Source organism: Alishewanella aestuarii B11 (genome assembly GCF_000280055.1).
Lineage (GTDB): Bacteria > Pseudomonadota > Gammaproteobacteria > Enterobacterales > Alteromonadaceae > Alishewanella > Alishewanella aestuarii.
On sequence record NZ_ALAB01000026.1, the window covers coordinates 1 to 57671 of the forward strand.

48 protein-coding genes (1 of these 48 running past the window's edge) are annotated in these 57671 nt (G+C 52.4%); 35 read left to right on the forward strand and 13 right to left on the reverse strand.

Annotated features, from left to right (window positions below; all coding sequences use genetic code 11):
* Positions 1 to 627 precede the first annotated feature (627 nt).
* From gltB to AEST_RS09285, 4 genes are all read left to right on the forward strand, one after another.
* Positions 628 to 5091: a glutamate synthase large subunit gene (gene gltB / locus AEST_RS09270; protein WP_008608658.1), complete on the forward strand. Its 4464-nt coding sequence runs from the start codon at positions 628 to 630 to the stop codon at positions 5089 to 5091.
* Between the two features lie 10 nt (positions 5092 to 5101).
* Positions 5102 to 6514, forward strand: a complete 1413-nt coding sequence (locus AEST_RS09275) for an FAD-dependent oxidoreductase (RefSeq protein WP_008608660.1) — start codon at positions 5102 to 5104, stop codon at positions 6512 to 6514.
* 113 nt (positions 6515 to 6627) lie between these two features.
* Positions 6628 to 6855 (forward strand): amidohydrolase family protein, encoded by a 228-nt coding sequence (locus AEST_RS09280; protein WP_008608661.1) that lies wholly within the window; start codon positions 6628 to 6630, stop codon positions 6853 to 6855.
* Positions 6856 to 8808, forward strand: a complete 1953-nt coding sequence (locus AEST_RS09285) for a cyanophycinase (protein ID WP_008608662.1) — start codon at positions 6856 to 6858, stop codon at positions 8806 to 8808.
* 80 nt (positions 8809 to 8888) lie between these two features.
* On the opposite strand, the gene AEST_RS09290 is transcribed toward AEST_RS09285, so the two are convergent.
* A complete protein-coding gene (locus AEST_RS09290) occupies positions 8889 to 10907 on the reverse strand; it encodes a spermidine synthase (RefSeq protein WP_008608663.1) in 2019 nt (672 codons plus the stop codon).
* A 315-nt stretch (positions 10908 to 11222) separates the two neighbouring features.
* Between AEST_RS09290 and AEST_RS09295 the strand changes: the two genes are divergently transcribed.
* The 3 genes from AEST_RS09295 (at position 11223) to AEST_RS09305 (ending at position 14974) form a co-directional block, all read left to right on the forward strand.
* Positions 11223 to 12668, forward strand: coding sequence for a YfcC family protein (locus tag AEST_RS09295; protein WP_008608664.1), 1446 nt, complete (start codon positions 11223 to 11225; stop codon positions 12666 to 12668).
* A 118-nt stretch (positions 12669 to 12786) separates the two neighbouring features.
* Positions 12787 to 14517 carry a bifunctional isocitrate dehydrogenase kinase/phosphatase gene (aceK, locus tag AEST_RS09300; protein WP_008608665.1) on the forward strand — a complete coding sequence of 577 codons (1731 nt, stop codon included), beginning with the start codon at positions 12787 to 12789 and terminating at the stop codon, positions 14515 to 14517.
* 4 nt (positions 14518 to 14521) lie between these two features.
* Positions 14522 to 14974, forward strand: a complete 453-nt coding sequence (locus AEST_RS09305; RefSeq protein WP_008608666.1) for a YaiI/YqxD family protein — start codon at positions 14522 to 14524, stop codon at positions 14972 to 14974.
* Here the strand turns inward: AEST_RS09305 and AEST_RS09310 are convergent.
* Positions 14971 to 15966, reverse strand: coding sequence for a pseudouridine synthase (locus AEST_RS09310; RefSeq protein WP_008608668.1), 996 nt, complete (start codon positions 15964 to 15966; stop codon positions 14971 to 14973). The genes AEST_RS09305 and AEST_RS09310 overlap by 4 nt on opposite strands.
* Here AEST_RS09310 and AEST_RS09315 point away from each other — a divergent pair.
* Positions 15961 to 16647, forward strand: coding sequence for a tRNA-uridine aminocarboxypropyltransferase (locus tag AEST_RS09315; protein WP_008608667.1), 687 nt, complete (start codon positions 15961 to 15963; stop codon positions 16645 to 16647). The genes AEST_RS09310 and AEST_RS09315 overlap by 6 nt on opposite strands.
* A 63-nt stretch (positions 16648 to 16710) precedes the next feature.
* Here the strand turns inward: AEST_RS09315 and AEST_RS09320 are convergent, their stop codons facing one another.
* Positions 16711 to 18303, reverse strand: coding sequence for an isocitrate lyase (locus AEST_RS09320; protein WP_008608669.1), 1593 nt, complete (start codon positions 18301 to 18303; stop codon positions 16711 to 16713).
* A 194-nt stretch (positions 18304 to 18497) separates the two neighbouring features.
* On the opposite strand from AEST_RS09320, the gene AEST_RS09325 reads away from it, so the two are divergent.
* Positions 18498 to 19436 (forward strand): LysR family transcriptional regulator, encoded by a 939-nt coding sequence (locus AEST_RS09325; RefSeq protein ID WP_008608671.1) that lies wholly within the window; start codon positions 18498 to 18500, stop codon positions 19434 to 19436.
* An 80-nt stretch (positions 19437 to 19516) separates the two neighbouring features.
* On the opposite strand, the gene aceB is transcribed toward AEST_RS09325, so the two are convergent.
* Entirely contained in the window at positions 19517 to 21121 is a 1605-nt protein-coding gene (gene aceB, locus AEST_RS09330) for a malate synthase A (RefSeq protein WP_008608672.1), read from the reverse strand.
* A 202-nt stretch (positions 21122 to 21323) separates the two neighbouring features.
* Between aceB and AEST_RS09335 the strand changes: the two genes are divergently transcribed.
* Both AEST_RS09335 and AEST_RS09340 read left to right on the forward strand, forming a co-directional pair.
* Positions 21324 to 21974 (forward strand): DUF2726 domain-containing protein, encoded by a 651-nt coding sequence (locus AEST_RS09335; RefSeq protein ID WP_238534589.1) that lies wholly within the window; start codon positions 21324 to 21326, stop codon positions 21972 to 21974.
* 167 nt (positions 21975 to 22141) lie between these two features.
* Complete coding sequence (locus AEST_RS09340; protein ID WP_008608675.1) at positions 22142 to 22336, forward strand: hypothetical protein; 195 nt, start codon at positions 22142 to 22144, stop codon at positions 22334 to 22336.
* Between the two features lie 51 nt (positions 22337 to 22387).
* Here the strand turns inward: AEST_RS09340 and AEST_RS09345 are convergent, their stop codons facing one another.
* The 5 genes from AEST_RS09345 to AEST_RS09365 form a co-directional block, all read right to left on the reverse strand.
* Entirely contained in the window at positions 22388 to 23944 is a 1557-nt protein-coding gene (locus tag AEST_RS09345; RefSeq protein WP_008608677.1) for a methyl-accepting chemotaxis protein, read from the reverse strand.
* 85 nt (positions 23945 to 24029) lie between these two features.
* The gene (locus AEST_RS09350) at positions 24030 to 24374 is read right to left on the reverse strand and encodes a HopJ type III effector protein (RefSeq protein WP_008608679.1); all 345 of its coding nucleotides are present in this window, start codon (positions 24372 to 24374) and stop codon (positions 24030 to 24032) included.
* 146 nt (positions 24375 to 24520) lie between these two features.
* Entirely contained in the window at positions 24521 to 24760 is a 240-nt protein-coding gene (locus AEST_RS09355; protein WP_008608681.1) for a hypothetical protein, read from the reverse strand.
* A 6-nt stretch (positions 24761 to 24766) separates the two neighbouring features.
* A complete protein-coding gene (locus AEST_RS09360) occupies positions 24767 to 25894 on the reverse strand; it encodes an ISAs1 family transposase (protein ID WP_008608682.1) in 1128 nt (375 codons plus the stop codon).
* A 67-nt stretch (positions 25895 to 25961) separates the two neighbouring features.
* Positions 25962 to 26309, reverse strand: coding sequence for an outer membrane protein, porin family (locus AEST_RS09365; protein ID WP_008608683.1), 348 nt, complete (start codon positions 26307 to 26309; stop codon positions 25962 to 25964).
* A gap of 203 nt (positions 26310 to 26512) precedes the next feature.
* Here AEST_RS09365 and AEST_RS09370 point away from each other — a divergent pair, with 203 nt between their 5' ends.
* The 10 genes from AEST_RS09370 to lnt all read left to right on the forward strand — a co-directional run bounded on the left by AEST_RS09370 (position 26513) and on the right by lnt (position 40241).
* Complete coding sequence (locus AEST_RS09370; protein WP_008608684.1) at positions 26513 to 27385, forward strand: pirin family protein; 873 nt, start codon at positions 26513 to 26515, stop codon at positions 27383 to 27385.
* Between the two features lie 74 nt (positions 27386 to 27459).
* Entirely contained in the window at positions 27460 to 28170 is a 711-nt protein-coding gene (mtnN, locus tag AEST_RS09375; protein WP_008608687.1) for a 5'-methylthioadenosine/S-adenosylhomocysteine nucleosidase, read from the forward strand.
* A gap of 7 nt (positions 28171 to 28177) precedes the next feature.
* Positions 28178 to 29131: a cobalamin biosynthesis protein gene (locus AEST_RS09380; protein ID WP_008608688.1), complete on the forward strand. Its 954-nt coding sequence runs from the start codon at positions 28178 to 28180 to the stop codon at positions 29129 to 29131.
* Between the two features lie 191 nt (positions 29132 to 29322).
* Positions 29323 to 33840, forward strand: coding sequence for an EAL domain-containing protein (locus tag AEST_RS09385; protein WP_008608689.1), 4518 nt, complete (start codon positions 29323 to 29325; stop codon positions 33838 to 33840).
* Positions 33841 to 33918: 78 nt separating this feature from the next.
* Positions 33919 to 34767 (forward strand): DMT family transporter, encoded by an 849-nt coding sequence (locus AEST_RS09390; RefSeq protein ID WP_008608690.1) that lies wholly within the window; start codon positions 33919 to 33921, stop codon positions 34765 to 34767.
* A 92-nt stretch (positions 34768 to 34859) separates the two neighbouring features.
* Positions 34860 to 36284, forward strand: coding sequence for a tRNA (N6-isopentenyl adenosine(37)-C2)-methylthiotransferase MiaB (gene miaB / locus AEST_RS09395; protein ID WP_008608691.1), 1425 nt, complete (start codon positions 34860 to 34862; stop codon positions 36282 to 36284).
* 31 nt (positions 36285 to 36315) lie between these two features.
* A complete protein-coding gene (locus tag AEST_RS09400; RefSeq protein ID WP_008608692.1) occupies positions 36316 to 37338 on the forward strand; it encodes a PhoH family protein in 1023 nt (340 codons plus the stop codon).
* Positions 37335 to 37796, forward strand: coding sequence for an rRNA maturation RNase YbeY (ybeY, locus tag AEST_RS09405; protein WP_008608693.1), 462 nt, complete (start codon positions 37335 to 37337; stop codon positions 37794 to 37796). The genes AEST_RS09400 and ybeY overlap by 4 nt, the downstream gene beginning before the upstream one ends.
* 31 nt (positions 37797 to 37827) lie before the next feature.
* A complete protein-coding gene (locus AEST_RS09410; RefSeq protein ID WP_008608695.1) occupies positions 37828 to 38697 on the forward strand; it encodes an HlyC/CorC family transporter in 870 nt (289 codons plus the stop codon).
* Positions 38698 to 38726: 29 nt separating this feature from the next.
* Positions 38727 to 40241 (forward strand): apolipoprotein N-acyltransferase, encoded by a 1515-nt coding sequence (lnt, locus tag AEST_RS09415; RefSeq protein WP_008608697.1) that lies wholly within the window; start codon positions 38727 to 38729, stop codon positions 40239 to 40241.
* Positions 40242 to 40360: 119 nt separating this feature from the next.
* On the opposite strand, the gene AEST_RS09420 is transcribed toward lnt, so the two are convergent.
* Complete coding sequence (locus AEST_RS09420) at positions 40361 to 42751, reverse strand: Lon protease family protein (protein WP_008608698.1); 2391 nt, start codon at positions 42749 to 42751, stop codon at positions 40361 to 40363.
* A gap of 136 nt (positions 42752 to 42887) precedes the next feature.
* Here AEST_RS09420 and AEST_RS09425 point away from each other — a divergent pair, with 136 nt between their 5' ends.
* The 5 genes from AEST_RS09425 to AEST_RS09445 all read left to right on the forward strand — a co-directional run bounded on the left by AEST_RS09425 (position 42888) and on the right by AEST_RS09445 (position 46519).
* Positions 42888 to 43163: a hypothetical protein gene (locus AEST_RS09425; protein ID WP_008608700.1), complete on the forward strand. Its 276-nt coding sequence runs from the start codon at positions 42888 to 42890 to the stop codon at positions 43161 to 43163.
* Between the two features lie 176 nt (positions 43164 to 43339).
* Entirely contained in the window at positions 43340 to 43816 is a 477-nt protein-coding gene (locus AEST_RS09430; RefSeq protein WP_008608701.1) for an HvfA family oxazolone/thioamide-modified RiPP metallophore, read from the forward strand.
* A 6-nt stretch (positions 43817 to 43822) separates the two neighbouring features.
* Complete coding sequence (locus tag AEST_RS09435) at positions 43823 to 44671, forward strand: HvfB family MNIO-type RiPP peptide maturase (protein WP_008608702.1); 849 nt, start codon at positions 43823 to 43825, stop codon at positions 44669 to 44671.
* Complete coding sequence (locus tag AEST_RS09440; protein ID WP_008608703.1) at positions 44668 to 45429, forward strand: HvfC family RiPP maturation protein; 762 nt, start codon at positions 44668 to 44670, stop codon at positions 45427 to 45429. Before AEST_RS09435 ends, AEST_RS09440 begins: the two co-directional genes overlap by 4 nt.
* Positions 45430 to 45562: 133 nt before the next feature.
* Positions 45563 to 46519: a hypothetical protein gene (locus AEST_RS09445; protein ID WP_008608704.1), complete on the forward strand. Its 957-nt coding sequence runs from the start codon at positions 45563 to 45565 to the stop codon at positions 46517 to 46519.
* Between the two features lie 35 nt (positions 46520 to 46554).
* On the opposite strand, the gene AEST_RS09450 is transcribed toward AEST_RS09445, so the two are convergent.
* The 3 genes from AEST_RS09450 to AEST_RS09460 form a co-directional block, all read right to left on the reverse strand.
* A complete protein-coding gene (locus AEST_RS09450; protein WP_008608705.1) occupies positions 46555 to 46905 on the reverse strand; it encodes a putative quinol monooxygenase in 351 nt (116 codons plus the stop codon).
* A gap of 36 nt (positions 46906 to 46941) precedes the next feature.
* Positions 46942 to 47796 (reverse strand): universal stress protein, encoded by an 855-nt coding sequence (locus AEST_RS09455; protein WP_008608706.1) that lies wholly within the window; start codon positions 47794 to 47796, stop codon positions 46942 to 46944.
* Between the two features lie 74 nt (positions 47797 to 47870).
* On the reverse strand, positions 47871 to 48335 hold the full coding sequence (locus AEST_RS09460; protein ID WP_008608708.1) for a zinc ribbon-containing protein: 465 nt from the start codon (positions 48333 to 48335) through the stop codon (positions 47871 to 47873).
* Between the two features lie 160 nt (positions 48336 to 48495).
* Between AEST_RS09460 and leuS the strand changes: the two genes are divergently transcribed.
* The 9 genes in view from leuS to AEST_RS09505 are tightly spaced (at most 37 nt apart) and all read left to right on the forward strand, a layout consistent with a single transcriptional unit that may run on beyond the window.
* Positions 48496 to 51081 (forward strand): leucine--tRNA ligase, encoded by a 2586-nt coding sequence (leuS, locus tag AEST_RS09465; RefSeq protein ID WP_008608709.1) that lies wholly within the window; start codon positions 48496 to 48498, stop codon positions 51079 to 51081.
* 1 nt (position 51082) lies between these two features.
* Complete coding sequence (locus AEST_RS09470; protein WP_008608711.1) at positions 51083 to 51559, forward strand: LPS-assembly lipoprotein LptE; 477 nt, start codon at positions 51083 to 51085, stop codon at positions 51557 to 51559.
* Positions 51559 to 52602 (forward strand): DNA polymerase III subunit delta, encoded by a 1044-nt coding sequence (holA, locus tag AEST_RS09475; RefSeq protein ID WP_008608713.1) that lies wholly within the window; start codon positions 51559 to 51561, stop codon positions 52600 to 52602. Before AEST_RS09470 ends, holA begins: the two co-directional genes overlap by 1 nt.
* Entirely contained in the window at positions 52589 to 53248 is a 660-nt protein-coding gene (gene nadD / locus AEST_RS09480) for a nicotinate-nucleotide adenylyltransferase (RefSeq protein WP_008608714.1), read from the forward strand. The genes holA and nadD overlap by 14 nt, the downstream gene beginning before the upstream one ends.
* A 37-nt stretch (positions 53249 to 53285) precedes the next feature.
* On the forward strand, positions 53286 to 53606 hold the full coding sequence (gene rsfS / locus AEST_RS09485; RefSeq protein ID WP_008608715.1) for a ribosome silencing factor: 321 nt from the start codon (positions 53286 to 53288) through the stop codon (positions 53604 to 53606).
* Between the two features lie 6 nt (positions 53607 to 53612).
* Positions 53613 to 54083 carry a 23S rRNA (pseudouridine(1915)-N(3))-methyltransferase RlmH gene (gene rlmH / locus AEST_RS09490; protein ID WP_008608716.1) on the forward strand — a complete coding sequence of 157 codons (471 nt, stop codon included), beginning with the start codon at positions 53613 to 53615 and terminating at the stop codon, positions 54081 to 54083.
* Between the two features lie 2 nt (positions 54084 to 54085).
* Entirely contained in the window at positions 54086 to 55954 is a 1869-nt protein-coding gene (gene mrdA / locus AEST_RS09495; RefSeq protein ID WP_193759645.1) for a penicillin-binding protein 2, read from the forward strand.
* Entirely contained in the window at positions 55947 to 57068 is a 1122-nt protein-coding gene (gene rodA, locus AEST_RS09500) for a rod shape-determining protein RodA (protein WP_008608718.1), read from the forward strand. The genes mrdA and rodA overlap by 8 nt, the downstream gene beginning before the upstream one ends.
* A gap of 1 nt (position 57069) precedes the next feature.
* Positions 57070 to 57671: the 5' portion of a septal ring lytic transglycosylase RlpA family protein gene (locus AEST_RS09505; protein ID WP_008608719.1), read on the forward strand. Its footprint extends 313 nt past the window's final position; 602 of the gene's 915 nt are visible here — the first part of the coding sequence; its start codon is at positions 57070 to 57072; the stop codon falls past the right edge of the window.

A 57671-nucleotide genomic window follows, 5' to 3' on the forward strand; every position in this document is an offset into this window, starting at 1 on the left:
CGCCAGCCAAACGCTGCCCGAAGGGTTCGCACTGGCGACGCTTTGCTCTTTGTCACTCGTCACTTATTTAGAATAACTAAACTGCGCTCCTCGTTTCGCGATCAAAGCGCCGCCAGTGTGAACAAAATCCAAGCAGCAGACGTCAACACGCCCTAACTAACGCCATGATTTTGCTAAGAGTACCCCTTTGCTGGCTGAGGCACAATCTGGTTGACGCACCGCCTATTGCGGCTTTATTCTGGCCGGCAAGATATAAACGCATAATTATTACTTTTTAATGTCAGCCAGAAATCGGTTCACTCTGGGCTACTCTGCTATTCAGATTTTGACCAAAGCGACTTATTGCCAAGATGCAGGCAGCAAGGTACTTTGATACCGGCTGGTGAATATGCGGCGGAATAGCACCATAGACGCTAAAAACCCACTTGCATTTTCTGATAAATCTCGGTATACCTGATACCCTCTATAAGTATAGACGGCTAAAACCTTCGAGTTAAAGACCGCACCACGTTAACCTCTGAGAGACAACCTTGTTTTTGCTTTCAGCAGTAGCACAGACAACAACAAGAATAATAATTCAAAATATTTATATAATTATTTATTTCAGGATAAGTTTGGAGGCGTGTCATGGCGTTGTATCAGCATAGTCAGGCAAGAGAGAACTGTGGCTTTGGGCTGATTGCGCACCTGGAAGGGGTCGCCAGTCACCGCATAGTCAGAACCGCAATCAATGGTTTAGACCGGATGCAACATCGCGGCGGTATTTCTGCCGATGGTAAAACCGGTGATGGTTGTGGTTTATTAATGCAAAAACCGGATAGCTTTTTCCGCGCGCTGGCCGAGGAGCATGGCTGGAACCTGGCGAAAAAATATGGCGTCGGGATGATTTTTTTAAGTCAGGATCCGGTTAAGGCTGCCCTGGCAAAAGACATCATTAATCAGGAAATTGCCCGCGAAACTCTGACCCTGGTTGCCTGGCGTAAAGTACCGATCGATGCCAGTGTGCTGGGGCCGCTGGCGCTAAGCTCAATGCCCCAAATTGAGCAGGTGATTGTTAATGCCCCCCATGGCTGGGGCGATCACGATCTGGAGCGCCGCCTTTATATGGTACGCCGCCGTGTTGAGCAACAGCTGACAGCGGATGAGGATTTTTATATTCCCAGTTTTTCATCCTTAGTTACCGTATTTAAAGGCCTAATGATGCCGGCGGACTTACCCGGTTATTATCTGGATCTGGCCGATATCCGGATGGAAACCGCCATTTGCGTGTTCCACCAGCGTTTTTCGACCAATACGATGCCACGCTGGAAACTGGCACAGCCGTTCCGCTTTTTAGCTCATAACGGTGAAATTAATACCATTACCGGCAACCGGCAGTGGGCCCGCGCCCGTCAGTATAAATTTGCCTCACCTTTACTACCGGATTTGCAGGATGCCGCACCCTTTGTTGGTCAAACCGGCTCTGACTCCAGCTCTTTAGATAACCAGTTGGAATTGCTGCTGGCCGGCGGTATGGATCTGTTCCGTGCCATGCGTTTACTGGTTCCGCCTGCATGGCAGGGCAATAAGGTGATGGACGATAACCTGAAAGCCTTTTACGAGTTTAACTCCATGCATATGGAGCCTTGGGATGGCCCTGCGGGTATCGTACTGACCAACGGCCAGCATGTGGCCTGTAATCTGGATCGCAATGGCTTGCGCCCTGCCCGCTTTGTCATTACCCGCGACAAGTTGATTACCCTGGCCTCTGAGGTCGGGATCTGGGACTACACCCCGGACGAAGTGGTCGAAAAGGGCCGGGTTGGCCCCGGCGAGATGCTGGCGATTGATACCACCAGCGGCAAAATCTGGCGCTCGGATGAAATCGATCAAGATTTAATGCAGCGCCATCCTTATCGCAGCTGGCTTACCGAAAACGTACAGCGCCTGGTACCTTATGAAAAATACGAAACCGATCTGATTGGCAAACGTGTCTTTACCGACGACGAAATGCTGGTGCTACATAAGTTGTTTAACTACAGCTATGAGGAAATTGAGCAGGTTGTCACGGTACTGGCGAAAGATGCACAGGAAGCGGTTGGCTCTATGGGTGACGACACCCCGATGGCGGTGCTGTCGCGTAAGCCGCGTACCCTGTTTGATTATTTCCGCCAACAATTTGCCCAGGTCACCAACCCACCTATAGATCCGTTACGTGAAGCCCATGTGATGTCACTGGCCACCAGTATTGGCCGCGAACATAACGTCTTTAAAGAGACTGCCGGCTATGCGCGGCGGATCCAGTTTGAATCACCGGTGCTGATGTATTCAGATTTAAAACAACTGAAACAGGCGGATGAGAAATACTATAAGCACCAGATCTTCTCGTTGAATTTCGACCCGGCACAGCAGGATCTGCAGCAAGCTGTCAGCACCCTTTGTCAGCAAGTAGTGAGTGCGGTAAGAGATGACCAAGTGGTACTGGTGATCCTGACCGACCGGCGCATTGCGCAGGGGTTATTGCCCATTCCTGCAGCTATGGCCGTCGGTGCCGTGCAACAAGCCCTGGTTAATGCCCAGCTACGCTGTGATTCGAATATTATTATTGAAACCGCTGCCGCCCGCGATCCGCATCACTTCGCAGTATTGATTGGCCTGGGTGCCACGGCGATTTACCCGTTCCTGGTTTATGAGACCGTCGAACAGCTGGTCGAGAAAGGCAATATCGCCCTGACCGCCCGTCAGGCCGTGCTGAATTACCGCAAAGGCATCAATAAAGGCCTGTATAAAATCATGTCGAAGATGGGGATCTCCACGGTCGCCAGCTACCGTTGCTCTAACCTGTTTGAAGCGGTCGGTATTCATCCGGATGTGATGGCGCAGTGTTTTAGCGATGTGCCGTCACGGTTAAGCGGCGCTAACTTTGCCGATTTCCAGCAGGATCTGCAGCAACTGGCTAACGTGGCCTGGTTAAAGCGCAAACCGATGAATCATGGTGGTCTGTTAAAATATGTGCACGATGGCGAGTACCATGCCTATAACCCTGATGTGGTACAAAGCCTGCAAAAAGCGGTACGCAGCGGCAACTATGAAGACTACAAGGACTATAGCCGCTTTGTAAACGAGCGGCCGGTCGCACATATCCGCGATCTGTTCCAGTTAAAAGCTGGTACGCAAGCGGTGGCAGTGGCGCAGGTCGAGCCGGCAGAGCAGCTCTATCCGCGCTTTGACAGCGCAGCTATGTCTATCGGCGCCTTAAGTCCGGAAGCACACGAGGCGCTGGCCATTGCGATGAACCGCCTCGGTGGTCGCTCCAACTCCGGTGAGGGCGGCGAAGATCCGCGGCGCTTTGGTACCGAGAAAAACTCGAAAATCAAACAGGTCGCCTCCGGCCGTTTTGGAGTTACGCCGCATTATCTGGTCAACGCCGAAGTGATTCAGATCAAAGTGGCGCAGGGTGCCAAGCCTGGCGAAGGCGGTCAGTTACCCGGCGAGAAAGTCACCGCTGAAATTGCCAGGCTGCGCTATTCAGTGCCGGGCGTGACGCTGATTTCACCGCCGCCACACCACGATATCTACTCGATTGAAGATTTGGCGCAGCTGATTTTCGATTTAAAGCAGGTTAATCCACAGGCGCTGATCTCAGTCAAACTGGTATCAGAGCCGGGTATCGGTACTATCGCCACAGGTGTCGCCAAAGCCTACGCTGATCTCATCACCGTCTCCGGTTATGACGGTGGTACCGGCGCCAGCCCGCTGACGTCGGTAAAATACGCCGGTAGCCCGTGGGAGCTGGGCTTAGCTGAAGTACATCAGGCTCTGGTAGAAAACGGTCTGCGTGATCGGGTACGGCTACAGGTCGACGGCGGTCTGAAAACCGGCCTTGATGTGGTGAAAGCCGCCATTCTGGGTGCCGAAAGCTTTGGTTTTGGCACCGGCCCGATGGTGGCACTGGGGTGTAAATTCCTGCGTATATGTCATCTGAATAACTGTGCAACCGGTGTCGCAACCCAGGATGCCACCTTACGCCGCGACCACTTTAATGGCCTGCCGGAAATGGTGATGAACTATTTCAGCTTCCTGGCGCGCGAAGTGCGCGAGCTAATGGCAGAGCTGGGCGTGACCGAATTAACTCAACTGATTGGCCGTACTGATCTGTTGGATTATCGCAGTGCGCAAACGCAAAAACAGGGCAAATTGGATTTAACGCCTATTTTGCAAGCCTCCGGCGTGCGCTCGGATAAACCGCTGTACTGTGTACAAAATAATACGCCCTTTGATCCGGGCGCCTTAAACCAACTGTTACTGCAAAAATGCGAGCAGGCGGTACTGAAAAAAACCGGTGGCCAACATAATCTGCCGATCCGCAATACCGATCGCTCGGTTGGTGCTGCCTTATCCGGCTTTATTGCCCGTCAGCATGGTAATCAGGGCATGGCAACCGATCCGATCCGCATTAAGTTTACCGGTACTGCCGGCCAGAGCTTTGGCGTTTGGAATGCCGGTGGCCTCTATCTGTCGCTGCAGGGTGATGCCAACGACTATGTTGGTAAAGGCATGACCGGTGGGCAAATTGCCATCTATCCGGCTAAAGGCGCCAGCTTTGCCAAACATGGCTTTACCATTGCCGGTAATACCTGTCTGTATGGCGCCACCGGCGGCCGCTTGTTTGCAGCAGGACAGGTCGGCGAACGTTTTGCGGTGCGTAACTCCGGCGCCGTCGCCGTGGTAGAAGGTACCGGTGATAACTGCTGTGAATATATGACCGGCGGTGTGGTCGTGGTGCTGGGCTGTACCGGGGTGAACTTTGGCGCCGGTATGACCGGTGGCTTTGCTTACCTGCTGGATGAGCAGGATGATTTAGCACTGCGCTTAAATGGCGAGCTGGTGGAAGCGCTGGATGTGGAAATGCCCATTCTGCAGGAACATTTGCGCAGCCTGCTGCACCAGCATGTCGAAGAGACCGGCAGTGAAAAAGCGCAGCGGATCCTGAATGATTTCCACAACTATTTAAGCAAATTTAAGCTGGTAAAACCAAAAACCAGCGATATAAATACCTTGCTTGGTCACCGCGCCCGCTCGTCTGCCGAGCTGCGCGTGCAAGCGATGTAAGGGAGGCGTTATGGCACAGAATGTATACCAGTTTATTGACGTAAAACGGATTGATCCGCCAAAACGCTCACTAACCGAAAGAACGATCGAGTTTGTTGAAATTTATCAGCCATTAAGCGCCACCCAGGCCGAGGGGCAAGCTGACCGCTGCCTGGATTGCGGTAACCCCTACTGTGAGTGGAAATGCCCGGTACATAATTATATTCCCCAGTGGCTCAAGCTGGCGAATGAGGGCCGTATTGTCGAAGCGGCAGAACTGTCCCACAAAACCAATAGCCTGCCAGAGGTGTGTGGCCGGGTTTGCCCACAAGATCGGCTCTGTGAAGGTGCCTGCACCCTGAACGAAGGCTTCGGCGCTGTCACCATCGGCAGTATCGAAAAATATATCACCGACAAAGCCTTTGAAATGGGCTGGCGGCCTGACTTATCTGCAGTGGTCAAAACTGACCGTAAGGTCGCGGTGGTAGGGGCCGGTCCGGCGGGCTTAGCCTGCGCCGATGTGCTGGTGCGTAACGGCGTTACCCCTGTGGTATTTGACCGTTATCCGGAGATCGGCGGCCTGCTCACCTTCGGTATTCCACCGTTCAAGCTGGAAAAGGATGTGTTAAAACTGCGTCGGCAGATTTTCAGCGAAATGGGCATTGAGTTCCGGCTCAATACCACCGTCGGGGTGGATGTTAGCTTCGACAGTCTGCTGGAAGAGTATGATGCCGTGTTTCTGGCGCTGGGTACCTATACGCCGATGAAAGGTGGCCTGGTGAATGAAGAGGCGCCCGGTGTTTACGAAGCCTTGCCGTTTTTAATTGGCAACGTCAATAACCTGATGGGCTGGCAAACTGAGCATCCCTTTGTCAGCATGGCCGGTAAAACCGTGGTGGTGTTAGGGGGTGGCGATACCGCTATGGACTGTGTCCGTACCTCTATTCGTCAGGGTGCGGCTAAAGTCAGCTGCGCATACCGCCGCGATGAAGCTAATATGCCCGGCTCGCGCAAAGAAGTGCAAAATGCCCGCGAAGAAGGCGTTGAGTTTCTGTTTAATCTGCAGCCACTGGGGATTGAATTAAACGATGCCGGCCAGGTCTGCGGCGTACGGGTAGTGACTACCGAACTGGGGGCACCTGATGCCAAAGGGCGGCGCAGCCCACAGCCAGTGCCTGGCTCAGAACAGGTATTGCCGGCTGATGCGGTGATTATCGCCTTTGGTTTTCAGCCCAGTCCGCCAAAATGGTTAATCGACCAGGGCGTAGCGCTGGATAGTAAAGGCCGGGTCTTAGCCAGCGAGCAAAGCCCCTATGCGCTGCAAACCAATCAGCAAAAAATCTTTGCCGGTGGCGATATGGTGTTAGGCTCTGATCTGGTGGTCACGGCTATTGCTCAGGGTCGCAAAGCGGCTGAGGGGATCCTGGATTACTTGCAGGTTTAATTGACAGTAGGAGGCGGGATCACTCCCGCCGTCCTCTCACACCACCGTACATGCGGTTCCGCATACGGCGGTTCCTGTCTGTATCGAGCGTATTCAATACATGAGTCTGTTTCGTGCATCGTGTCGCCCTGACCACGGTCACCCAGGCACCGGCGCAGGTTTTGGGCCTAAAACAAAAAGGCCAGCTTGCAGTTGGCAAAGATGCTGATATGCTGCTGCTCGATAGCCATGATCTGAGTATCGACACCGTGATCGCCAAAGGTCGCTGCCTGGTAAAGGACGGTCGGCCACGGGTGTATGGCACCTTCGAAAAACCGCAGCAATTCGCAACAGGAGGTTAGATGCGTCTTTCCTGCATAAAGCTGCTGCTTGTTAGCAGCCTGGTTGGCCCGGCAGTACCGGGCGCACTGGCGGTTGAGCCGCAGCCGGAACCTGCTCAGACAGAACAGCCGTTGGCAGCCGCCGATGCAGCGACGCCGGCTGTTGAGCCTGAACCCAGCATTCTGGATATTGCCAGCACTCCTGCTCAAGTCCTACCGGAGCCTGAATACGATCTGATGTTAATGGGCGGCGGTCTTGCCACCTGTAGCTCAATGTCAAACCGCAGTTGCCTGCAACAAACTCAGTTCAACGCCCTGGCAAAAACCGGTAATTTGTATTGGTTGCAACAGAGCCTGCTGCAAAATTTCGCTACCGCGGAAGTTTTCAGCGCTGAACGTAAAACATTGCAGCAACAGCTGGTGCAGCTGTTTAATCAACTTGCTGCTGAACATACTGCTCCGCTAACCGAACAACAGTTGGTCGAGCTGTGGCGGGCGGCTCCGGCCACAGAGCAAGCGCCGGATGGTGAAACCCTGTGGCAACAGCTGTCTGAGCGTGAGTTAAATGTCGTCTTCGATTATCTGGAAGTGCCGACCCTGAGCAGTGATGGCAAGTACCGGTTAACTGAACACGTTGATTTAGCAAAGACTCAGGATCAGCACTCGGCTGAACTGTACCGTGAGTTTGTGCGTCTGGCGGCAACGAAAGCCAGTAACAAAGGGCGCAGTGCGCCAAAACTGCTCATGGTGACCGCCTCATCACGGGATCCCTTTGCCGCGGTGGATTTTTATCTGGATGCCTTTCGCCAGGCTGGCGCAGAGGTAGAGTGGCTGCCGCTGACGGCAGCCTTGCAGGCGGCAATGCAGGCGCAAAATTGTCAGGCGCTGCCAGAGTTTCTCTCTGAGATCCATGGCAGCTACCGCCGTGAACAGGTTTATGCCGATATCTTCGCCCTTAAGCTGCAGGCCTGTCAGGCTGGCAGTAAAGCCCTGGTTGCAAAAATTGCTGCGGCTGATGGCATTTTCTTTAATGGCGGTGATCAAAGTCTGACCTATCAGGCGCTGCGCTTTGCGGACGGCTCTGCCAGCCCGGAGCTAACCGCGATTTTCGGTGCCGTTGCCAACAAGCAGCTGCTGGTTGGTGGCACCAGCGCCGGTACCGCAGTGATGAGCGGCAATCAGTGGCTGGCACCTCAGCTGGCAGCGGTACCGATGATTTCCAACGGCGACAGCTATCATGCCTTACAATATGGCGCGGTAGCGGGCCCTGCACCCTGGACGGGTTGTCGCAAAGAAAACCGCTGCCCGGATAATTTAAGTGAGCGCCAGCTTACCTATACCGCGGCCGGTGGCCTGGGATTATTCCCGCTCGGTGTGCTGGATACCCATTTTGCCGAGCGCGGCCGTCAGGCCCGGCTCTTAGTGCTGCAGCAGGCAACGCAGACCAGACTGGCTTTTGGTGTCGATGAAGCCAGTGCCATGCTGGTGGATTTAGGCCACTATGCCACAGGGCTGGTGCAAATGGCTGCCCGCGGCGCGGGTGAGGTCTATGTCAGCGAGTTACTGCCAGAGTCGAGCAAAGCGCAGTTACTGGCGCACACCTATACCCTGACAGCAGGCGATACGTTAGTCTGGCAAGCAGAGACCTTGCCCCGTGCTGAGACTTTAACCCCGGCTGAGGTCTCGCCCCAGGCTGAGAATTTGCCCCAAAATGTGACGCTGACTCTGGTGCCCGCCGCCGCTAAAACGCCGCTGACCGAGCAGGCCGAGCCGCTGCATAGCAAAAGCCCGCTATTTAGCCGCGATCACTACCGTAGCCTTAGCCGTTCACTGTGCCGCAGCAACTTTCACAGTGCCACCGTCAGTGAGCCACCTTATCTGATCCGGCTGAGTAAAGACGGCGCTTGCAGTGCCGACGCCGAAGGTAACCTCAGTTATCGCCAGCAGCTACGCATTATCAGTCCGGAAGAATAACCGCCACCGAACCGGTCGCCCTGCTGCCTTTAGCGCAGGGCGACTGCACCACTTGCCAATTCCCACACCTGCAGCAACAGCTACTTTAACACCTGAAACAGGTTACTGTGTTGATCGGTCCAGCGCACTTCGGGTCGTAAGGGTCTTGGCCAGGGCCGACTGGCATGCCGGATGCTGTCTTGCTGTAAAAAACGCTGATTACGGCTTAGCAGTACCCACTCGGTCGCCGCCGGATTATCGGTATCGGCTGGCGTCGGGATAAAGACCGCTTCCAGTCCCAAGGCCGCAGCCTGATTACGTAACACACTACTGAGATCCAGATAGTTATTCGAAATATGCACGGCCAGCACGCCATCAGGCAACAAATGCTGCCAATACAATGCCAGCGCCTCTGTCGTTAACAGATGCTGCGGAATAGCATCACTGCTAAAGGCATCTAACACCAGCAAATCAAATTGCTGACTGCCCTGCTCTGCCAGTTGCTGCTGCAGCAGCTGTCTGGCATCGCCCAGCTGCAAGCGAATTTCCGCCTCGCTCTGCGCCAGATAACTAAAATGCTGCTGGGCCGCCTCGATCACCGCCGGATTAATTTCATAAAACTGCAGCAGATCGCCGCTGCGACCATAGGCCGCCAAAGCGCCGGCGCCCAGGCCCACCAACCCCAGATGACGCCGGCTGAGCTGGCTGCTGCTGCGTGCCGGATCAGCCGGTAAAAAGTGTGCTATTGCCAACGCTACTCCAGTACCAGGCCGATAGTAACTGAGCGGTTGCATGGCTTTGCGCTCGTCCAGATACTGCGCACCGTGGCTGGTGGTGCCATCTATCAGTTGGCGCTGCCGTTGCCCGTTTAACTCGACATCGCGCACTATCAGACTCCCGTAAAAATTCCGGCTGCTGCTGATATCCTGGCGCCCAAGTTGCTGTTCAATCAGCAAAAAACTGCCAATAAAGATCCCACCTGCCAATAACGCCGTTGCCGTCTGCCACACCGCCTGCCGGCGCCAATTATGCAGCGTCACCAGCCAGAGGATCGCCAGTAGCACCAGCGGAAACTCCCAGTAACGACTAAACAGCAACGGCGCCAGTAGATTAACCAACAGGCCGCCCAGCACCCCACCGGCAGCCAACAATAGATAAAATGCCGTTAACTGCTCACGGGACGGCTTGCTGCGTGCCAGCTCACCATGACAGAGCATACAACCACTAAACAGCAACATCAGATACAGCAGCAGCTGTGACAGCCAGTCAAACTGCCGTCCCAGATAAAACAGCAGTAGTGCAACAACTAAGCAGATGGCAAATAAATACAACCAGATAGCGCGCTGATACCAGCTATCGCGGTTAAACACCAGAGTAAAACTGAGTAAGTAAAGTGCCAGCGGTACTACCCAGAGAAAGGGCACCGGCGGCACATTTTGCGTTAATTGCTGGGTTACTGCCAACAACAGCACCACTCCGGCGGCAGATAACGCCAGATAACGAGCGCTATGGCCGCGCCGCAACGTCAGTGGTGCCGCGGGTAGCAGCTTGCTCTGCGCCAGTGACTGCCACAGCAGCACCAGGATACAGCCGCTAAACAGGATAAAACCGCCAGTCCAGTAAGCTTGCTGCTGCGGTAGCGCCAGATAGGGCTCGACTAAAAACGGATAACTGAGTAAGGCCGCAAAAGAGCCCAGATTCGATAATGCATAAAGCCGGTACGGACTCTGCTGCGGATAACGGGCGGCAAACCAGTGCTGCACCAAAGGCGCAGTGGCGCTTAACAGCAGATAGGGTAAGCCGATCGCCAGTGCAAGATAGCTTAGAATACCCGACAAGGGTGCAGCTTGCGGATCGGGTTTCGCATCCAGCAGTAACAAACTGGCTACCGCCAGCAGCAGTAAACCGCTATGCCACAAACGCTGCTGCGTCAGGTTAGCATAGCGGCTTAGCAGGTGCGCATACAAATAGCCGCCAAGCAGCGCCGTTTGGAAAAACAATAATGCGGCGGTCCAGATCTGAGCGCCACCACCAAAGTACGGCAATAGCAGGCGCGCCAGCATAGGTTGTACCAAAAACACCAGACTGGCGCTAAGCAGCACGGTCAGAGCAAATAACAAGGGGTCTACTCCGCTTAAAAGGCGTCAGCCTACCCAAAGTACTCTCTGCCAGCAAGAGGTAACCGCCGCACTGAATGCTGCTTACGGTAAATAACAGCAGCGCTGTATTGAGGTTTGCGGAGTGAATTTTGCTCGTCTCGGCGCAGTAACCTTGTCTGATTTGTCGAACCGCGCATCATAGGTTAGACTTGCAGCGCGCTGGCCGGTAGCAGTAGCGGTATCGCTAAACTGTCAAACCCTGACGCCGGGCTTTCAGCCCAATATTACTATAACAATACTCTCTATCGCGCCCCGGCGCGCTGCTAAGGTTTATTTATGGGAAAGTTTAAAGTTCCGCACACTCTCACGCTACTGTTTAGCATGATGGTGATTGCGATGATCGCCACCTGGATTGTTCCACAAGGTTTTTTCGCTACTGAGACGATGGCTAATGGCCGGGCTGTGGTTGTGCCGGGTACTTTTAGTCTGGTTGAAGAACGCAGTTATCTGACGCCCTGGCAATTATTAACCGCCATTCCACGGGCTTTTGCCTCCGCCCAGGATGTAATTTTCTTTGTGATGATTTTAGGCGGCGTGTTGGCAGTGGCCCGCGCAACCGGCACCGTGGATGCACTGATTGGCCGCTTACTGGAGCGTTTTGGTTCCCGGCCACAGATGCTGATCTTTATGGTGGTGTTCTGTTTTGCGATGGCGTCCAGCTTTATTGGTACCGCCGGTGAATATATTCCCTTCGTATTAATTCTGGTGGCGCTGTGTAAAGCCATGCGGCTGGATGCGATGACGGCAGTCGGTATGACGGTGGCCGGTTATGGTATTGGCTACGGCATTTCTGCGGTCAATCCATTTACACTGGTGATTGCCCAGCAAATCGCCGATATTCCGATTTTATCCGGTTGGGAGCTGCGGGCGGCAATTTTTCTGCCCTTTGTACTAATTGGTTTTCACCATGTCTGGAGTTATGCCAAAAAGGTCGCGCAAGACCCGAGCCAATCGATGGTAAAAGATCTGCCCTGCCCCCTGGGTGATAAGCATGCAGTTGATTATCCGAACTTAAACTGGCGGCATCGCCTGATCCTGGGCAGCTTTGTGCTGACTATCGGTGTGGTGGCCTACAATATCCGGGTCAATGGCTGGTATCTGTATGAGCTGGGTGCCGCCTTTATCGCCTGGGGCTTATTTGTGGTAATGGTTGGCAATATCAGTACCGATACTGCCGCGAAAAAATTTATCGAAGGCGCGATGGAGCTAACCACCACCGCCGTATTAATCGGTGTCGCGCGCGGGATTTCACTGATTTTAGAAGATGGCCAGATCCTGCATTCGCTGGTGCATGGTATGTCAATGCCGTTATCTTTTGTTGGCGCTGAAGTGGCAGCGGTAGGTATGCTGTTTATCCAGACCTTGCTGAACTTCTTTATCCCGTCCGGCAGTGGTCAGGCCTATGTCACTATGCCACTAATGGTACCGCTGAGTGATTTGCTGGAAATTCCGCGCCAGGTTGCCGTACTGGCGTATCAGTTTGGCGATGGTTTCTCTAATATGATTATCCCAACCAATGCGATCTTAATGGGCATTATCGGTATTGCCGGTATCCCTTATGGCCACTGGTTCCGCTTCTGTTTACCGCTGATGGTCAAACTAATGCTGGCGTCCTCGGTTGTGCTGGTATTGGCGGTACTATTTAACTTTGGCGCAGATGTGCAACCCGCCGATCTGCCATTACAATCCAAGGTGCAGCAACACACTGAACAGGTTAACTAGCCGCGATACCGGCACAAAAAGGGCTCAGTACGAGCCCTTTTCGCTGATTAGCGTTTGCCAGTGACTTAACTTTATCAGTAAAGTAGCCTTAGATTTTTTTTGCAGCACAGCAGGGCTTATGCAGCAGGCACGGCAAATTGCCGAGATTATTTTAAAGGGCTTTCGCAAACACTTTCGCTTATTTCAGCAGGTCACGGCTCGCGCCCGGCAGCGCTTTGAACAAGCCGACTGGCAGGCCTATCAGCAGGATAGCTCAGAGCGGATCCAGTTTTATGATTTGCGGGTTAATGAAACCATCAGCCTGCTGCGCCAGCAATTACCCGCCGAATGTTTAAATGAACCGTTGTGGCAGCAGGTTAAGCAACATTATCTGGAATATCTGCTGTTTCATCCGCAGGCAGAACTGGCAGAAACCTTTTATAACTCGGTATTTTGCCGGTTATTTGCCCGCAAATATTTTCATAACCAGAATATCTTTGTCGAATCAACCTTGGATAAACAACATCTGCCGGCACCTATTGCCTCGGTGTACCAAAGTTATTTCCCGGCACAGGATGGCTTAAAGCAGTCGATCCGCAATATTATTGCCGCCTTTGGTTTTAGTACGCCCTTTATCGATCTGGAACATGATATCCGCTGTGTGCTACGCAGCTTTATCAGTCAGTCCAGTCATGGCGCTTTCCCGGTGCATCTGCTGCGGTTAGATATTCTGCACACCCCGTTTTTTCGCAATAAGGCTGCCTATCTGGTTGGCCGGGTGGTGACGCCGCAGGGCCAGCAACCTTTTATCATTCCGTTGCTGCACGCTGAAGGTAAAGGTCTGTATCTGGATACGCTGCTTACCGATCCGGAGCAAATGAGTATTATCTTTGGCTTCTCGCGTGCCTACTTTATGGTGCAATGCCCGGTCCCCTCGGCATTGGTGCATTTTTTACGCGAATTGCTACCGCATAAAACCCTGGCAGAACTGTATGCCGCCATAGGTCTGCATAAACAGGGTAAAACCGAGTTTTATCGCGAGCTTTTGACCCATCTTGAGCGCTCACGGGATCGCTTTGTTGCCGCGCCGGGGATCCGGGGCATGGTAATGATGGTGTTTACCCTGCCCTCTTTTCCTTATGTGTTTAAAGTGATTCGCGATACCTTTAGCGAAACCAAACAATTTGACCGTGCCACGGTAAAAGCCCGCTATCAACTGGTGAAACAGCACGATCGGGTCGGCCGGATGGCCGATACGCTGGAATATTCCGATGTTGCCTTACCCAAGGCACGCTTTACGCCTGAGTTATTGCAGGAGCTACAGGACAGTATTGCCGGTTCACTGCAAATTGAGGACGAGCTGGTGGTGATTAAACATCTGTATATTGAACGGCGGATGACACCACTCAATCTCTATCTGGAGCAGGCCTCGACTGCCGATAAAGCCAGCATTATGGATGACTACGGCACCGCCATTAAAGAAATGATTGCCGCCAATATTTTCCCCGGCGATATGCTACTGAAAAACTTTGGTGTCACCCGGCATAAAAGAGTGGTGTTCTATGATTATGACGAGGTGCAATATCTGCTGGATGTGAATTTCCGCAGCCTGCCCAAGGTCGATAGCTTTGAAGCAGCACTGGAAGCAGAGGCAAATTGCTGGGCCGCACCCGGTGATGTCTTTCCGGAACAGATGGCGACCTTTGTCACACCGGGTGCCGAGATCCGCGATATGTTATTTAGTAAACATCCGGAGCTGTTGGATGCCGGCTACTGGCGACAAAAGCAGTACCGGATCCGCCAGGGCCAGGTGGAAGATATTTTCCCTTATCCGCAAGCCATGCGCTTTTGTCACCTTTATCCGGAATAACCTTATGCCTTTTACTATCTGGGTCGATGCCGATGCCTGCCCGGCCGTCATTAAAGAGATCCTGTACCGTGCCGCAGAGCGTAAGCAACTGCCGCTGGTGCTGGTGGCAAATCAGCCACTACGTACCCCACCCTCGCCCTTTATCAGCAGCCTGACGGTCAGCAAGGGTTTTGATGAAGCCGATAATGAGATTGTGCGCCGTTGTCACCAAGGCGATCTGGTGATTACCGGTGATATCCCGCTGGCGGCTGAGGTGCTGGCCAAGGGCGCGGAAGCGATTAATCCGCGCGGTGAGCGCTATGATCGCGATACCATCCGTCAAAAACTGACGATGCGGGATTTTATGGAGACGCTACGCGCCAGTGGTGTGCAAAGTGGCGGCCCGGCCGCTTTTAGCCAGGCCGATCGTCAGGCCTTTGCTAATCAGTTAGACCGGCTGTTACAACAACTAGGCTAAAACAACCTCTGCTGCGAGACAAAATGCTGCTGACGTTGGCTAAGCGGATCGATAAAACTCAGCTGCTGCGCTAATAGCTGCAGGGGTCGGCTAAAATCGCTGGTATTTTTCGGTAATAGCTCAGGATAGTAAGCATCATTTAAGATCGGCATGCCCAGACTCAGCATATGCAGCCTGAGTTGATGGGTTTTCCCCGTCAGCGGCTGCAGCTGAAACTGGCCGATATCCCCATCAACGCCGACCAGCTCGACAATAGACTGCGCATTGGCCTCACCCGGTACGATTTGATTAATAAACCGCGGCTGGGCTTTTTCAATCCGGTTACTCAACTGCCAGCTTAACGGCGGCTGTAAGTTTGTGCTTAAGCGGGCCCGGGCCTGATAGCGCTTTACCAGTTGCCCCTGCTGAAATAGCTGGTAATAGTGTGGCCGGCTTATGCTATTACAGCTAAACAACACTAAGCCGGCAGTATCCCGATCCAGCCGGTGCAGCGGCGCTAAATCGCTGATCCCGGTATCCTCTTTCAGCCGCTGCAACAGGCATTCGTTAACAAAGTCTCCGCCCGGTGTAACCGGTAAAAAATGCGGTTTATCCGCAACCAGCAGGTGCTCGTCCTGATACAGGATCTGATGCAAAAACGGAATTTTCGGCTCTGCGGCGACTTCGCGAAAATAACAGAGCCGGCGACTGGGTAAAAAAGGCGTTTGCTCGGTAATCGCCTCACCCTGATACCAATAGACCTTGCCGTCGCGGATCCGCTGCTGCCAAAGCTCAGCCGGAATGCGCGGAAAATGAGCACACAAAAATGCCAGTACCGTCGGCCAGCCCTGATTATGCGCCGGCAAGGTAATTTCAGAAGGCTGTTTGGCAGTAATTAACATCACGACGTCTGGTTTAAGCCAACAAAGCAGCAAAAAGTGGCGGCAGCTTAGCATAAAAGCCGCTAGAATACGCGCCCAAACAGCCAACGCCCGGAACACCTGCCAATGCATCGCAATGCTATTCTGGCGCTACGACAGCGCGAATTGCAAAAAGCCACCCGCGTTTTTAATGCCAGGGGTAGCAAGGTGCGCCGCTGCGAGCACTGTTTGCTACCCCAAGCTGACTGTATCTGTGCGGCCACACCAGCGCCGCAGGCAAAATCCGCGTTTTGCTTTATTATGTATACCGGCGAATGCTATAAACCGAGTAATACCGGGCGCCTGATCTGCGATATTGCCGCCGATAGCCATGCCTTTGTCTGGGATCGCACCCGGCCGGATCCGGCGTTACTGGCGCTGCTGGCCGACCCACGTTATGCGCCCATCGTGGTTTTTCCAAGCCAATATGCCGAAGCAGAACGTTGTCTGGCCGATGCGGCTGCGCTACAGCAGGCCAGCGCCGGGCGCACGCCGCTGTTTGTGATGCTGGATGGCACCTGGCGCGAAGCGAAGAAAATGTTTAAAAGCCCTTATCTGGCTAAACTGCCGGTGCTGGGGATCCAGCCAACGCAACAAAGTGATTATCTGCTGCGCGAAGCGGCACATTTGCATCAACTTTGTACCGCGGAAGTGGCGATTGAAGTGCTGCGGCTGGCGGCCGATCAACCGGCGGCAGAGCAGTTAGCGGAGTACTTTCAGGTTTTTCGCAATGCTTATTTAAAAGGTAAACCGCATTTACAGCTGCCGGATTAAATCAGACATAAAAGGGCAGCCGAGGCTGCCCAACTGTCAGTTACCTGACCACGTTGCGAAAACTTAGAACTGATTCATGGTGTTATGAGCACCACCGGCTTTTAGTGCCGCTTCACCAGAGAAGTACTCTTTGTGATCATCACCGATATCTGAACCAGACATATTCTGATGCTTGACACAGGCGATGCCCTGACGGATTTCCTTACGCTGTACCCCAGCCACATAACCCAGCATACCGGCGGCGCCAAAGTATTCCTTCGCCAGATTGTCGGTAGACAGAGCCGCGGTATGATAAGTCGGCAGGGTGATCAGGTGGTGGAAAATCCCCGCCTCACGCGCCGCATCAGCCTGGAAGGTCTGAATCCGCTTATCCGCTTCCAGCGCCAGCTCTGTCGTATCATACTCGGCGCTCATCAAGGCGGCACGATCGTACGCAGACACATCTTTGCCCGCCGCTTGCCAGGCATCAAATACTTGCTGGCGGAAATTCAGTGTCCAGTTAAAGGATGGGCTGTTGTTATAAACCAGCTTGGCACCTGGCACCACTTCACGAATACGGTCAACCATCTCTTTGATCTGACCGATATGTGGCTTCTCGGTCTCAATCCACAGTAAGTCAGCACCGTTTTGTAATGAGGTAATACAATCCAATACCACCCGATCGATACCACTGCCCGGTTTGAACTGGAATAACCCACTGGCCAAACGCTTCGGCTTTAACAGCTTACCATTGGCTTTTACCACCACGTCACCATTGGCAATATCATCGGCACTGCTAATGTAATCGCCATCCAGGAAGCTGTTATATTTATCGCCTAAATCGCCCGGCGCTTTGGTTACCGCGATTTGCTTGGTTAAACCCGCACCTAAAGAATCAGTACGGGCCACGATAACGCCATCATCGACGCCCAGCTCCAGGAAGGCGTAACGCACGGCATTAATTTTCGCCAGGAAATCCGCATGCGGTACTGTGACCTTACCATCCTGGTGACCACACTGCTTCTCATCCGAGACCTGGTTTTCAATCTGAATCGCACAGGCACCGGCTTCAATCATTTTCTTCGCCAGTAAGTAGGTGGCTTCTTCATTACCAAAGCCGGCATCAATATCGGCAATAATCGGCACCACGTGGGTTTCAAAGTTATCAATCTTGCTCTGTACCGCTGCGGCTTTGGCGCTGTCTCCGGCAGCACGGGCTGCATCCAGTTCACGGAACAAACCGCCCAGCTCGCGGGCATCGGCTTGTTTTAAAAAGGTGTACAACTCAGCAATTAATGCCGGCACAGAGGTTTTCTCGTGCATGGATTGGTCCGGCAGTGGGCCAAACTCAGAGCGCAGTGCGGCAATCATCCAACCAGACAGATACAGGTATTTGCGCTTGGTGGTACCAAAGTGCTTTTTAATCGCAATCAGTTTTTGCTGGCCGATAAAACCATGCCAGCAACCCAATGACTGCGTGTACTGGCTGCTGTCAGCGTCATAAGCGGCCATATCGGCGCGCATAACCTTAGCGGTATATTTCGCGATATCTAAACCGGTATTAAAACGGTTTTGTAAGCGCATCCGTGCCGCATACTCAGGACTGATAGCATTCCAGCCCTGGTTGCTGCCAACAACTTGCTCTAATGCGGCGATCTGATCTTGATAAGCTGTCATGGTAGTTTCCTCTTGGTTTTAACTGTAACCGCTGTGGTGTGCTTTCAATATAGTTAACAAAACAAAGATTCATAAAGCTGATTTTCATGATGCCCATCATTTTTTTAGTGAATGGCAAAAACGGCTATTGGGTTCGCTTTGCAGCAATGCTATGATTCAGCGCAATAATGTACTGACAGCTGAGCATTTCAGATATGAATATCAACAAAATGGACCTCAACCTGCTGGTTTACCTAGATGTGCTGCTACGGGAGAAGAATGTGACCCGTGCCGCCAACCAGCTGAATATCACCCAGCCGGCGATGAGTAATGGCTTAAAACGACTGCGGGATTTACTCAACGATCCGATCCTGGTGCGCACCTCTGAGGGGATGGTGCCTACCGAGCGGGCGCGCGAATTAGCCCCTGTGGTACGCGGTGTTTTGCTAACCCTGGAAGAAACCTTACAACCGAACAAAGATTTTGAGCCGTCACAAAGTCGGCGCGTGTTCCGGATCATGGCCAGCGATTATGCGGCCTCGACGCTGATCCCAGCGCTGTTAAAAAAATTGCGGGTACAGGCGCCCTATACCAGTCTGGATATTATGACCCCGTCCGATGTGACCTTTCATGATGTGGAAAATGGCAAGGTCGATATGGCGATTAACCGCTTTGATCAATTACCGCAGTCGTTTCATCAGAAAACCGTCTGGCGCGATAGTTTTTCCTGCCTGCTAAACCGGCAAAACCCGGTGCTCTCGCACTTTAATCTGGATAGCTATCTGAAAGCGCAGCATATCTGGGTCAGTAAAACCGGCTTTGGTGTCGGCGTCGGTATGGATCCGAAAGATGTGCAAAAGCTCGGCTGGGTAGACGAAGCCCTGGCCAAACTGGGCAAACAACGCAATATCACCGTCTTTACCCGTAACTACCATGTGGCGATGCATCTGGCGGTAGGTATTGACCTGATTGCGACGCTGCCCAGCCGCGCCGCCCGTTTATACGAAAAAGATCCGACGATGGCGATTATGGACCCACCTTTTGCCATTCCGTCAATTGAACTGAAAATGATCTGGAGCCCTCTGCTGCATCAGGATGCCAGCCATATCTGGTTTCGCCGTCTGATCACCGAAACGGCAGATGAACTGAACTGACCTGAACTGGGTTAGACATAACATCGAAAAAGGCGCCACAGGGGCGCCTTGCACATCAGGTTTTTTCAGGTCTTGTTACATCAATCCAGCAGTTGATAAGCTGGCAGGGTCAGGAAGTCCACCAGTTCATCTGCTGTGGTAATGTCCAGCAATAAGGCTTTGGCGCGTTCAAAATTCTGGCTATGCCAGACCTCGGCGCCCACCTCGGCGAACACTACTTCGGCTTCTTGCTCCAGTAAGGTAGCAAAAAATGCTTTGGTGACCAGCTGACCATTACTCAGCTGCTTACCATGTTTGATCCACTGCCAGATCGAGGTTCTGGAAATCTCCGCCGTCGCAGCGTCTTCCATCAAACCATAGATCGGTACGCAACCCTTGCCGCTGATCCAGGCGGCAAGATATTGTAGCGCCACCCGGATATTGGTGCGCATCCCCTGCTCAGTGCGTTCACCATCACAAGGCGCCAGTAACTCAGCGGCCGTGACCGGCGCATCCTGCTCGCGCAGCACATGCAGTTGATTGGTTTTACCGCCAGTTAACACCTGGTCAAAGACCGCATTGGCGGTAGCTGCCAGCCCCGGATGGGCTACCCAGGTACCGTCATGGCCATTACTGGCTTCCAGCGTTTTATCGGCAGTCACCCGCTCTAAAATCGCGGCATTAGCCGCCGGATCCTTAGCCGGAATAAAAGCCGCCATACCGCCCATCGCCAGCGCACCGCGCTTATGACAGGTTTTGATCAGCAGTCGCGAGTAAGCACTTAAAAACGGCTTATTCATGGTCACGACCTGCCGATCTGGTAATACCCGATCCGGATGGTTATTTAAGGTCTTGATATAGCTAAAAATGTAATCCCAGCGCCCACAGTTCAGCGCGGCAATATGATCTTTCATCATATACAGGATCTCGTCCATCTCGAATACGGCTGGCAGGGTTTCGATCAGGATAGTGGCGCGGATGGTACCTGTCGCCACAGCAAACTTACGCTCGGTAAAATGGAAGATATCATCCCACCATTTCGCTTCCAGATGGCTTTGTAATTTCGGCAGGTAATAATACACGCCGGTACCTTTCGCCAGGCGGGTCTGATAGTTATGGTAAAAATACAGCGCAAAATCCAAAATGCTGCCCGGAATTTGCTCACCATCCAGCTCAATATGCTTTTCCCATAAGTGCAAACCGCGGACCCGGGCAATTAACAACGCCGGGTTGTCTTTTAACGCATAGTGTTTACCGCTTTGTGGATCGGTATAGCTGATAGTGCCCAGGTTAGCATCGCGCAGGTTGATCTGACCTTCAATCACACCATCCCAGCTCGGCGTTTGCGAGTCTTCAAAGTCCGCCATAAAGACTTTTACATCGGCATTCAAGGCGTTGATGATCATCTTGCGATCCACCGGACCAGTAATTTCCACCCGGCGATCCAGCAAATCGGCTGGTAGAGGCGCAACCTGCCAGGCGCCGTCGCGGATGGCTTGGGTTTCAGGCAGAAAATCAGGTAAGGCACCGGCATCAAATTGCGCCTGCCGCTCTGCCCGCGCTGCTAACAGGGCTTTTAACCGGGGCCGGAATAGCTGTACCAGCTCGCTGACAAATTGACAGGCCGGTTCAGTCAGGATTTGCTGATAGGCATCGCTGATCGGCGCTTTAATGGTTAAACCGCCACGGGTAATCGCTGTTGTCATGTTGCTGCCTCTGTACTGTTTCAGATGAAGTTACTATAAGCCGGATTTCTTCATAAAAGCCATTAATGGCGACTATGACAAGCATTCTTACAGAAAATATCAAAATAGCGGAAGCAACCATAATTGTGGCACAGCTTATGCTTAGAAATTACTACCTTAGTGGTCTTGTCAATTTTTCGTCGGAGGATGCATGGAATTTGTCATGCTGTTATTAGTTTTGCTGGTGGTGCTGGTTGCCCTGGTCGCCAGCCGTTTTATTGACAATAGCAATCCATTTCAGGTACAGGCTAAACCAAGCTTGTTTAGTCCGGTCGAGCGCTCCTTTCTGAGTTTGCTGGAAAAAGCCGCGGCAGCTGATTACAAAATATTGAATCGGGTGAAGCTGGCCGATGTACTGGAAGTACGGGACAGTGCTAATGACAAAACCCGGCGCAGCACCCTGTTAAAACTGAATGCCAAGTATCTGGATTTTATCCTGTGTGAGCCTGAATCGATGAAAGTAATCGCCGTAGTCGATCTGGTCAATGTACAGCACCGGGATGGTCATAAGGCGGTACCTGACTGGTTTGTCAGCGGTGCCCTGGAGGCAGCTGGTATCCCCTATCTGCGTATTGCCATTAAATCCGGTTATACTGTGACTGAATTACAGGCTGCACTGGCGCAAAAACTAGGCAAGCCCGCGCCTAAGGTTGAACCGACCTTAAAGGGTTTAGTGAAAAAGGGGCCAACCCGACCAATCCGCTCGTTAAAGCCCACTACCGCAACCTTAGCAGCGCCTGCCTTGCGGGCAGTACCGGCGCTTTCACACTCACAAATTAAAGCGCAGTCTACTGCGCTGATCCAAGCTTCTTAACGCACAGGAGAAATGAGTCACTCCGCGCTAAGATCGAATGCCGCCTGCTGCAACAGGCGGCATTCACCCTTTTATTCAGCCTGCTATTGTCCCTGCCGCTAAAAATAACTAAAGTTAAAAACAACCACGCCGATATAAGATCGCCGTTAAGCTAACCGGAGGGAAAAATGAGTCAATCCGTTGGCGCCCTGGCGTCTGCTCAGGCCTTTGAGGTACTGGGCGCTGTTATGGCCAAGAAACAACAGAATCAGCAAGCACAAATGACCAATTTATTGGTGCAAAGTGCAATGCAAACTGTTGAACAAACCTCAATGGCACAGCCGGTGGGGAATCTGGGTCAAAATATCAATATCTCGGTATAGTCACCGACAGGTCACGGCGACAGTAAGCTCAGTTTACTGTCGCCGCCCTTTTTACCGGCGTTTAAAGCGCACCACTAATTCGTGTAACTCGCGCGCAATATGCTGCATTTGCACTGTCGTTGCGGCGGATGCATCAGCCTGTTGCAGGCTTTGCGTGGAGAGATCGGCAATATTTACCACCTGCTGGTTAACACTTTCTGCAACATGTGCCTGTTGCTCAACCGCTGTCGCCATCTGTAGCGCCATCTGGGTAATCGCATTAACCGCTTCTGAGATACCATTTAGCATTTCGGCCGTTTGCCTGACTTGCTGTAAGCCACTTTCGGCGCCTTCCGTACCCGCAGCCGCCACCCGTACTGCATTAGTCGCCCGACTACCAAGCTCATTGATAATGCTATGAATTTCTTTGGTTGAGTGCTGGGTTCGCTGTGCCAGATTACGCACTTCATCGGCCACAACTGCAAAACCCCGTCCTTGCTCCCCGGCGCGTGCCGCCTCGATAGCGGCATTAAGTGCTAACAAATTGGTCTGCTCGGCAATTTGCTCAATCATTTGCGCCACCGAGGCAATTTTTTGGGTTTGCTCTGATACCTCCGCCACCGAGCTGGCAATCTCAGCCACCGTTTGCCGCAAATCCTCAATCACTTTGCGCGTGGTGCGGGCAGCATCCCGTCCCAGTGCCGCCAACTCATTAGCATGCTCAGCCCGGCCCGCCGTTTCCTGCACGTGCCCGGACACTTCATTGATGGTGGTGGTCATCTGATGCATCGCCGCAGCAGTCTGATCCGTTTCCTGCTGTTGTAAACGGATTTTCTGCCGACTGGCATCGGCTTGTTGTTGCCCCAGCTCCGCTTGCCCGGCAACAGATTTAGCCGCGTCTTCAATCCGGGTTAACACCGCCCCCAAATGCGCTTCCGAACTCATAATGCTGACTTTCAGTGCCCCGAGATCCGGCTCATCATCAGTAAAGGTTAACACCGCTAATTCATGCTTAAAGGCGTTGTGTAACAGGGTCTCCAGACTATGTAACGCGCTTTTTCGACTGTAGTGCGCTACCACGAAATGGCCTACCAACAAGGCCAGCAACAATACCGGGAGACCGACACCCGGCATCAGCCAGTAGCCAAGACCGACCGCGACCAGCGTTAGCAACATATAGGCTTTTTCGGCATTAAAATGCCAATGCCGGCTGGTATATTTGCCGGCGTTAATGGCCTTGTAAAGCTTATCGGCCCGTTCCACATTTTGCCGGCTGGGGCAGGAACGAACCGATTCATAACCAATTACCTTGCCATGTTCAGTTACCGGCGTGACATAAGCGTCCACCCAGTAATAATCGCCATTTTTACTGCGATTTTTTACCAACCCCATCCAGGGCCGGCCGGCTTTTAAATGCTCCCACATAATTTTATAGGCCAGCGGCGGCATATCCGGATGCCGCACTATATTATGCGGTTGGCCAATCAGTTCTTCGCGGGTAAAACCACTGATTTTGACAAAGTCATCATTACAGTGCTGTATCATGCCACGTAAATCGGTGGTGGAGATCAGTTTAACATCGGGGCTAAAGGTACGTTCGTGCTGGGTGACGGGTTGATTGATACGCATTAGTGCTCCTGCTTGCTTAACATCCTGATACCAAGCATAGCAAGCAGGTTTGGCTTCGCCAGTAAAAGCGAGAAAGATTATAGCGTTAAGTTTGTTTTAGCTGCAAAGCCGGCGCCGAAAAGCTCACCCCGGCCCAACCACTACGCTGAAAGTTGCGGATATTCTGGTGGTCAGTACCAGCCGGAGATTCCATTACCTGCCGGTAGTACTCACCGAATAATTGCAGCGTTTGCGCTTCCGACAATTGATGTAATTGTGCAAAGGCCAGAATTTTACAAGAACCGGTATTTTCGCCGGCAGCATTACTAAGTTCACCGTTTTGGAAGGCGACCGGTGTGAAATAATAATGTTGTTCAATTACCGCAATACTTTGCGCAAAACTGATACTATCCGGCTCAGTACTGAGTTGAATAAAAAAATCATCTAGCATGTGGCCCCTCCCGGCAACAATTGCAGAGGGCCCATCTTAAAAGCCTGCCCCACCAACTGCAATGCCCTTGACACTACCTTGGCAAATAAAATCTGGCACCAGCTGACAGAGCAGCAGGGGCTGCTGTCAGTCTGGCGCGGCTTAACTCAGAATTGATAAGAAACGCCAAGACGAAATTCGTTCTTTGCTGCACCACTGTTTAGTGCCAGGCTGCTGCGCACTGCCCAGTCGCGACTGAGATAAAAAGCAATACCCGCACCCAGACTACCGTAATTATCGGCTACAGTATGATAGGTGGCTTCGGTAAAGAGTTCGGCTTGGGGTGTCAGGGCATGTTTAACGCCGGCACCAAAGTAGAGACCGCTTTCATCCCAGGGCTCCCGCATGAGTGTTTAATTTTCAAACACTCTGCTGCTGAAACCAGCTTTTAAGACATCTTCCAAATAATCCGTTTTCATCCAGGCACGTTTTTGTTTTGCGGGGATGCTGCCTTTCGATGGCTCTGCTCTTAGCATATTTAAAGACCATTGCCGTAGTATTGACCAGTTTTCCGCCGCGTGATTCTGATAAATCTGGCAAGCATCTTCTTTCATGCTGACATCCAGCACCCAATGTAGGCTATTTTCAACGGCCCAATGAGCTCTAACCGCCTCGGCTAACTGTACTTCGTTCAGCTTGGCTGAACTGATGTAGTAACGATAAGTGAGTTCCGATTTTTTTCCTTTTACTTCCCGGTAACTTAGATTCATTCCAACGGTTTGCAGACCAACCCATTTACTAAAGTTTCCCTTCAGTTCGCTGGCGTCTTTTACATGGTAACTTCTTGCTTCTATTCGGCCTCGGTTCTTTTCTATGACAATCCCATCAAGAGGGCGACTTCGTTGCCCGGCAAATAACGCTTCTACTGCGTTGTATAACGTTCCCTGGTTTGCCTTAAGCGCCAACAGATAATCCCCATTCCCCTCTATCACTTGCTCTGCTATCGCCGTTTGACATCCCATCGCATCTATTGAAACCAGGGCGCCTTCAATATCCAGCAATCGAATCAGCTCTGGGATGGCTGTGATTTCATTCGATTTTTCCACGGTCTTCAGCTGCCCCAACACCACTTTGTTCGCACAAGCAAAGGCGTTCACCATATGGATGGTCGATTTTCTGTCTTCTGGTGCATAAGAGCTACGTAGCGTTTTGCCATCTATGGCAATCACTTCTCCCTGCGTTAGCTTGTGCACCGCTTGCATCCAGTCGATAAAACATTGCCTGAATTGTTCCGGAGCAATTTTGGAAATAATACGCGCTATCGTGTCATCTACCGGGACGCCATCACTTAAAAAACCTTGTTTCTGAAACCACTCGTGATGACCTTTAGCATAATCATGGATCTCCGACCATCCCTCTGCGCCTGCAATCACGCCACATAAGGTCACGAATAAAACATCAGATAAAGGATAGGTAACTTTTGCAGACTGACGGTTGTCGATGATGGTGTCAAAGTGTGTAGTAAAGAGTTCAAGGTACATGGCATGCTTCCAAAAAAGGAGTATATGATCACAACTAGATCAGATCGTCAAACTGATCGTTTATTGTTTAAAAAACGTTCGCGATCTCGCCCTGGCTTTCATCCGCATCGCCGGAATAAGAATTCACACCCGCCAGCAGATAGGTTTGGCTTTGCGGTGAGAAATCCAGCTTAAAGCCGGTTAAATAAGCCACCCCCAGATCGACAACATTGAAATCAGCCCGGCCCCGTGATTGCCGACTGTAATCGGCACGCAAAACCCAGTTAGGCGCGAACTGCACTGAGCCACCGATATAAGGGCCATCGCCGCCAGCATCAGTATAGCCGGCACCAATATAATTCCAGCGGATATTAGCTTCAGCGGGCACCAGCGTCAGTGCACTAAGCACAGTAAGAGCAATAAACGTCTTGTTCATATCACAACTCCAGATAAAGGTTGCTGCGCTAAATTAGCGCTTTACACAGGGACCTAATTTAGCCGGCTAGCCTTAACCGGCTATGAATCGCGGCTAAGTGGCGAGATAGTTCTAGATAAGCGAACAAAGACTGCCGAATTTTGCACTTATCTTTCGAATGATTATCAGATTTAATAGCACCAACAACTTAACCGGAGGTGACTATGCGTAGCATCAAACAACTGATCTCAGCCGTTACTGTATCGGACGGTGCTGGAGTAAAAATCAAACGTAGTCTGGGACAACAACCGCAACTGCGGTTAGATCCCTTCCTGATGCTGGATTGTTTCGGCTCGGAGCACGCCAGTGACTATATTGCCGGCTTTCCGGCTCACCCACACCGGGGCTTTGAAACGGTCACCTATATGCTGGATGGTCATATGTTGCATGAAGACCACCTGGGTAATAAAGGCCATCTGAAGAGTGGTGGTGTGCAATGGATGACGGCCGGCCGCGGTATTATCCACTCCGAAATGCCACAGCAGGAATCAGGCCTGATGCGCGGTTTTCAGTTATGGCTGAATTTACCCGCCGCTGAAAAAATGAAAGACGCAGCTTATGTTGATATCGCCCCTGAGCAGATCCCGACAGCTCAGCTTGCAGCAGGGATCAGCGCAAAAGTTATCGCAGGAGTCCTAGAACAGCCAGGGCAGCAATGGGCTGGTCCAATTCAAGGTCTGAGCACAGCACCGCTGTATTTTGATTTTACTGTCGAGGCGGGTGCTAGCCTCAGTATTCCGGTACCGGATGGTCACAATGTGCTGCTTTACCCTTTTAGTGGCGAAATCAGCGTGACGGGTAGTAAAGTCAAAGAGCATCATGCTGCGGTGCTGGGAACCTCAGGCGATGTCGAGTTCACGGCACTGACCTCCTGCCGGGTGCTGCTTCTGGCTGCTAAACCTATTAACGAGCCTATTGTGCAATATGGTCCCTTTGTTATGAATAGTGTGGAGGAAATTGAGCAAGCGATCCGCGACTATCAGAGTGGCCGTTTAACGTCCGGCAAGCCGGCGCAGAGCATCCGCTTACATCAATAGACCGTTTAGAAAGCCGGTGCTTTTCCGGGGCACTGGCTTTATAATATTGTTTTCGACTAATCCGGATTCAACACATGCAACTGATTGGTATTATTGGGGCGATGGAGCAGGAAGTCGCCCTGCTAAAACAACAAATTAACCAGGTTCGTACCGAGCAGCTGGGCGGCTATACCTTTTATTTGGGTGAACTGGCCGGCAAACAGGTGGTGCTGGTGCAATCAGGCATCGGTAAAGTTGCTGCGGCTGTGGCGACGACGCTGATGATTTGTCAGTTCAAACCCGACTGTATTATTAACACTGGCTCAGCAGGCGGTTTTGATCCGGAGTTGAATGTCGGCGATGTGGTGATCAGTACCGAGGTCCGGCATCATGATGTCGATGTCACGGCCTTTGGTTACGAGTTAGGTCAGGTGCCACAGATGCCACCGGCCTTTATCGCGCATCCGGCGCTGGTACGGGCCGCAGAGCAAAGCATCAGTACCCTGGGTTTTTGTAAAACCAAGAAAGGGCTGATTGCTACCGGTGATAGTTTTATGTGCGATCCGGAGCGGATTGCCCGCACCCGCACACAATTTCCAGAGATGCTGGCAGTAGAAATGGAAGGCGCCGCCATTGCACAAAGCTGTTATATGCTGCAAACCCCCTTCGTTGTGATCCGCAGCCTCAGCGATATTGCCGGCAAAGAATCGCCGCAATCCTTTGATGCCTATCTTGAAGTTGCCTCCAAGCACAGCTCTGCCATGGTGCTGGAGTTACTGGCAGCAGTTGGCGACTTAACGTTGTAACTGACGGATGGCCGAATCGCTGCTGTTTGCCGCAGCACTTTGCGCGATCAGTTTGCTGGCTGCCTGGCTGCTGCCGGTCAGCCTGCAACTGCACCCGGTTAGCCTGGTCGCCCGCTTCTGTCAGAAACTGGCGCTGAAAGTCCATCCCGATGCCCGGCGTCCCGCAGCACAACAGCGTCTTGCCGGTTTGCTGGCGCTGTTGTTAGTGCTGAGTCTCCCCTTGCTATTGTGGTATGGCTTCTATCTGATGTCATCCTGGCCCCTGTTACTGGATGCCATTATCTTACTCTGCTGTTTTAGCTGGGCCGGCTACCGCCAGCTGGGACTATCGTTGTGCCGCCAGCTGGAGCAAGGGCAATTGGCCCAAGCCAGGCAACAAGCTCAACTACTGCTATTGCGCGATAGCAAAGCGCTCAGTCAGTTAGGGTTGGTAAAGGCCGCGCTGGAGAGCCTGACCGTACGCTTTCAGCAACAGGTTGTGGCGATCATCTTCTGGTACCTTATTGCCGGTGCCGCCGGCGCCCTGTGCTGTCGCTTATGCCAGATAGCCAGTCAGCAGTGGTCAGTTAAACGGCCTGAGTTCCGGGAATTTGGCCGTGCCGCGGCGCTGTGCAGCCGCCTGTTTAATGTGCCAGCTTATCTGCTTGGCGCCATTTTGTTGCACCTGCAAAGTATTGGCCGTCAGGCACAAGCTCCGGTAGAGCGGACTGAGGGTAAAGCCTTTCCTGTTAGCCGCCGCCTGTTGTTACAGCAACTTAGCCGTACCCTAAAGGTAAGTCTGGGCGGTCCGGCTCGTTATCAGCAACATGAAGTTCGCCGGCCACGCCTACAACAACGCTATGAGCCGGTGGTCGCAGATGTCAGACGGCTGCTGACCCTGCTCGATTATCAGCTCTATATCTGGCTGCTGTTACTGTGCCTGTGCTGTTGCCTGCTATGGTTTGTCGCAATGCCAGGCTAAACCTCTGCGCCGACAGATCACTTAGCGTATCGCGACAGACTGGACAAACCCTGTCTGCTCGTTATATGTTGCTTAGCCGACTCAGGTAGCTTTGCTATCAGCCTGAGTTCGCCGGCGCTGTCTTTTCAATACAATAGCCAGATATCAGAGCAGTGACGCAGCGCCGACCTGACCAGTGAAAGGAACAATTAGTGCGAACAGTCTTTGTTGCCTTGCTACTGCTGATCTGCAGCCAGCTGAGCGTGCAAGCGCAAACAACATTATTACCATTAACGCCGGAACAAGGCTTATCCAACGGCATGGTCAGAGATCTGCATCTGGATCGCCATGGTTTCCTGTGGATCGCCACGGCCGGCGGTATTAACCGTTATGATGGCAATCAGTTAATCGAACTGCACAGCAAAGACCATCGTCTGTCGGAAATTGCCTTTAACGATATTCTGGAAGATAGCCAGGGCCGGCTCTGGCTCAGTGCGGATCATACCGGTTTGTACCTCTATGACGTGCAAAGCGGTGATTTTGAGCTGTTTGTAAAAGCGCCGCGTGAACCCGGACATCCGGTAGAAGCCACCATCCTCACAGTTACTGAATTAGATGCTGAGCATTTACTATTTGTGGTGAATCAGGCCGTGTACCGGCTGCGTATTAAAGATCGGCAACTGGACAAGGTGTTCGATCTGGCGAATATTGGTTACCCCGCCGGCTGGATCCGCCATTTGCTGGTGCAACAGCAGCAGCTGTTTATCGCCGCCTTTAATGGCCTGATCCATCTGGACCTGAACAGCGGCGAGCATCATTACCTGCCACATTTGCCATCAACAATCACTACCCCAACCTCGGCACAACAACATACCAAGTTCCTCCTGGCAACAACCGAGCAGCTATATGTTGGTACTGTCAGCGGTCTCTACCGTATAGCGCGGCAGGATATCGACAAATTTCTGCACCATGGTACGCCATATCAGGCACAAACCCTGGTGGCAGAACGGAATATCTGGCATCTACGCTACCGCGGCGACAGTCTGCTACTCGCGACAGATAGCGGACTCTGGCAACTGACCGCCAGCCAAAGCGTCCCTGAATTATTACTGTGTTTTAGCCAAAGCAATCAGCAATTACAGGATAATACGCTGGTTGATATCGCCCTGGATAACGAAGGGGGGTTCTGGCTGGCAAACCGGGGCGAAGGCGTATTTTATTATCATCCGCAAACCGATGCCTTCCAGAGCTGGTCTGCGAACACCGGTTTTGCACTTAGCCACCCCAATGTACAGTCAATGACTGAATTGCAAGGTGATATCTGGCTGGCAACCCAGAATGGTTTAAACCGGCTTAATCCGCAAACTGCTGAAGTTAAACAGTACCTGGTGAATACGAATGCCGCACCCAGTCTGCACCAGGGCCGGATCCAGAAACTGGTCGCACATGCCGACAAACTGTATTTGCAGAGTTATTATGCCGGCTTGCAACGCTTTAACCCGGCCAGTGGTGAGTTAGAACCCATTGCCATTGCCCAGGCCGATCTGCTCGGTCCAGGGTTACATTCACTGTTTTATTTTCAGCGCACTTTTTACTTTGTGCAAAACAAGGCAATTTACCGGTACAACCCTGAACAAAACCAGATCACCGCGCTGGAACAGCTGACTGCCGCACTGCCAATGGAATACTTTGGTGAGTTTCTGGGTTCGGCCGACAATGGCAAAACCCTGTTACTCAGCACCTCAGACAAGCTGTGGCGTTATGATCCTGCCAGCGGAGACTTAGAACTGGTGTTCAGCCTGCCGGATCAGCGTCCGCAGTTAAACCGCTATGCCTCGACACTGCACCTCAGCGCCAATGGCGTGTTATGGCTTGGGATCAAGGGCGCAGGCTTATATGCTTTTCAACCCGACACCTTTGAATTACTGAAACATTTCTCAGTGCAATCCCAATTACGCAGTGACGAAATTCTGGCATTGACCAGTGATGCTGTGGGCGATCTCTGGTTTTCCTCACGCCATGGCCTGGCCAGAGTGGATACTACCAATCTGCAAGTTGAGTATTTTGGTAAAGCTGATGGTCTGGCATTCTACGATTTTAACCCGGATGCAGTGTTAAAATTGAGTGATGGTCGTCTGGCCTTTGGCGCCAAAAATGGCGTCATGCTGCTCTCCCCGGCGCAGGTGAATTACCAGCAGGTGCCACTGCGAGTCGTTATCACTGAGTTCGCCAACCTCGGTTTGCAACAGCCGGTAGCACAGGGCTTTTTAAATAATCGCAGCTTTACCCTGCCCTATAATCAAAGTGGCGTTCGTTTACAGTTCAGCGCTATGAGCTTTCAGCAAAATCACCGGCTGCGCTACCGTTTCTGGCTCAGCGGTCAACAGCAACAGCATACTGCCGAGCAACAAGGCAACCAGGTGATTTTTCCGCAACTGACACCGGGCCGCTATCAGTTTAATGTGCTGGCAATCTCCCCCCTGACCGGCGAACAAAGTGAAGTAGCCAGTCTGTGGCTGACTATCACCCCACCCTTATGGCGCTCTGTGCCGGCTTATCTGCTGTATACCTTAGTATTGATGCTGGCAGCCTTACTAGTTTGGCAGCGCCGGCGCCAGCAGCAGCTATTGCTAAGACGCGCCCATAAAGAACTGTTAAGCAGCGAACAGCGGCTCAATCAGGCGCTATCGTCGATTAACAGCGGCGCCTTTGAGTGGCAGGCCAGTAATAATAACCTGGAGTCTAACCGCCTGCCGAGAATGCTCGGCACCTCAGAGCTGATGAACCGCATTACCTGGCAACAACATTGCTCGCTGATCCACCCCGACGATCTGGCCAATGTTGAACAACAGTGGCAAAGAGTACTGGCTCAACCCGAGCTAATGCTGGATATCACCTATCGGATGCGCCATCAGGATGGCCGCTGGTTATGGTTCCGAGACCGGGGCCGGGTGATCGAACTGGACAGTGCTTTGCAGCCCAGCCGTGTCACCGGCACCTACAGCAACATTACCGAAACCAAGGCCAACGAAGAGAAAGCCCGGCTGTTTGGTGAAGCCTTCCAGCAAACCCGCGACTGGGTGGTGATCCTGGATACCCGGCAACGGGTGTTGGCGGCAAACCAGTCGTTCTGCCAGGCCTTTGGCGGTATCGAACCTTATCTTGACAGCCCGCGGGTGCATCATCTTGGGATCAGTCTGGTACGTCGCCGCTATTACACCCAGTTGCTGAAAACCATGGCCAAAGGCGATCACTGGCAGGGCGAAGAGCAGGTGATCACGCCTGATGGCCGCGAACGTCCGACCTTGATTAATATCAGTGCAGTCGGCGAACAGGACGTCAGTTTCTTTGTGTTGGTATTTACTGATATCACCGCACAAAAGGCAGCCGAGGACGAGTTACGCTATCTGGCCAACTATGATGCATTAACCGGCTTACCAAACCGGGCCCTGCTGATGGACCGCATTCTGCATGCGATCGAGCAGGCCAAACGCGAGCGGCGCTCACTGGCATTGTGTTTCCTTGATTTAGATAAGTTCAAACATATCAATGACTCTCTGGGCCATGATATCGGCGATCTGATGTTAAAAGAGGTTGCCCGGCGCCTGAAATTGACACTACGCGACAGCGATACGGTTGCCCGTTTGGGTGGCGATGAGTTTGTCGTATTGCTGGAGGGCTATAAGAGTAACGACAACATCAGTCATGTCGCCCGCAAAATGCTGCATACCATCAGTGAGCCGATGCAACTTGGCTCCGAGACCGTCGCCGTCTCACCCAGTATTGGCATCGCCATTTACCCGGATGATGCGTTAAATGGCACTGAGCTGATGAAGCATGCGGATGTCGCCATGTACCATGCCAAAGAAGCCGGGCGCAATAATTTCCAGTTCTTTATCCGGGAAATGAACGAAAAAGCCCATATGCAACTGGCGCGGGAAACCCGCTTACGCAGAGCCATAGCGCAGCAGGAGTTTGTTAATTTCTATCAACCGATTATCGACAGCCGCGAGCATAGTATTGTCGGTGCGGAAGTACTGTTACGCTGGCAAAGCAGCGACGGCATGATATCGCCGGCGGAATTTATTCCGTTAGCCGAAGATTTACGACTAATCGTCAATATGACGCAACAATTACTGGAACGGGCGCTGTCAGATCTGCAGCAATGGCGCCAGGCCGATTATGCACTCTATTTATCAGTCAATCTGACCACCCAACACTTGGAACAACCGGCACTGGCGGAAACCGTGCTGGCACTACTGAAAAAATACCGGTTACCAGCCCATGCACTGCGTTTTGAAATTACCGAAAGTGCGCTGATGCGCGATCAGCAAAGTGCGATCCGCACCATGCAATCACTTAGCGACGCCGGTATTAAGCTGGCGCTGGATGATTTTGGTACCGGCTACTCTTCACTGAAATACCTAAAAGAGCTGCCACTGGATGCGATTAAAATTGATCGCAGCTTTGTGCAGGACATCGGTATCGACCATAACGACGAAACCATTATTGATGCCATGCTTAGCATGGCCGGCAGTCTGGGGCTGTATTGCGTGGCGGAAGGGGTAGAAACCGAACAGCAGTTGGCGTTCTTTAATAAACGCCATTGCTATCTGATCCAGGGCTTCCTGTTTAGCAAACCCCTACCTGCCGATGCCCTGCTGGCGTTGCTGCAATCAGAACAATTTGCGCCGGCGCCTTACAGTGAAAACGAAAACTGGCAGATTTAAACGCTGTTTAGTCGCTGGTTCAGGCTTTTGTCACGATTCAGCGGTATACTGGCGGCTTTGTAATTCGCCGGATGCATTATGGCTCCCCATCTCGTTAAAGGTGCCCTGCTGTTATTGCTGGCCGAGGCCTGTTTTGCCGGCATTGGCGCTATCGTCAAATTTACCAGCGCCACCGCTAGTGAAGCCCAGGTGGTGTTTTTCCGTAATTTCTTTGCCTTGCTGCTAATGCTGCCGTTTTTGTTTAAACACGGTTTTAGCCTTCTGAAAACACGGCGTTGGTATCTGCATGCCAGCCGGGCCCTGACCGGCATTATTTCGATGTACTGCTTTTTCTATGTGCTGGCGCGCTTGCCACTGGCACAGGGCATGCTGGTGCTGCTACTTTCCCCTTTTATGGTGCCAATCATCGCCCGCTTCTGGCTAAAAGAGCGGCCCTCGCGCATCACGCTGGCCGGCATTGTGCTCGGTTTTGCCGGCGTGGTATTGGCATTACCCACCCCGGACCCTAATCTGAATCTGATCTTACTGGTGGCGCTGGCGTCTGCGATCCTGGTCGCGGTGACCAAAACCACTATCCGCTATATGTCTGATACCGAGCCGGCGGTGCGTATCGTCTTTTATTTTTCGCTGTTAACCGCTGTGCTGTCGGCGGTGCCGGTGCCTTTTTACTGGCAGCCGCTAAATACCGAAGTCTGGCTGGCATTTTTGGGCATGGGGGTGTTGGCCGCGGTAGGTCAGTTAGCGATGACCCGTGCCTATGCGATAGCGCCGGCCAGTGATATTGGCATGTGGACTTACAGCAGTGTGATCTTTGCCGGCGCCTTTGGTTACCTGTTCTGGCAGGAGCCGGTAACCATGAGCTGGGTTGCCGGAGTGCTGGTGATTTTCTACGCCGGTTATATCACTACGCGCCAGCGCTTACTCTGAATGGAATACTTTAGCGTGCTACTCTGGTACTGCGTCGTCAGACAGGCTAAAATACGCTCCCTTTTTTACAGGCGACAACACAGGCAAGAATAATGGGTAAGAAGCTGCATATTAAAACCTGGGGCTGCCAGATGAACGAATACGATTCATCGAAAATGGCGGACCTGCTGGATGCCACACATGGCTATACGCTGACCGAAGAGGCAGAAGAGGCTGATGTGATCTTGCTGAATACCTGCTCGATTCGTGAAAAGGCTCAGGAAAAGGTGTTTCACCAGCTGGGCCGTTGGCGGCCACTGAAAGAAAAGAATCCGGAGCTGATTATCGGTGTTGGCGGCTGCGTGGCGTCACAGGAAGGCAGTGCCATCCGTGAGCGGGCGCCCTTTGTTGATATCGTATTTGGCCCGCAAACCCTGCACCGGTTACCGGAAATGATCAATGCCGTGCGCGGTGACCGCTCACCGGTAGTTGATGTCTCCTTCCCGGAAATCGAGAAATTTGACCGTCTGCCAGAGCCAAAGGCCGAAGGTCCGACTGCTTTTGTCTCCATTATGGAAGGCTGTTCGAAATACTGTACCTTCTGCGTGGTGCCCTATACCCGCGGTGAAGAAGTCAGCCGGCCACTGGATGATGTGCTATTTGAAATTGCCCAACTGGCCCAACAAGGGGTACGTGAAGTCAACCTGCTGGGGCAAAACGTCAATGCTTACCGCGGCGCCACCCATGATGGCGGTATCTGTCATTTCTCTGAACTACTGCGCCTAGTAGCGGCCATCGACGGTATTGACCGTATTCGTTATACCACCTCGCATCCGGTGGAATTTACCGACGATATTATTGAAGTATATCGTGATGTGCCGGAGCTGGTAGACCATTTACACCTGCCGGTGCAGTCTGGCTCGGATCGAATTTTAACGCTGATGAAGCGCGGTCATACCGCACTGGAATATAAAGCGCAGATCCGTAAACTGAAGAAGATCCGCCCTAACCTCAGCATGTCATCCGATTTTATTATCGGCTTCCCCGGTGAAAGCGATGAAGATTTTCAGGCGACCATGGACCTGATCCAGGCGATTGATTTTGATATGAGCTTTAGCTTTATCTATAGCGCCCGCCCAGGTACGCCAGCCGCCGATCTGCCGGATGATGTCAGCGAAGACACCAAAAAGCAGCGCCTTTATATTCTGCAGGACCGGATTAACCAGCAGGCATTAAAAATCGCCCGTGGTATGCTGGGCACGGAACAGCGGATCCTGGTGGAAGGACCCTCGAAAAAGAATATTATGGAGCTGACCGGCCGTACCGAGAACAACCGGGTAGTGAATTTCGAAGGCTCACCCGAGATGATTGGTCAGTTTGTTGATGTTAAGATCACCGATGTATTCAGTAACTCATTGCGTGGTACTGTATTGCGAACTGAACAACAAATGGAGCTGCGCCGCCAGACCGCACCGGCACAAATTCTGGCCCGGCAGCCAAAAACTGATGAGCTAGGCGTGACCGCATACATCCCCTAAGCCCGCGTCTGAACCAATAGAGAGAGCCAGCTTGAACAGCGACAGTAGCAGTATTGAATTACAACTTGAGCCCGCCGACCACCGGCGGCTCACCTTACTCTGCGGCCCCTATGACGATAATCTGAAGCATCTGGAACGGCGCTTACTGGTCGAGATCAGCCATCGCGCCGGCCAGCTCCGTATCGATGGCCCCACGGCCAATATTGACGCCGCCGCCTTGATCCTGCGCGAGCTGTACCAGCAAACGCTGAATGACCAGCAGCAAGTGCAAGCTATCAGCCCGGAGCAGGTACATCTGACCATTAGTGAACACTTTGATATTCAATATCAGGGGCAGGAAGGCACCCAGCGCGAGTTTTCACTAAAAACCAAAAAAGGTTTAATCAAACCCCGCAATCCGAATCAGGCTGCCTATGTGGCAAACGTGCTGCAACATGACGTGAGTTTCGGCATAGGCCCGGCCGGTACCGGTAAAACCTATCTGGCAGTGGCCTGCGCAGTGGATGCACTGGAAAGTGGCCAGGTCAAACGCATAGTGTTAACCCGTCCGGCGGTAGAAGCCGGCGAAAAACTGGGCTTTTTACCCGGTGATCTGGCGCAAAAAGTCGACCCTTACCTGCGCCCGCTGTACGACGCCCTGTTTGAAATGCTCGGTTTTGAAAAGGTCGAGAAGTATCTGGAACGTGGCGTGATTGAGATAGCGCCGCTGGCCTATATGCGCGGCCGTACCCTGAACGATGCCTTTATTATTCTGGATGAAAGCCAGAACACCACCATCGAGCAGATGAAGATGTTTCTAACCCGCATCGGGTTTAGCGCTAAAGCCGTGATCACCGGTGATGTGACACAGGTCGACTTGCCGCGCGGTCAGTATTCAGGCCTGAAACATGCGATTGATGTGCTTAGTGCGGTGCCGGAAATCAGCTTTAACTTCTTTAATGCCAAAGATGTGGTACGCCACCCGATAGTACAGCGTATTGTGATGGCCTATGAAGCCTATGAAGCGGCGCAGCCAAAAACTGATGAGCCAGCACGTAGCGGGAGTCGCCGATGAGCATCATCCTGGATTTACAACTGGCCAGCAGTGCTCACGACTTGCCTGATGCTGCCGAGTTTCAAACCTGGCTGGACGCGGCCATCCTGCCGTTTCAGGAGCAGGCTGAGGTCACAATCCGGGTTGTGGATGCCGCAGAAAGCCAGCAACTGAACCTGCAATACCGCGGCAAAGACAAACCGACTAATGTGCTGAGTTTTCCGTTTCAGTGTCCACCCGGTATTGAGCTGCCGCTGCTTGGCGATCTGGTGATTTGTGCGCAAGTCGTTGCTACGGAAGCAGCTGAGCAGGGCAAGCCGCCGGCATCACACTGGGCACATATGGTGGTGCACGGCTGCTTGCATTTATTGGGATTTGACCATATAAATGACGCTGATGCTGAGCAGATGGAAGCAGAAGAAATTCAAATCCTGCAACAGCTTGGTATCAACAACCCCTATTTACTGGATGAAATCTGATGTTCAATTGTTATGGAGCTAAAGTTCACTGATGAGTGACGACAATCCCCACTCTAGTCGCGGCTCTGCGTCGCGTAGCTGGTTAGAACGTATTGGCAGCATTTTTAGCGCAGAGCCACAGGATATCTCGGATCTGGAAGACATTATCAGCGAAGCGGCAGTTCGCGAACTGATTGATACCGATACCAAAAATATGTTGCAGGGTGTATTGGACGTATCCAATATGCGGGCCCGCGACATTATGATCCCCCGCTCCCAGATGGCCACGCTGGATATTGAGCAACCGCTGGCCGAAGTCCTACCCATTCTGCTGGAAAACAATCACAGCCGTTATCCGGTGGTAAATGAAGACAAAGACCATATCGAAGGCATTCTGATAGTCAAAGATTTGCTGCAGTATGCACTGGACCCCAGCAATACCGATTGGCAGTGGCGCGACCTGGTGCGCCCGGCGGTCATCATCCCGGAAAGTAAGAAAGTCGATGCCCTGCTGCGGGAGTTCCGGCAAAAACGCTACCATATGGCAATCGTCGTGGATGAATACGGCGGTGTTTCTGGTCTGCTGACGATTGAAGATATTCTGGAGCAAATTGTCGGCGAGATTGAAGATGAGCACGACGATGAAGAAGAGCACGATATCAAGAAGATGGCATCGCGGGTATTTCAGGTGAGTGCTCTGACGCCACTGGATGAATTCAACGAAACCTTTGGTACCCAGTTTGACGAGGAAGAAGCGGATACCATCGGCGGTATAGTGCTGCATGCCTTTGGCCATATGCCAGCAAAGGGCGAAGCGATTACGCTGGGCGATCTGACCTTTAAAGTCAGTAAAGCCAATAGCCGCCGCCTGATGCAGTTACAGGTGATCCGCTCCCGGCAGAGCGAAACAGAAGGAAGCTAATCATTAAAGCGCTGTGGTCCCGACCCTGGTTGGTTGCCGTAAGTTTACTGCTGGCCGGTTTAGCCAATACTCTGGCTTTCGCTCCCTATACCCTCTGGTGGTTGCCGCTATTAACGCTAGCCTGGTTTAGCGCGGCCATTGCCAACAGCGCCAGTCCCCGCCAGGCCGCCGGCTATGGCTTTAGCTATGGTGTTGGTTGGTTTGGGCTTGGCATTAGCTGGGTACATGTCAGTATCGACCAGTTTGGTGGTTTGCCGCTGGCCGGCAGTCTGAGTTTAATGGCGCTGTTAGTCGCTTATCTGGCACTGTTTCCGGCCTTTACCGCCTGGCTCAGCCGTCGCCTGCTGGGCACCCTCGCCCTACCACTGCTGCTGTTGGCATGCTGGACCTTAAGTGAATGGCTGCGCAGCATCCTTCTAACCGGATTTCCCTGGTTATCGCTCGGCTACAGTCAAACGGATTCACTGCTCAGACACTATGCGCCGCTGCTTGGTGAAATCGGCATCAGCGCAGTGCTGGTCTTTATCGCCGCCAGTCTGGCCAATCTGCTACAGCCTCTTTCCTGGCCTGCGCGCTGCTGGCCAGCCGTAGTCAGCGTACTACTTTGCCTGCTTAGCCCACTGCTGGCACAAGTTAAAGGCTGGCAACATAGTAACGAGCAGTTAAGTGTGCTGCTGGTACAGGGCAATGTGCAGCAGGAGCTGCGCTGGGTGCCGGAGCAGGAATGGCCAACCATGCTGAAGTATCTGGATCTGACCCGGCCGCACCTGAGTCAACACCAACTGGTGATCTGGCCGGAGGCCGCCGTACCGCGTATTGAACCTCTGGCCGATGACTTTCTGGATAACCTGGATAAATCAGCGTTTTATAGCGATACAGCGATCATTACCGGCATTATCGATTACAACCTGAAAACCCAGGAAGCCTGGAATAATCTGATTGTGTTGGGTAAACAAACTGCCGATGCCGGCAGTGGTCACTATTTCCATGGTCATGCCAACCGCTTTAGCAAACATCATTTACTGCCGATTGGCGAATTCGTGCCGTTTGAGAGCTTCCTGCGCCAGCTGGCACCGATTTTCGATTTACCGATGAGCTCTTTTAACCGCGGCAGCTATGTGCAGCCCAACCTGACTGCTAATGGCTTTCATTTATTGCCTGCGATCTGCTTTGAAATTGCCTTCCCGGCGCAGATCCGCGCCAATCTGACCAGCGAGACCCAGCTGTTACTGACCGTCAGTAATGATGCCTGGTTTGGCGACAGTATAGGCCCGCATCAGCACCTGCAAATTGCCCGCATGCGGGCGCTGGAATTCGGTTTACCGCTGTTACGCGCCACCAATAATGGCATCACCGCGACCATAGATGCCGATGGCCGCATCAGAGAGCGCGCACCACAGTTTACTGAAGCGGTGCTAAGCGACACCCTGCAATTGACGCAGGCTAAGACGCTCTACAGTAAGTTGGGAAATCTACCGTTATTCAGCTTGAGTACTTTGCTACTGGTTTTCGCCCTGTTCCGCCACTGGCGTTTAACGCGTTAACAACGGTGCTATAATTTCCATGCAAGTTAAACAGCTACGACAATATCATGAATAAATGAAGCTGCTTGATGCAGCTTCATTTGTACTTTCGCAACTACTCCGAGGCTTTGTCGGGTAAGCTATTCTTCAACGCTGCCGTTTACCAGCTCGGCAATCTCCGCCAAACGCAACAACGCCCGACCATTAAGTGATTTTTTCGGATACTGCCCGCGGTTATTACGTTCACCTGCGACTTCACCGGTTAATAGCTCTAATGCCTGATCCACGGTTTTGACGGTGTAAATATGGAACTGTCCGGCAGCAACCGCAGTCACCACGTCCTGATCCAGCACCAGATTTAACTGATTACTGGCCGGAATAATCACCCCTTGCTCACCAGTCAAACCACGCGACTGACAAAGCCGGAAGTAGCCTTCAATTTTTTCATTCACGCCGCCTATTGCCTGTACCTGACCATATTGGTTAATCGAGCCGGTCACCGCCAGACTTTGCCGGATTGGAATTTCCGTAATAGCCGAGATCAGAGCACAGACTTCAGCCAATGAGGCGCTGTCGCCATCGATATGGCCATAAGACTGCTCCATTGCAATATTCGCACTTAAGGTCAGCGGAAAATCGCGAGCATATTTGGCCCCCAGATAACCGGTTAGTAATAATACGCCCTTGGAGTGGATTGCTTTACCCAGCTCCACCTCTCGCTCGATATCCACTACGCCGCTGGAACCGGCGAATACCGTCGCGCTGATCCGCGCCGGGGTACCAAAGGCGGTATCACCGATTTCCAGTACCGTCAGGCCATTGATCTTACCGACTGCCAAGCCGTCGGTATCGATCAGAATATGTCCTTCCTGAATATCTTCTAAAAACGCCTCACTGATGCGGCCGGTACGGTATTTTTTTCCTGCCAGCGCCTGGCGGACATGCTCACTGGTTAATTGTTCAGCCTGCTGCTGCCGCGCAAAAAAGCAGGCTTCACGCACTAACTCCAGTACATCGGCAAAACGGGCAGACAGCTTACGCTGATGTTCAGCCTGGCGGAAACTAAACTGTAATAGCTGCTGCAGCCCGCAGCTACTTAACGACTGCAAACCCATTTCCTGTAATTGCAATTGAATTTGCGCTGCCATATCGCTTAAGGTTTGCGGCAAATATGGTAAATAGTGCTCAAAATCAGCTAATACCCGGAATAACTCATTAAATTCTTCGTCGAAATCCTGCACTAAATAGTACAGATCACGCGACCCCAACAACACCACCTTAACGCTGAGTGGGATGGCGCGCGGCGTAATAATAGTTGAGTTCGTCACCGCATGATCGCTAAGGGTATCAATCACCACTTCACCGGCCTTTAATGCCAGCTTTAATGCATCCCACACTGCGGGCTGGGTTAAAAGCCGATCAGCATCCAGGATCAGATAACCGCCATTGGCTTTGTGCAGAGCGCCGGGGCGGATCATCCGGTAATTGGTAAATAAGGAACCTCCGGCCGAGCTATATTCCACCCGGCCAAACAGGTTGCCATAGCTGGGGTTGGGTTCAAAAATAATAGGCGCGCCAGACATCGTTTCATGATGTACCAGCACATTAGGCACAAATTCCTCGATAAAGATTTCGCGGCTAACCGGCTCCTCGCCCTTCTCGCCTTCCGACTCATCCGGCAGCAGCTCCATTACCGCTTTCACCAGTTCCGGTCGCATCTCACGCAGGTATTTTAAGACCCCCAACTCGGCATTGTAGTGATGCTCCAGCTTTTTCAGCATCGGCTTAATCGCTTGCTCAATAGTATCTTTGCGCAGCGCCCGCAAATTCTCCGACAATTCCCGCTTCCACTGCGGCAATTCCAACAGCTGTTCGTTGAGGATGGTTTCCAGCTCCGATACCAAATCATAGAAATACTGCCGCTGCTCTTCGGATAGCTTAGTAAATTCCTGATCATCCAAAGGCTTGCCATCAATGATTGGCGAAAAGCTCACAGCACCGTTTTCTTCGTACAATACCACCTGCTTTTCCAGCGCTTTCTTTTCGACCTGTTCGATGGCCTGTTCATAACGCTCATCAAAGGCCCGGTGAATGGCTTTTTTCTTGCGTTGATAGCCAGGGTTATCAAAGGCAGCCGGAAAGGTATCCAGCAAATCATCAATCAAACTTTCCAGCTTTTTGACCAGCACCCGGCCTTCACCCGGTAGCAAGCGCAGCGTAATAGGTACCCGTTCGTCATCAAAATTGTTCAGGTAGCACCACTCTTCCGGCGTGGCTTTTTCACTGGCGGCCAGCTGCAGAATTTCCTGTACCAGCGTAAAGCGCCCCAAAGCCGGCTCTCCCATCACATAGAGGTTATAGCCCGGCATATCCATCCCAATGGCAAACTCCAGTGCGGTTCGGGCGCGGTCCTGGCCGATAAAGGCGGCGGGAACAGCGGGTTGCTGCAGAATATCGGAGACCAGTGCTGAATCCAGTTGCGGGCCAAGTTGTGCCGGCGTCAATGCCAGTTGCTGCTCTAATTGCGTCATTTAGTGCCTTAACAATAAAGGTAAGTTTTTTATATAGTAACAAAAAGCCGGTTACTGCGCTGTAGGCTGTGGCTAAAGTTTTCTGCGTTAACGCCGATAAGCAGGTAAGTGCGATAACTGTAAACCGGAGTATCAGATGAACGAGCGCGACTGCCTGCAAAAAATCCGTAACCTGGGGGTTCGCCTGCAGGAGCTGGAGCTGGCCAGACCGCAGCCTGGCAAATCCTATACCTCGGTAGCGCTGGACTTTTTGTTTAAAGAGCACCAGTTAGAGCGGCCGACCGGTGCACCACTGGAGTATACGCTCAGAACCCTGGGCAAGGCGCTGATGGAGCGGCATCAACTAAAGTTTCAACGCCTGGATGCAACAGCCATCGTCGACTATTTTTGCCGTTTTTATCGCGTGCATTAAAAAGATCCGTCTAAAGCGTCAAGCCAGACTGACGCCAACTTTCCGCAATGCCCCGTAAATAAGAGGCGGCAGGCTTTCCTGAATAGCGTTTCTGTCATAGTATTAAAAATCAAGTAAAGTCCGCCAGGCTGTTCACGCGGGCTTATTCGCATGCTACTGACACTGGAGACAAAGAAATGAACAAACTTAATAAAGCGCAATTAACTCTCGCTTTAGGTGCCTTAACGCTGGCCTCGGGCAGCGCCCTGGCCGATAGCAACCCGTTTCAGGCGCAGCAACTGAGTATGGCCTATCAAGTGACTACTCAGGACAATACCGGGGTTAAAGTTAAGGTAAAAGAGCAAGCCACCGATAAAGCCAAAGAAATGAAATGCGGTGAAGGTAAGTGTGGTGAAGGCAAATGCGGTGCCGAAATGCAGAAAAAAATGGCAGATGCCAAAAAGCAGGCTGCCGACAAAGCCAAAGAAATGAAATGTGGCGAAGGTAAATGCGGTGAAGGCAAGTGCGGTGCCGAGATGCATAAAGCCGATGCCAAAGCTAAGGCCGCTGAAGCTAAAGCTGCCGGTCAGGAAAAAGCCGCTGATGCCAAGAAAAAAGCCAGTGATAAAGCCAAAGAAATGAAGTGCGGCGAAGGTAAATGCGGCTCTATCTAACGCCAAATGAAACCACTCGCTCACTTTAGTAGCAGCAGCGCAGGCCTTGGCCTGCGCCGCGAGCTGCTGCCAGAACTGTTAGCAGATAAGCCGGCTATCATCGATTTTTTTGAGGTTGCGCCAGAGAACTGGTTACCTTATGGCGGTAAACTGGCGAAAGACTTTCGGCAACTGACCGAACGCTATGCGTTTTTTTGTCATGGCCTGTCGTTAAATATTGGTGGCCCGGACCCGTTGGATCTGGATTTCTTGCAGCAGTTAAAACACTTTCTCGACCAGCATCAGATCCTGCGCTATAGCGAACATCTGAGTTATTGCGCTGCCGACGGCCATCTGTATGACCTGATGCCGATCCCCTTTACTGAGGAAGCGGTACATTATGTGGCGGCCCGGATTAAACAGGTGCAGCAGATCCTGGAGCGGCCGTTGATTATCGAGAATGTCTCCTACTATGCCGCGCCAGCACAGCAATTAAGTGAACTGGAATTTCTGTTGGCGGTGCTTACGGAAGCCGACTGCCCGCTGCTGCTGGACGTAAATAATATCTATGTCAATTCCATCAACCATGGCTACGATGCCGGTGCCTTTTTAGCTGCGATGCCAAGCGAGCGCATTGCCTACTACCATATTGCCGGACATTACCAGCAAGCGGCCGACTTACTGATTGATACCCATGGCGCTGCCATTCCTGATCCGGTCTGGCAATTGTTGCGCCTTAGCTATCAGCAGCATGGTGTAAAACCAACCTTGTACGAGCGCGACTTTAATATCCCGCCGCTGGCCGACCTTTGCCAGGAACTGTCTCAAATTAAGCAGTTGCAGCAAGTTGCCAGCCCGAGACCAGCAGCAGTATGACTGAGCCGACAACCCCTAACTTACAGCAAACCCAACTGGCGTTCGCCCGGGCAATTCGCCATCCCCAAGAGCCCTATGCGGATCAGACGGTGCCAACAGCACGGCTGCAAATCTATCAGCAGTTGTTTTTTAATAACGTCAGCGGCTTTATCGATAATGCCTTCCCGGTACTCAGCACCCTGTATCAGCCCGATGCCTGGCTAAGCCTGAAACAACGCTTTTTTGCCGATTATCGCTGTCACTCGCCCTATTTCTTGCATATTGCCCAGCAATTTGTCGATTTTCTGCAGCAATATCAGCCCGCTGCCGCCGATCCGCCGTTTTTAGCCGAACTGGCCCATTACGAATGGGCTGAGCTCTATGTCGGGACACTAGCCGTCACGTCAGCACAGCAGGCCGTGATACCGGCACAACTAATGTCGGCCAGGTTAAGGCTAACCGAAGCCAGCCTGTTAGCGGTATACCAGTATCCGGTGCAGCATCTGAGCCCGGATTATCAGGTTAACGAACCCGGACCAGGCCAGGCCTTTCTGATCTACCGCGATTGGCAGGATGAAGTGATCTTTGTGCAGTTAAATCAGGCCAGCTTACTGCTGTTACATCTGCTGACGGAGCAGCCGGGACAAACCTTGCCACAAGTGACTGCCAGCCTGGCACCACAACTCGCGCCCTACAGCGCAGCGCAACTGACCGAATTTGCGCTACCCTTACTGACAGAGTTGGCCGTTAAGGGCGCACTGCTGCACGATGGCGGCTAAGTTGGCCTTGTCGCCTTAGCCGGCTCAACTTGAATTTTTTTCATCTTGATTGGAAAAACTTTCACGTAAAATGGATAGCCAGACGTCTAAATAGCTGTATACTTATGCTACCAGGTTTTGGAGTAACAGCATTATGGCATTATCACTGGCAGAGAAAATTGCAGATCCACAGCAAGGGGTATATCTAATCGGTACTACCCCGCCCAAAGCCGGCACCGCTGCTGATAAAAGCTCGCGGATCGCGGGTAAGTTGTTAGGCCGTTTGCAACAGCTCGAATACGATGGCCTGATTGTCTATGATATTCAGGATGAAAGTAGCCGGGTTGCCACCGAACGGCCTTTCCCGTTTCAGAGCACTCTGGACCCGCGCGAATACAGCCGGTTGTTACGCGAGCTATCGGCGCAGGATGTCATTACCTATAAAAGTGTGGCTCAGCGTGATAGCAGCGAATTTGAGCACTGGCTTAGTGAAAGTGCCGCAACCTTTGCCCTGAAAAATCTGGTGTTAGTGGGTAGCCCTTCATCACATGGCCAGATCAAGCTCAGTTTACCGCATGCCTATCAGCAGCTCGCCGCCCATCCGGCAAGCTTCTTTTTGGGTGGAGTTGCCATTGCCGAACGCCATGCCAAAAAAGGCGATGAACATTTACGCTTAATTGATAAAGCGGCCCAGGGCTGTCAGTTCTTTATTTCGCAGGCGGTATATAACGCCCAGGCGACCATTGATCTGATTACCAGCTATGCCCGCAGCTGTAAACAGCAAGGTCTGACGCCAAAACGTCTGATTTTAACCTTTACCCCGTGCGGCAGTGAACAGACGCTGGATTTTATGCAATGGCTCGGTATTTCGGTGCCACAGGCCTCGCGTTATCGTATTCTGGATGCCGAAAACCCACTGAACGAATCGATTAAGATCTGCCGCGATAATCTGACACAGATCTTAACCCACTGCGCGAATTTGGAGGTGCCGCTGGGCCTGAACGTTGAAAGCCTGACTAACCGCAAGGAAGAAATCGATGCCTCTATCCGCTTGTTCCGGCTATTAAAGGCGCTGATGGAGTTACATCTGGCAGAAAAGCAGGTTGCTTAAGCGACCTGTCGTGTCCGAAAAACTAAGCTTAACGCTTAACTCAGTTTAGGTGCATCGTAGTTGGCTGGCTCGTCCGTATAAATACAGACATTCCACCGGGCCGCCAGCCCATTTTCTGCCAGACAATATTGTTCAAAAAAGGCTTTAATTTCGGCGCGTTGGCAATGCGCTTCAAAGCTGGCTAAATCGGCCCAGATTTCATTAAAAGCAATCGGAAAACTCGTACCATCAGCAAAAGGACTCTGGATCTGCCGGGTCACCACATACTGCAAACAGCCGTCTTCCCGCAACGTATTAGGTTCTAAGCTTTGCAACACCTTAAATAGCTCAGCTTCTTTACCGGCTTTTGGCAGAAACTGTGCCACACAATAGACTTTCTTCGACATCACGCTACTCTTTATCTTTATGGCAAGCGCCAGTAATTACCGTAACACTAACATTGAGCAGCGGGCTTTACTCAGCATCGCCGTGGTGGTGCTACCCAGAATAAACTGCCGGATCCGCGAATGGCCGTAGGCGCCCATCACAAGCAGATCAATGACTTGTTCCTGCTGGTACTGGTGCAGGGCCTCGTCCGGCTCGCCGGTCACTATCGCGGTACGGGTATCAAAACCGGCCAGCGTTAGCACACTGGCGGCTTCGGCCAGTTGTTTTTCGGCTTGTTCACTGCGTACTGCGGCCATTACCAGATGTACCGGTAGGCCACGACACAGCGGGCTGGCGGCCAGCATTTCCAGACTCTTTTGCGCGGTAGCGCTGCCATCATAGGCCAGCATCACCCGCTTCGGCGCGGAAAAACGCTGCTGCGTCAGTAAAATAGGCTTTTGCATACTGCGGATAATCATCTCGATATGCATCCCCAGTTGACCATGCGCATCGGTACTGCTTAAGCCTCGCTTACCCAATACCAATAACCGGGTATCATCCTGCAGTGCCTTTAATGACTCCAGTAACGGACCGTGCCGCATCACTTCGCTGATCTCAGCGACTGCGGCGGCGCCGGCCCGGGCATGCGCCGCATCCAGAATATGATGGCCACGCTGCAATGCCAGCTTGCTGTGTTGTTCATCCAGCTCTGCCAGTTGTTGCAGTAACACTTCCTGCGACCCCAAACCGATACTGCCACTTAAATCCGGAGTTTGGGTATGCTGTGCCCTGTCAATCACATGCACCAGACTAAGGGGCGCGGTCAGCGCCTTAGCGGCCCAGATCGCACCATCACAAACTGCCTCAGCATAGGGTGAGGCATCAATACAGGCAAATACTTTCAGCGACATCTGTTACGCAGTTCCAAATTTGACTAATAGCCTGTTTTACCCGAAGTCATTTACCTTGTACAGCACTGACAAGGCTATACCGGCAAGCCGTCACGGAAAAATTGTACGCCACCACAGTGGCTGCAACTTAACAGCTCGGCCGGGTGCGTATAATCGATACTGTGCTGACATTGACTGCAGCGATAGCGGCCCATGCCAACATATTCGCCCTGATAATACACGCCCTGATGTTGGAAATCGTCAATCAGCTCGGCCCACTCTACTTGTGTCCGGTCGGTAATTTGGCTTAATTGCTCCCACAGCTCCTCAGTCCACATCGAAGGTTGCTGCTCCTCGGCAGCCCCTTGCTGCCACTGACTTTTCAGCGTTTCCAGAAACAGTTGCGTCTCATAGGCACTGAGCTCCTTGCCAGCTTTCAGATAAGCTTTCAGGGTGTCGGCAACATCAAGCATACTTTGCAACTGTTCTTGCCCTGCCTGTTGCAGTGTCTGACTCAGGTCTTTAAGCCAGTTGCGGTATTTCGCGTTAAAGTCTGCCATCTTGTACTCCACTGGTAATTTAGCAACGCTATTCTGAGTATAGACAAAGGGTAGCTTATTGTTGTCAAACCGCGGCTAAGGTATGCTATAGCCAATTTTTTTTACCCATTTCAGCCTGAGGCTGAGGCCGGGTCGTCCCCGACTTTTCTGGAAGAGCTCAATGCAACAGCAATATAACCCGCAGCAGATTGAAACCGCCCTGCAGCAGCAGTGGCAGGATCAGAATGTTTTTAAAGTAACTGAAGATCCAAACAAAGAGAAATTTTACTGTTTATCGATGTTCCCTTATCCAAGTGGCCGCCTGCATATGGGCCATGTGCGCAATTACACCATCGGTGATGTGATCAGCCGCTTTCAGCGGATGCAGGGTAAAAATGTGCTGCAACCTATGGGTTGGGATGCCTTTGGTTTACCGGCTGAAAACGCTGCGATTAATAACAAGACCGCGCCGGCTAAGTGGACCTACGCCAATATCGATTATATGAAAACACAGCTGAAACGGCTGGGTTTTGGTTACGACTGGGATCGGGAAATTGCTACCTGCAAACCGGATTATTATCGCTGGGAACAATGGTTTTTCACCAAGCTGTATGAAAAAGGCCTGGTTTATAAAAAGATGGCGACGGTAAACTGGGACCCGGTGGATCAGTGCGTACTGGCGAACGAACAAGTTATTGATGGCCGTGGCTGGCGCTCCGGCGCCTTAGTTGAGCAGCGCGAGCTGGCACAGTGGTTTATTCGTATTACTCAATATGCCGAAGAGTTATTAGAGGATCTGGAGCAGCTAACCGAGTGGCCGGAACAAGTCCGCACCATGCAGAAAAACTGGATTGGCCGCTCCGAGGGCGTCAATATCCGTTTTGGCGTCGCTGACAGTGATACTGAGCTGGAAGTCTATACTACCCGTCCGGACACGCTGTATGGTGTGACCTATGTCGCGGTAGCCGCCCAGCACCCGCTGGCGCAGCAAGCGGCACTGCACAACAGCACCCTGGCCGCCTTTATCGAAGATATTAAAGGCAGCAAGGTCAGCGAAGCGGAAATGGCGACGATGGAGAAAAAAGGCTGTGCCACCGGCCTGTATGCCATTCATCCGCTGACAGATGAGCAGGTCCCGATTTGGGTCGCCAACTTTGTCCTGATGGACTACGGTTCAGGTGCCGTGATGGCGGTGCCGGGCCACGACCAACGTGATTACGAGTTTGCCACCAAGTATCAGTTACCGATTAAGCAAGTGGTTACCGCAGCGGATGGCAGCAGCGTCACACTGGAGCACGCGGCTTATACCGAAAAAGGTCTGCTGATTAACTCAGCCGAATTTAACGGCCTGGACTTTGCCGCTGCCTTTAGCGCTATTGCTGCCAAGCTGCAACAGCTGGGCAAGGGCGAAGTTAAAGTGAACTACCGCTTACGCGATTGGGGGGTATCACGCCAGCGCTACTGGGGTACGCCAATCCCAATGTTAAATCTGGCAGATGGCAGCGTGGTGCCGGTTCCGGCCGAGCAGCTGCCGGTGCGTTTACCGGAAGATGTGGTGATGAACGGCGTGACTTCGCCGATTAAAGCCGATCCGGAATGGGCGAAAACCCAATATCAGGGCGCAGCCGCTTTCCATGAAACCGATACCTTCGACACCTTTATGGAATCGAGCTGGTACTATGCCCGCTACTGCAGCCCGGATTATGATCAGGCGATGCTGGATCCGGAGAAAGCCAACTACTGGTTACCGGTTGATCAGTATATCGGCGGCATTGAACACGCCATCCTGCACCTGCTGTATGCCCGCTTTTTCCATAAACTGTTACGCGATGTCGGTCTGGTGCAAAGCGACGAACCGTTTAAACGCTTGTTATGTCAGGGCATGGTATTGGCCGAAACTTTCTACCGCGAAACCGACAATGGCGGCAAAGAATGGTTCTCGCCGCAGGACGTACAGGTTGAGCGCGATGAGAAGGGCCGCATTACCCAGGCCATCCTGAAAACCGACGGCCAGCCGGTGTTATCTGCCGGCATGAGCAAGATGTCGAAATCGAAAAACAACGGTATCGACCCGCAAAAAGTTATCGATCTGTACGGTGCCGATACCGTGCGCTTGTTTATGATGTTTACTGCGCCGCCAGAGCAAACACTGGAATGGTCAGATTCCGCCGTTGAAGGCGCGCACCGCTTTATCAAGCGGATCTATACGCTGATCCATGATGTGCTGGCAGCAGGTGCGCCAGGCGAACTGCAGCTAGACGCGCTAAATGACGAGCAGAAAACCCTGCGCCGCGAGCTGCATAAAACCATTGCCAAGGTTACCGATGATATCGGTCGGCGCTATACCTTTAATACCGCTATCGCGGCGGTAATGGAGCTGAGTAATAAGCTGCAAAAAGCCAGTCTGGCCACGCCGCTGGACCGTGCTGTGATGCACGAGGCCTGTAACGCGCTGCTGCAGTTATTAAACCCGATCGTGCCACATGTAGCGCAGTATTTGTGGGCCGAGTTGGGTAACAACAGCCTGATTGAACATGTCGCCTGGCCTGGCGTCGACGAGAGCGCTCTGGTCGAAGACGAGAAACTGGTGGTGGTGCAAATCAACGGTAAGGTGCGCGCTAAAATTACCGTACCGGCTGCTGCAGAGCAGGATGCGGTACTGGCCATTGCCAGACTGGATGAGAATGTGCAGCGTTATCTGGACGGCGTCGCCATGAAAAAGGTGATTTACGTACCGGGTAAACTGCTTAATCTGGTGGTGGGCTAAGATGGGCTGGCGCCTGACACTGCTGGCGCTGTTGCTCAGTCTGCTGAGCAGCTGCGGCTTTCACCTGCGCGGCAATCTGCCGCTCAGTCAGTTTCCGGCCATCTATGTGCAAAGCGAAGCGCACTCTGAGCTGGCCGCGCTGTTAAAACAGCGCTTTAGTCAAAATCAGGTCGAGTTACTGGGCAGTTACCAGCAAGACAGACCGGCGCTGCAGCTGGTGCGCGACACGCTGAAGCGGCGCACCCTGTCGCTGTTTGCCAATGGCCAGGTCGCCGAATATGAGCTGATTTACAAAGTCGAGTATCGGATCCAATTACCCGGCGAGCAGGAACAGTTTTATCAGTTCGAGTTGTACCGCGATTATCAGGATGATCCGAATCAGGCCCTGGCGAAAGCCCAGGAACTGGAGCTGCTGTTAAGCGAATTACGTCAGCAGGCTGCCAACCGGATTATCCGCCAACTGGCACGCCTGGGCTGATGCAGAAGCTCTACGCCAATCAATTGCCAGCCCAGCTGCAACAGGGGCTGGCGCCCGGTTATCTGATTTTTGGCGAAGAGCCACTGCAAAAACTGGAAGCCATCGAAGCGATCCGGCACGCGGCCAAACCACAAGGCTTTTTGGAGCGGCTGAGTTTTAGCGCTGATGCCCAATTCGACTGGCAACAGCTGGATAACGAACTCAGTGCCATGTCGTTGTTTGCCGAGCGGCGGCTGATTGAACTGGAACTGGCGCAAGCCAAACCACCGGCTGCCGTTAACGAACAATTGAAGCAACTGGCTGCCAAACTGCATCCCGATATCGTGCTGGTGGTGCATGGCAGTCGCAGCTTTAGTGAAGTCAGCAAACTGGCCTGGTTTAAACAACTGGCAGAGCAGGCCGTGCAAGTGGCAATTTACCCACTGGATGAGCGGCAACAACTGCAATGGCTGCAGCAACGCGCCCGCCAGTTACAGTTGCAGCTAAGCTCTGATGCGCTGAATTTGCTGCAGCAACACTGTGCCGGTAACCTGCTGGCCGCGCGGCAGGAGCTGGAAAAGCTGGCACTGACCCATCCGGATAGCCGCATTGACGCCGAGACCTTTAGCCGCTTTTTAGCCGATCATTCCAGCTACAACGTGTTTCAACTGACCGATTCGGTATTGGCCGGGCATAGTGCCGAAGCCGCACACCGGCTGCAGCGCTTGCTGGAACAGGACACTGAGCCGGTGATTATCGCCTGGCAATTACATAAAGAGCTGAGCATTCTGCAACAGCTGGCCCAGGCGGAGCAGCAAGGTCAACTGAACGCACAGTTTAAGCAATTGGCGATCTGGCCGAAACGCCAGCCGTTATATCAACAAGCCCTGCAGCGACTTAGCCGGGGTTGGCAAAACTATCTGTTACAGGAGCTGGCGGCCTTTGATCGCTTATTTAAAGCCGGCCAGCTGACTAACACCACACTGGCGTTATTGCATCTGGTGACCTTATTCTGTCATCCGGTAGCCAAAACCTTTGCTTTGCAACAGTATGACGCAGACTAAACTAGTAGGGATTTTTGGCGGCACCTTCGATCCGATCCATCTTGGTCATCTGGCAGTTGCACGTTATGTGCTGACGCACTGCGCCTTAGATAGCATTAAGCTGATGCCCTGCCATCTGCCGCCGCACCGTGCCAGTCCGGGTGTCAGCAGTGCCGAGCGAGCACGGATGGTCGAGTTGGCTATCAGTGCAGAGCCACAGCTGCAGCTCGAAGCGCTGGAACTGAGCCTGCAACAACCGTCTTATACGGTAAATAGCCTGACGCTGCTTAAGCAGCAAGATCCTGCTGCGCACCTGTGTTTTATTATTGGCATGGACTCACTGCAGTATTTTCGCAGCTGGCATCAGTGGCAGCAGATCCTGACATTGGCCCATCTGATCGTACTTAAGCGCCCCGGCTATAGCGCACAGGATGGCGACGCACCAGCGCTACTCGCCCAATACGGCATCAGCCTAGCCGAGCTCAGCACACGGTCAGCCGGTGGCATCCTGCTGTTGGATAATCCGGATTTTCCACAAAGCGCAACCTTTGTCCGTGAGCAGTTAGCTGTGGACCCAGCCGTGCAGGCCATGCTACCGCCAGCGGTGCTTAGTTATATTCAGCAACACGGGCTCTATGGTTGCGCTGTTTCCGCTGCCAAAGTGTGATAAAATAGCGCCCTTTTAGCTTGCATGAGGAATAAGGGTGCAAACAAACGAACTGGTCGCCTTTGTCGTAGACAAAGTTGATGACATGAAAGCCCGCGATATCGTGACCTTAGATGTCCGGGGTAAATCCAGCGTCACCGAATTTATGGTGATCTGCTCCGGAACTTCCAGCCGCCACGCGAAGTCTATTGCCGGGTACCTGGCGCAAGAAGTGAAGAAACAAGGCGTCCAACCACTGGGCATCGAAGGTGAAGCCTCGGGTGAATGGGTATTACTGGATCTGGACAGTGTTGTCGTGCATGTGATGCAGGACGAAAGCCGGCATTTTTATCAGTTGGAAAAGCTCTGGGGCGGTTAAGTAGTTATGAAGTTGATCCTGATTGCCGTAGGTACCAAGATGCCTGCCTGGGTACAAACCGGCTTTGAGGAATATGCCCGTCGCTTTCCCCGCGATCTGCCGTTCGAACTGATTGAAATTGCCGCTGGTAAGCGCGGTAAAAATGCGGATATCAAACGCATTCTGGAGCAAGAAGGCGAAAAAATGCTGGCGGCAGTACCCAAAGGTAGCCGCATCGTAACGCTGGAAGTGCTGGGTCAAAACTGGACCAGCCCGCAGCTGGCCGGCAAGTTACAGGAATGGCAACAGGATGGTCGTGATGTCTGCTTACTGGTTGGGGGCCCGGAAGGTTTGGCGCCAGCCTGTATTGCAGCCAGCGAAGCCAAATGGTCACTCTCGGCGCTGACACTGCCCCATCCGCTGGTCAGGGTGGTGATGGCAGAGGCCCTGTACCGCGCCTGGAGTATTAGTACCAATCACCCTTATCACCGCGAGTAGGCATGCTAAGAAAACGTGTTGCCATGCAAGATGTCGAGGCAGAGTCCCGCTTATTTAGCCAGCGGGCGCTGGTGGCTATGCTATTGGTGATGCTGGCTTTTGGCGTGATCATTATCAATATGTATCACCTGCAGGTGAAATCCTATCAGGTCTACCAAACCCGCTCCGAGGGTAACCGGATTAAAGTGGTGCCACTGGCGCCAAACCGCGGCATGATCACTGACCGTAACGGTATTTTGCTGGCCGAGAACCGGCCGGTGTTCTCCCTCGAATTAGTACCAGAGCAGGTCGAAAATATGACCGAAACACTGGCAGAGCTGGCACAACTAATCGAGATCCCGGACGAGTTACAACAAAGCTTCCTGCGTGATGTGCGCCAACAGCGTCGCTTTAATAGCATAGCGCTGAAAGAGCAGCTCAATGATGAAGAAGTGGCAATCATCTCGGTTAATCTGCACCGTTTTCCCGGCGTCACTGTCGAAGCCCGTCTTAGCCGCCACTACCCTTTTGGTAATTTGTTTACCCATGCACTGGGCTATATCGGCCGCATCAATACCAATGATCTGAAACGGCTGGAAGAGAGCGACCAACTGGCAAATTACGCCGCCACCCGCGATATCGGCAAAATTGGCTTAGAGCGCTACTACGAAACCGAATTACACGGCACCATGGGTTATCAGGAAGTTGAAGTGAATAACCGCGGCCGCCTGATCCGGGTATTACGCTCGGTACCGGCGCAATCGGGTAAAAATATTCAGCTTAATCTGGATGTGGGCCTGCAACTCACCGCCCAGCAGTTACTGGAAGGTAAGCGCGGGGCTATTGTTGCAATGGATCCCCGCGATGGGGCCGTGATGGCGTTTTACAGTAACCCCAGCTACGACCCTAACCTGTTTGTGCATGGGATCAGCAGTACCAATTACAATGCGTTATTAAATTCCCCGGACCGGCCGCTGATTAACCGGGTGACGCAAGGCGTATATCCGCCGGCCTCTACCATTAAGCCGCATCTGGCATTATTAGGGCTGGAAACCAATACTATTACTCCCAGCACCCGGATCTGGGATCCGGGCTTCTTTCAGCTACCCGGCGTCGAGCATCGTTACCGCGACTGGAAACGCTGGGGCCATGGCTGGGTCGATGTTTACAGTGCCATTATCGAGAGCTGTGATACCTTCTTTTATGATATGGGGGTTAAACTCGGTATTGACCGCATTTCTGACTATATGAACAGGCTTGGCTTTGGTGAAAAAACCGGTATTGATATTCTGGAAGAGTCTAACACCAATATGCCGTCACGGGGTTGGAAGCGGGCCCGGCATAACCAGCCCTGGTTTCATGGCGATACCGTCGCGGTCAGTATCGGCCAGGGTTACTGGACTTCTACACCAATCCAATTGATGACCACCACCGCCGCTTTGCTGAATAACGGCATGCTGCCGATCCCCCATATGGCGAAAACTCTGACTAATGATGCCGGCACCGAGCAGGTCAGTACCGAATTGCAACCGACCGTCAATGTGGTTAACCCACGCAACTGGCAAGTGATCCGCGATGCGATGGAGCAAACCGTCAGTACGCAAAAGGGTACCGCCTTTAACGCCTTTCGCGGCGCCAGTTATAGCTCAGGCGGCAAAACCGGTACTGCCCAGCTGGTAAAAATTGCCCAGGATGCCAAATACGATGCCAATGCCCTGGATGAACGCCTGCGTGATAATGCGATGTATGTTGGCTATGCCCCGGCAGAAAACCCGAGCATAATCATAGCAGTAACGGTTGAAAATATTGGCGGCGGCGGCAGTACAGCCGCACCGATTGCCCGCCAAATGCTGGACTATTACTTTAGCGCCGGAGTCAATAACGATGAATGATAGTCTGGTTAATTCGCGCCATAGTAACAGCCGGTTAGCGTTTTTTCATATCGATACGCCGTTGTTACTGGGCCTGTTAGCGCTGGTCAGTTACGGCTTGCTGGTATTGTATAGCGCCTCTGGCCAGAGTGAGCGAATGGTCGAAGCACAAATTATCCGCTTAGGTGTCGCCTTTGCGGTAATGATTGGTATGGCACAAATCAGCCCATTAACGATTCGCCGTTGGTCATTACCGCTGTTTATTGTCGGCACCTTATTACTGGTAGCAGTACTGATGTTCGGCCATATCGGTAAAGGCGCCCAGCGCTGGCTGGATCTGGGTTTTATAAAGTTTCAGCCGTCCGAAATTATGAAGCTGGCAGTACCGATGGCGATTGCCTGGTTTATCGCCTCGCACAACCTGCCACCGAAAAAGCGCCATCTGACCGTCGGCTTTTTGATGTGTGTGATCCCAACGCTGCTGATTGCTAAGCAACCGGATCTGGGCACTGCTATCCTGATTGCTGCTGCCGGCATTTTCGTCTTATTTCTGGCCGGGATGAGCTGGAAGCTCATCACCTTTATCGTGGCGCTGGTATCTGCCTTTGCGCCCGTGCTCTGGCTGTTTGGCATGCACGATTATCAGCGGCGCCGGGTACTGACCTTTCTGAACCCGGAAAGTGACCCGCTGGGCTCAGGCTATCATATTATTCAGTCCAAGATCGCCATTGGCTCTGGTGGCGTGCATGGTAAAGGCTGGCTGCAGGGTACCCAGTCGCAGCTGGAATTTTTGCCGGAGCGTCATACCGATTTTATTTTCTCAGTGCTAAGTAAAGAATTTGGCCTGGTAGGCGTATTGTTTTTACTGGCAATTTATTTGTTTATTATTGGCCGGGGCTTGCTTATCGCCACCCGGGCACAGGATAATTATGGCAAACTGGTTGCCGGCAGCTTTACCCTGACATTTTTCGTCTATGTGTTCGTCAATATAGGCATGGTTTCCGGGCTGTTACCGGTTGTTGGGGTGCCGTTACCGCTGGTCAGTTTTGGTGGCACTTCGATGGTGACCATGATGGCCGCTTTTGGCATTATTATGTCGGTAAGTACACATAAACGCAGTATGGCCCAAACCTGATATGACTAAATTACGCCTCAGCCTAATCACACTGCTTGCTGCCGCTACCCTGGCGGCCTGTAGCAGTAAACCACCAGCCCCGGGTACACCGGCGGCAAAACCACCATCGATGGTATCACCGAATGCCGGTCGCTACCGTGATGAAACCGACAGTAAACCACCCCGCTTACCGACCTTGCTGGAAATGACCGATCCGATACCCAAGGCCGAGCCGTTGAGCCGCGGTGGTAATAACCCTTACAATATTTTCGGCCAGGATTACCTGCCGTTACAACAGCTGACCGAACATACCGAAGTCGGTATTGCTTCCTGGTATGGCAATAAATTTCACGGTTACCATACCTCGAATGGCGAGATCTACAATATGTTCGCCATGACCGCGGCCCATAAAACCCTGCCGTTGCCGTCTTATGTGCGGGTAACCAATCTGGATAATAACCAGAGCGCTATTGTCCGAGTCAATGACCGCGGCCCTTTCCACCAGGACCGGATTATTGATCTCTCTTATTCAGCAGCTCATAAAATCGGCATGCTGCAACGCGGTACAGCCAGGGTTAAGGTTGAGCTGCTAAAATCGCCGGCGATGCTGGCGCAGCAACAAGG

Coding starts and splice junctions, on each gene's coding strand:
- leuS (WP_008608709.1), top strand. CDS start 48,496: ATGCAACAGCAATATAACCCGCAGCAGATTGAAACCGCCCTGCAGCAG.
- AEST_RS09340 (WP_008608675.1), top strand. CDS start 22,142: ATGAGTCAATCCGTTGGCGCCCTGGCGTCTGCTCAGGCCTTTGAGGTA.
- aceK (WP_008608665.1), top strand. CDS start 12,787: ATGCAGCAGGCACGGCAAATTGCCGAGATTATTTTAAAGGGCTTTCGC.
- AEST_RS09335 (WP_238534589.1), top strand. CDS start 21,324: ATGCTGTTATTAGTTTTGCTGGTGGTGCTGGTTGCCCTGGTCGCCAGC.
- AEST_RS09380 (WP_008608688.1), top strand. CDS start 28,178: ATGGCCGAATCGCTGCTGTTTGCCGCAGCACTTTGCGCGATCAGTTTG.
- rodA (WP_008608718.1), top strand. CDS start 55,947: ATGAATGATAGTCTGGTTAATTCGCGCCATAGTAACAGCCGGTTAGCG.
- AEST_RS09460 (WP_008608708.1), bottom strand. CDS start 48,335: ATGGCAGACTTTAACGCGAAATACCGCAACTGGCTTAAAGACCTGAGT.
- mrdA (WP_193759645.1), top strand. CDS start 54,086: ATGCTAAGAAAACGTGTTGCCATGCAAGATGTCGAGGCAGAGTCCCGC.
- AEST_RS09305 (WP_008608666.1), top strand. CDS start 14,522: ATGCCTTTTACTATCTGGGTCGATGCCGATGCCTGCCCGGCCGTCATT.
- gltB (WP_008608658.1), top strand. CDS start 628: ATGGCGTTGTATCAGCATAGTCAGGCAAGAGAGAACTGTGGCTTTGGG.
- holA (WP_008608713.1), top strand. CDS start 51,559: ATGCAGAAGCTCTACGCCAATCAATTGCCAGCCCAGCTGCAACAGGGG.
- AEST_RS09470 (WP_008608711.1), top strand. CDS start 51,083: ATGGGCTGGCGCCTGACACTGCTGGCGCTGTTGCTCAGTCTGCTGAGC.
- rlmH (WP_008608716.1), top strand. CDS start 53,613: ATGAAGTTGATCCTGATTGCCGTAGGTACCAAGATGCCTGCCTGGGTA.
- AEST_RS09325 (WP_008608671.1), top strand. CDS start 18,498: ATGAATATCAACAAAATGGACCTCAACCTGCTGGTTTACCTAGATGTG.
- AEST_RS09425 (WP_008608700.1), top strand. CDS start 42,888: ATGAACGAGCGCGACTGCCTGCAAAAAATCCGTAACCTGGGGGTTCGC.
- AEST_RS09390 (WP_008608690.1), top strand. CDS start 33,919: ATGGCTCCCCATCTCGTTAAAGGTGCCCTGCTGTTATTGCTGGCCGAG.
- AEST_RS09430 (WP_008608701.1), top strand. CDS start 43,340: ATGAACAAACTTAATAAAGCGCAATTAACTCTCGCTTTAGGTGCCTTA.
- AEST_RS09285 (WP_008608662.1), top strand. CDS start 6,856: ATGCGTCTTTCCTGCATAAAGCTGCTGCTTGTTAGCAGCCTGGTTGGC.
- aceB (WP_008608672.1), bottom strand. CDS start 21,121: ATGACAACAGCGATTACCCGTGGCGGTTTAACCATTAAAGCGCCGATC.
- AEST_RS09420 (WP_008608698.1), bottom strand. CDS start 42,751: ATGACGCAATTAGAGCAGCAACTGGCATTGACGCCGGCACAACTTGGC.
- AEST_RS09315 (WP_008608667.1), top strand. CDS start 15,961: ATGCATCGCAATGCTATTCTGGCGCTACGACAGCGCGAATTGCAAAAA.
- AEST_RS09455 (WP_008608706.1), bottom strand. CDS start 47,796: ATGTCGCTGAAAGTATTTGCCTGTATTGATGCCTCACCCTATGCTGAG.
- AEST_RS09435 (WP_008608702.1), top strand. CDS start 43,823: ATGAAACCACTCGCTCACTTTAGTAGCAGCAGCGCAGGCCTTGGCCTG.
- AEST_RS09445 (WP_008608704.1), top strand. CDS start 45,563: ATGGCATTATCACTGGCAGAGAAAATTGCAGATCCACAGCAAGGGGTA.
- AEST_RS09350 (WP_008608679.1), bottom strand. CDS start 24,374: ATGCTAGATGATTTTTTTATTCAACTCAGTACTGAGCCGGATAGTATC.
- AEST_RS09310 (WP_008608668.1), bottom strand. CDS start 15,966: ATGCATTGGCAGGTGTTCCGGGCGTTGGCTGTTTGGGCGCGTATTCTA.
- mtnN (WP_008608687.1), top strand. CDS start 27,460: ATGCAACTGATTGGTATTATTGGGGCGATGGAGCAGGAAGTCGCCCTG.
- AEST_RS09345 (WP_008608677.1), bottom strand. CDS start 23,944: ATGCGTATCAATCAACCCGTCACCCAGCACGAACGTACCTTTAGCCCC.
- AEST_RS09355 (WP_008608681.1), bottom strand. CDS start 24,760: ATGCGGGAGCCCTGGGATGAAAGCGGTCTCTACTTTGGTGCCGGCGTT.
- AEST_RS09410 (WP_008608695.1), top strand. CDS start 37,828: ATGAGTGACGACAATCCCCACTCTAGTCGCGGCTCTGCGTCGCGTAGC.
- AEST_RS09450 (WP_008608705.1), bottom strand. CDS start 46,905: ATGTCGAAGAAAGTCTATTGTGTGGCACAGTTTCTGCCAAAAGCCGGT.
- ybeY (WP_008608693.1), top strand. CDS start 37,335: ATGAGCATCATCCTGGATTTACAACTGGCCAGCAGTGCTCACGACTTG.
- AEST_RS09275 (WP_008608660.1), top strand. CDS start 5,102: ATGGCACAGAATGTATACCAGTTTATTGACGTAAAACGGATTGATCCG.
- AEST_RS09370 (WP_008608684.1), top strand. CDS start 26,513: ATGCGTAGCATCAAACAACTGATCTCAGCCGTTACTGTATCGGACGGT.
- nadD (WP_008608714.1), top strand. CDS start 52,589: ATGACGCAGACTAAACTAGTAGGGATTTTTGGCGGCACCTTCGATCCG.
- AEST_RS09295 (WP_008608664.1), top strand. CDS start 11,223: ATGGGAAAGTTTAAAGTTCCGCACACTCTCACGCTACTGTTTAGCATG.
- AEST_RS09320 (WP_008608669.1), bottom strand. CDS start 18,303: ATGACAGCTTATCAAGATCAGATCGCCGCATTAGAGCAAGTTGTTGGC.
- AEST_RS09365 (WP_008608683.1), bottom strand. CDS start 26,309: ATGAACAAGACGTTTATTGCTCTTACTGTGCTTAGTGCACTGACGCTG.
- AEST_RS09360 (WP_008608682.1), bottom strand. CDS start 25,894: ATGTACCTTGAACTCTTTACTACACACTTTGACACCATCATCGACAAC.
- AEST_RS09440 (WP_008608703.1), top strand. CDS start 44,668: ATGACTGAGCCGACAACCCCTAACTTACAGCAAACCCAACTGGCGTTC.
- miaB (WP_008608691.1), top strand. CDS start 34,860: ATGGGTAAGAAGCTGCATATTAAAACCTGGGGCTGCCAGATGAACGAA.